We start from the raw sequence: 57671 nt of genomic DNA, 5'->3' as shown, positions 1-57671 counted from the left end.
GACGGGTTGGACACCACCGTCGAGGATGTGGCCGAGGCACTCGCGGTGAACTCCGACGAGTGGAAGGCCGAAATCCCGTTGATCCAGGAGTGGTTCGACTTCGTGGGCGAGAAGCTGCCCACCGGAATTCAGGACGAATTCGACGCCCTCAAGCAGCGCCTGGGCGCGTAGTATTCACAACACAGAACGGGGCTCACCGAGGGGTGGGCCCCGTTCTGGCTGTGTGGGTATGCCCCGGTCAGGCCGTGAGCGCAGCTGCCCCCGCCAGCGTTCCGAGTCCACCCAATGCCGCCGGAACCACCTGCAGGCCGTCGAGAAATTTCAGACGGGCATGTAGCGCGATCGACTCCTGAATCGGATTCCACAGCGGCGGGCCGGCCTGGGCGAAGCCACCACCGATCACCACCATGCGTACGTCCACCAGGGCTACGGCTGACGCGATCGCCTGACCCAGAGCCACTCCGGCGCGCTGCAACGAGGTGATGGCGACCGGCTCCCCGGCGGCCGCATCGGCGGCCAGTTCGGTCCCGGTGCTTCCGGTCCACCCCAGCTCGCGCGCCCACCGCACCGCCGATGGTCCACTCGACACGGTTTCCACGCATCCGATTCCGCCGCACGCGCAGGGCGTCGTAGAACCGGGAACGACGATGTGTCCGATGTGCCCGGCGTTGCCGCTGGCACCGGCGACGATCTGCCCGCCCAGCACCAACCCGCCGCCGATGCCGGTCGACACCACCAGACTCAGCACGTCCGGAACTCCTACGGCGGCACCGAAGCGGTGCTCACCGAGTGCCGCTGCGCTGCCGTCCATCGCGAGGCGGATGTCGGCTTCGGGGAAGAGTTCGGCGAGGTGATCGCGCAGACCGAAGCCGTTCTTCCATTCGTCGATGTTGATCGGTGCAACCGACCCGGTTTCGAGATCCACCGGACCGGAGCAGGCGACGCCGATCCGGGTGACAGCGGCGGGTTCGGCCGTGTTCCGAAGCAGCTCGGCACAGGCGTTCCAGACATCGGACTCGGGAGTCGGCACCGTGACCGGATTCTCCGGCCGCCCGTCGTCGCCGACGAGTGCCGCCGTCATCTTGGTGCCGCCGATGTCGAGTGCGAGTGCCGTCATCGTTCCAGGTTATGGGTTGGGTTTCAGAACGAGGACGAGGTTGCTGCCGAGGAATTCTCGTAGTACTGGAACGCGCATCATCCACCATGCCCAGCGGGGATGGTAGCGCGGGAATGCAGCCAGCAGCGTGGCGTTGGGAGTGCTTCGTGCCCAACGCAATCCGTCTGCGGCGCTGATGTCGAACAGTGATTCGCCGAATCGATTCTTCGGTTCGTGACCGGTGGTACGGGCGTAGCGGCGGGCCGCGTACTCGCCGCCGAGGTAATGCCAGGGCCGGGTTTCGTGGCCGCCGAAAGGACCGAACCAGATGGTGTACGAGAGGACCGTCAACCCGCCGGGCTTGGTGACCCGCAGCATCTCCTCGGCCATGGTCCACGGTTCGCGGACGTGCTCGGCGACGTTCGAGGAGAAACAGATGTCGACACTGTTGTCGCGGAACGGCAGTGCCATCCCGGAGCCGCGCACCGAACCGGGTATCTGCAGTCCCGCCGCATGCATCTCGGACGCGTCGGGCTCGACGGGCAGGTAGCGTGCGCAGCCGGCCCCGAAGACCTCGGCGAAGTATCCGGGTCCGCCGCCGACGTCCAACACGGTTGCCGCGGACATGTCGGTGCCGGTCAGGCCCCGGTACAGATCGCCGATCAGCTCCACGGAATCGCGGGCCAGTGCGCCGTAGAAGATGTCGGGAGCGCTCTGCTCATGTCCGAAGTCCTTCAGCAGACTCACCGAGCGACGCAGTGTCGCGCGAGAGGCGAACAAACGTGTCACGGCGGAAGTCACGAAGACGAACCCTAGCGGTTAGTGTGGCAACGGTAATCGACGGCGGTCGTGAAACGAACATGCGGAAATTGGGTGAAGCGGGCTGTGCGCGAGGTTCTGTTGCTGTGCTGGCGCGATACCGGGCACCCGCAGGGCGGCGGCAGCGAGCGATACCTCGAGCAGGTGGGCGCAGGTCTGGCTCGACGCGGCGTCCGCGTCACGCTGAGGACGGCGTCGTATCCCGGAGCACCCGCCGAGGAGATCGTCGACGGCATCCGCATCAGTCGCGGTGGTGGACGCCTGTCGGTGTATCCCCGCGCGCTGGCCGCCATCGCGGCCGGAAGGCTCGGTTTCGGCCCGCTCAAGGGCATCGCACCCGACGCGGTGATCGACACCCAGAACGGCATTCCCTTCTTCTCCCGTGCTGCTTTCGGCGTTCCGGTGACGTTGCTGGTGCACCACTGCCATCGGGAGCAGTGGCCGGTTGCGGGGCCGATGATGGCCAAGCTCGGCTGGTGGCTCGAATCGACGGTGTCTCCGCGAGTCCACCGCCGCAATCAGTACCTGACGGTGTCGTTGCCGTCCGCGGACGAGTTGGTCGCACTGGGCGTCGACCGCGAGCGCATCGCCGTGGTGCGCAACGGAGCCGACGAGATTCCCAGGTCTGTGCCCGAGGGTGACGAGAGCACCCGCACCGCGCACCCGTCGCTGACCGTGCTGTCCCGGTTGGTTCCGCACAAGCAGATCGAGGACGCGCTCGACGCCGTTGCTGCGCTGCGCGGACGGATCCCCGATATCCACCTCGACGTCATCGGCGGAGGCTGGTGGGAGCAGAACCTCCGCGATTACGTGAGCGAACTGGGCATCGAGCAGTACGTCACCTTCCACGGGCACGTGGACGAGGACCGCAAGCACGCGCTGCTCGGTCGCTCATGGGTGCACGTGATGCCTTCGCGTAAAGAAGGCTGGGGCCTCGCGGTCGTCGAGGCAGCGCAGCACGGCGTACCGACCGTCGGCTACCGAAGTTCCAAGGGCCTCACCGATTCCATCATCGACGGCGTCACCGGTGTGCTGGTGGGCGACTTTTCGGATGGTGAAGAGGACCGAGACGTCTCCGGTCTGACCGCTGCCGTCTCGGAGCTGCTGCAGGACGCCGAAGCCCGAACTCGCCTGGGCGAGAAGGCGCGAGTGCGCGCGGGGGAGTTCTCCTGGGAGCAGTGCGCCGACGGTGTGTACTCGGTGCTCGCCGCCACGACGCGTGGCACGTGGTCGTCAGGTCTGGTGGGTGCGCAGCACTCGGATTCGGCTCAGCAGTCCTATCGCTAGTCCGCCGAGAAGTAGCAGTGCCCATGCGAGGTGGGCAACGACGACGGCTGCCACTGGCCTGCTCTCGGTGAGCACGGGATCGGGCACTCGATAGAGCGTGAGCTGGTCGTCGGAGTACGCGATGTCCAGTGAATTCAGCGTTTGCGCGGATTCGCCGAGTTCGCCGGGGGTGGTGTTCTCCACCAGTACCCAGCCGACACCCAGCTCTGCGACGACGTCCACGGGTTCGCCTGCGAGCAGCGCATTCTGGACCTCCGTCGCGCGCACTCCCTCACCGCGTACCGTGCCGCCCGCGACGATGAGCTCGCCGGTCTGCAACACATCCAGTGGCAGCATGCGCGGCGCGGGATCGAGGACGGGAGCACTGCCGCTGTAGGGAAAGAGGCGAAACATCCCGGCCGGTAGCACCGCGACATCGCCGTCGCCGCTCTGCACTTCGGCTGCGACCGCCTGCCAGGACTCCGGGTACACCACGGGCCGCATCGAGTTCCCGACGCCCCAGCCCAGGTCGGGTAGTGCGATCAGCAGGGCCGCTATTGCCACGGCACTGCCGAATCGGGTGCGTTGGACCGCGCTCAGCGCGGCTGGCTGCACCCGATTCGGTCGACGACGGGGAGAAAACGCGGCCGCCGCCGCCAGCGCATAGATCGGCATCGCCAGCGCGACCCACTTCTGTGAGTCCCTGAGCAGACCGGCACCGGGCACCGTCTCGCCCAGCGCGCGGGCCATCGCCAACCCTGGTCCCGTCGCTGCCAGCGCAGGCGCTGCGATGGCAAGCAACGCGACGACAGCGAGTCCCAGGATCACCGGATTTCTTCGACGCCTGATCAGCGGGCGCACCCCGAACGCGACCACGGTCAGCAGCAGCGCCGTGCCCACGAACGCGAAAGCCCCTGTGCGAGAGGCGGGTACCGCATCGGAATTCCAGATTCCGCCCAGACCGGCGAGGCTGCCGAGGGTGCCCAAGCCCGGCTCGGCCCGCGCCGCGAACGCCGCCCAACCCGCCGGATCCGCCTGCTCGACGCCACTCCCTGACACCGCCGTCGCCACCAGCCACGGTGCCGACGCCACCGCCGCCAGTCCGAGGGCGCCGACCACGCGCAGGCCGCGTCGGGCACCCCCGGGGAGGGCGAGGACGACCAGCGCAATGGTCGCGGCGAGCAACGCGCCGGTGGGGGTGAGCCCGGCGGCGGCGAGACAGACCGCGAGTGCCCACCAGGAACGGCCCTCTCTGACCGCGAGTGCAGCGACCACCGTCCACGGCAGAGTGGCGTATCCGACGAGCAGACTCCAGTGTCCCTGCAGCAGTCGCTCGGCGACGTACGGGTTCCACACGGCCACCGTCGACGCCACGAGCAGCGCGGGCAGTGGGGCTGTCGGCAGTACCGTTCGTGCCATGACCGCCGCACCCCACCCGGTCAGCCACAGGGCGAGCAGCAGAATGGTCTTGACCACGAGTCCGCCGTCGAACACCGTCGACAGCGCGGCGATCGCGGCGTCCTGCGGGACGGCCCGCGCGGCCGCGTCGGCGATTCCCCAGGCGGAGTCGGTGAAGTAGGAACGGGGAGTGCTGACGGCGTCGCGCAGCAGGAGGTAGCCGGGGTCGAGCAGCGGGCCGACAATCACCACGGCGAGCAGCAGGCTGTAGAGCGGCGGTGTCCACCTCGACCTCGACCACGCCATGATCGGCACCCTATACCGTGGGCTCATGTCTTTCCGCGCCTCGTCCGAGGCAGACCACACGGCGGGTGCGTCGGTCGCCGGGATGGGGATGGTGACGGCCGGTTCGATGTTCGCGAACGTTGCGGCGTACCTGCTGCAGGTGCTCGCGAGCCGGATGCTCGGCGTCGAGGGCTACGGAGAATTCGCGAGTCTGCTTGCTGCGCAATTGGTTCTCGCGGTTCCGGCGTTGGCGTTGCAGTCCGTCGTTGCGCGTGAAGTGGTGCGCGGGCGCAGTTCTCGCGAATTGCGAACGGTGGGGTACCGGTGTGCGGCGGTGGTGGGGGTGCTTGCTCTGGCACTGGCACCCGCACTGTCCGCGGCCATGGACGTCTCGATGACGGCGACCGTGTCGGCGGTCATCGCTGCGCCGGTATTGGTGCTGCTGGCTGCCGAGCAGGGTTTGCTGCAGGGGCGTGGGCGATTCGGAGCCCTGAGTATCGTGCTGGCCGCAGCAGGATTCGGCAAGGTGGCACCGGCGGTGCTGGTGTTGGTGCTCGGCGGTGGTCCCGGTTCGGTTCTGCTGGCCACGGCCGCGGGTATCGGTGTGGTGGCACTCGGTGCGCGATGGACGGCCGGGGTACCGGTGAACTCGGTGTCGGAAACCAAGGTCACCGTTCTGGCCGTGCTGCAGGCGTCGCAGGTGCAGTTGGTGTTGATCGCGATGTCCGCGTTGGATCTGGTGCTGGCGCGCACGCTGCTCAGCTCCAACGAAGCCGGGCTGTACGCCGTCGGGGCCGTTGCGTCCAAGGCGGCGTTCTGGCTGCCGCAGGCTGTCGGCGTGGTGCTGTATCCGCGGATGGCGAACCCGCTGCATTCTGCGTCCGCGGTGCGATCGGCGTTGGCCGTCGTCGCGGGGCTCGGTACCGTTCTGGTGATCGGTGGTGCGCTGGCGTCTCCGCTGTTGCCGTTGGTGGTGGGCGATACGTATTCCGGTGTGCAGGAATATGTCTGGCTGTTCGTGCTGCAGGGCGCGTGCCTGGCCGTGCTGCAGAGCGCGTTGCTGTGGGCCATCGCGGGCGAGCACACCCACCTCGCTCTCGTCGCCTGGTTCGCCCTCGGTGTCGAGGTGTTGCTGTTGCTGTTCGTGGCGTCGACACTCGCGCAGTTCGTCGTCGTCGCGGCAGTGACTGCCGCGGTGACCATGGTGGTGGTCTGTGGTTTGGCGCTGTGGGGAAACCGCATGGATCGCCCGTCGACCTGAAAACCTGATCGCAGATCCTGCTTCAGCACCAAAGACATTCGGCCACAACGAGGTCAACCGCACACCACCGGACAACGGACCGTCGACTACGAGACCCGGCCAACACGACCGCACCGATTCGGGGAGCATCGCTGGTTTGGGTCCCGTCTCCAGATAGACCAGTGGCGTGGTTGCGTGCCCCCCCACAGGCACTCAACCACGCCACTGCTCATCTGCGTCGTTCCGCAGGCTCCACTCCTGCGCGTAGCGCACTTACTCCTTGTTGAGGTTCGTCCTCGGAATCTCTTCCGTGCGATCCGTCGTCCAGTCGCGGTTGCTCGCGGGTGCGGGTGCAGTTCCGCCGCCGGGGGTCGGTCGCGGAGTGTTGTCCGTTCGGGCCGGCTGACGATGTCCGCCGTTTCCGCCGCCGCGCAGGAGCAGGAACACTCCGGCGATCAGCGAGATGACACCGAGAATTCCGGCGATGATCGGGACGGTGCGGCCGAAGAGCGAGAGTTGATCCTGGCCGTCCTTGGCCTGCTGGATCTGGTATTCGACGGTGTTCTCGTCGAACGTGATCGGTGCGTTGAGGACGTCGACCTCGGCGTTGCCCGCTTCACGTCCGTAGTACTGGTGAATCTGCTCCTCGCCCTTGACGACGACGCCGGTCTCGGGCTCGACCCACAGGGTGCGGGTGTTCTCGTACCAGCGGGTCATCGTCACCGGCGCGGCTCCACCCTCGACACCCCAGGTGTCGGCGGGCAGGGTGACCTTGTTGGTCGGCAGGTTCACCACGGTCGACAGGTCGACCGGGCCGACGGTCTGCTGGTACTGGTACACCGGCGTGCCGTTGATCTCGGTTGCCTCGACGAAATCGATGTCCTTGGTCGCACGCGCGTTGACGTCGAAGTACGGGTAGCTCTTCTGCTCCGAGTTGAACGGGAACTTGTACTGCAGACCGGTGTGGGCCACCTCTTCGGCGGGCGCGTTGCCGGCCACCTGGATGGTGCCGATCGGGTTCTCGACGGGCATGGACGTCTTGCGGTCGATGGTGACGCGGTCGACGCTTGCGGTCAGCAGTCCGGTGTCGGCCTGCTTGTCGCTGCGACGCAGAGTCTGGCCCGCTTGCAGCGTCATGATGTCGGCGTCGGAGGGGTCCTCGACGGTGACGAATCGCTGCGAGACGAGGGGAACGTTCTGGTCGACGACTGCGCGGCCGGCGGCGAGGGAGGTCGCATCGAGCACGCTGCCCTCACCGGTGGAGACAGTGGTCACCTCGAGATCCAGCGGCGTCTTCTCGAGTGCCGAAATGGTGTATGTGGGAATGAGAATGGCGGCGACCACCAGAAACGCGCCCAAGCCGATGAGTACGAGGGCAAGTATCCGGCTCGGCCCTGAGCGCTCCGCCATGCTGAATCTCCTTAGTTGACCGCTTCATGGAAGACACCGCGAGCGGGAAACACGTTCACCCCGACCCGATGCCCGATTTATTACGACACGTCGCAGGTGACAGTAACAGTCGACAGTGGCACCGGTCTCGTCTGCGCCGGTTCGACACGGCACACTTGAGGCCACCATGAGCACACAGACCCGTTCGGCAAGCGTTGTCCCGCTTCGTGGGTTCGTACCGTCACTCGAGGGAATGCGTGCCGTCGCGTGTATCGGCATCGTTGTCACCCACGTGGCCTTTCAGACCGGTGGCGCGACCTCCCCGATCTTGGGTCATGTGTGGGGACGGTTCGACCTGACTGTGGCGATCTTCTTCTCGCTGTCGGGATTCCTGCTGTGGCGTCCGCACGCTGCGGCAGCTCGCGGTCATGGGACTGCCCAGCCGATCGGCCGCTATTTCCGTTCGCGGTTCGCGAGGATTCTGCCCGGTTACTGGGTCGGCGTGGTGCTGATCCTGCTGTTTCTTCCCGATGCCGGCGGTGACTACCGCGTGTGGCTGGCGAACCTGTCGTTCACTCAGGTGTTCGTGCCGCTGACCCTGACCCAGGGCTTGACGCAGATGTGGTCGCTGTCGGTCGAGATCGCTTTCTATCTTCTGCTGCCGGTGTTCGCCTGGTTGATGGTGCGTATGCGCGGTGCGGCCGCCGCCCGCCGTATCCCGGTCATTCTGGGCGCTGCGGTGCTGACACTGTCGTGGGCGTTCGTTCCGGTGTCGACCCCCGACGGCATTCACCATGACAACTGGCTCCCCGGCTATTTCCCGTGGTTCGCGGCGGGGATGCTGCTCGCCGAGATCTCGGTGGGGCCGACGACCTGGGTGCATCGGTTGGCTCGTCGCCGACGTGTCATGGCGTCCATCGCGGTTGCCGCGTTCGCCTTGTCGGCAACTCCTCTGGCGGGTCCGCAGGGTTTGGTGCGTCCGGCGGCCTGGCAGTTCGAGATCAAGATCCTGCTCGGCGCGATACTGGCCTTCGCGATGCTCGCCCCGCTGATTCTCGCCGAGGACGGGAGCCGGCATCGCTTCCTCGAGCATCCGGTGATGCTGACGCTGGGCCGCTGGTCGTACGGACTGTTCATCTGGCATCTGGCTGTGCTTGCCGTCGTGTTCCCGGTGTTCGGCATTGTCCCGTTCTCCGGTGGGATGTGGTTCGTGTTGCCGGTGACTCTCGCACTGTCGATTCCGGTGGCAGCGGCGAGCTACGCCCTGGTGGAAGATCCTGCTCGACGACGCTTCGGCCCCCGCAAGAAAGCGGTCAGGGCTTCCGTATCGCCGTGATCGCCAACGCGACGATTCCGATCAGGGACGCCAGCTGCACCCAGTAGGAACCGCCGACGTAGCCGTCGGGAGATCGCCATGGTCCGAGCGAGAGCAGCGCTGGTGCCAGCAGCGTGAGTCCGCCTGCAGTGCAGGCCAATACACGTGAGGACGCCGTGCGACCGTAACGGCGGTCCAGGAACACCGCGACGATGCCGATCACGGCCACGGTGACCACACCGGCGATTCCGGCCAACACGATCGTTGCTCCCAGCAGCGCCACGACTGCGACCGGAACGCTCTGCCACGGCCGCGGCGACGGACCGACATCACGCGCTCCTCGTGGCCGACGCAGCGCTGCGAACAGCAACGGGATCAGTAGGAGAAGCCCACCGAAGATGCCGAGTCGGTACCAGCGGTCGGTGGCGAAATCCAGCGAGACCGTGCCCGACGCCCCCGCCGGAACGATCCAGGCCTGCTGCCACCCGTCGACCACTACCGGGGACAGCTCGAGGCCACCGGGAGCTGTTGCGCGCCAACCACTGTTGTTGCTTTCCGGAATCACCAGCAAGCGATCCTCCGTCGCGGAGGTGAGCGTCACCTCGCGGTGATCGGCGCTCCAGGCGGTGGTCCGCGCGGCCTGCGGTGCCGAACTCGTCGGCCAATCGGCGGGAATGGGCATGGTGCGCAACCGAATACCGTCGACGAAGAACGATGCTCCCGGCTGCACCACCACGTCCTGGCGTCCTTCGGGCAGTGATACCGGGTTGACGAAGTTCTCGTTCAAAGGGGTGTCGGCGTCGCACACCGACGCCTTCAGCGGCTCGCCGGAGCGGAACTGGTCCGCGGTGGCCGTCACCGACGTGCGCACCGTTTGCCCGGCGATGGAGACGATGGGGCCGTCGAAGCAGTCGACGGTGATCCGGCGATCGCCGTCGTACGGTGCGCCGATCGGTTCACCACCGGACAGCGGTGTCACTTCGGCGAAGCCGGGAGGCTGAGACTGGATGAAGCCCAACGAGTTTCGGTCCAGGACGCCGTCCCAGTCGACGATCGACAGCACGATCCTGTCGGTCGCGAAGGGTGCCAGCTCGAGGGTCGTCGAGCCGTCGGTGTCGACGTCGCGCACCATCGGGCCGTTGCCGAGGTTGACCGCGACCCGGGTGGGGTGTGCCGGAAGTTCGCCGAGGCTGGGGGTGAGTTCGAGCCCGTCCACCAGTGTGGGAGCAGGCAATTGGATGGTCAGGGTGGGGTTGGTTCCGGCTCGATCGGTGATCGACTTCTCCGGCGCGGTCCAGGACGTGCGCGGATCACCGTCGGTGGCGGCGAACGCCGAACCGTGCAGATCGGCGACGTCCGACGCGCCGCTGGCCAACGGCCGCCCCGGCTGCGCCAGCAGCGCTTCGAGTTCGGGGGACTGACGCGTGCGCACCGTCAGGTCCGGAATGACGGCGGTGCCCATCGGCACGTCGATCGTGCGCGAGAAGCGGCCCAGTTCCTCGGGTGACTTGGACAGTCCACTGCTGCAACGGATTCGATCCTCGGTGTCGAGGCACCCGGAACGGCCGGGGAATTCCTGGCCCAGTTCCCAGGCGTCGACGCTCGCCCCGGCGGGAGTCGCGGGCAGTACCGCGCGGTGCACGATCGGTACCTGCGTCGGGTTGTCCCGGTCGGAGTAGTCGTCCACCGACACCTCGCTGATGCCGAACTGGCTGCCACGGGTTCCGTCGACCGTCGACTTCGCGGTGATGCGCAGCCACGGGGTCTCACCGCCAGGCAGTGACACCGTCATCGGCTCACCCGGCTCGTCGACGCGCGCCGCGGTCGAGCCGTTCGGGGTGGTGATCTCCACCCACTTCACCGGGTCGCCGATCGTCCCAGGGCTGGTACGCATGCGCAGCAGCCCGCCGCGCACCGGAGTATCGAAGTCCAGCTGAAGCCATTGCCCCACAGCACGTTCGATACCGTTGCTGATCCAGCTGGTGGCCAGATCGCCGTCCACCGCCGCTGCGACACCGCTGCCCGGGGCGCTGCCGCCGATCTGCGTTGCGTCCGACGCCGAGCTCGACGCCGTCAGGGTCGCGCCCTCCCACTCGGCGTCCACGGTCTCGGCCCCGTACACCGGGTAATCGGATACCTCGTTGAGCGAACGGCGCGGCTCGTCGGCGGCCCGTAGGGCAGAACTGTGATTGTCGACCTGACCGAAGTCCGTCTCGCGGTTCATCGGGGTGTCGGTCACCGTCACCGAGTTCACGGCGATGCCCGCCGCCGCTGCATCCGAGGCCAGCAGGGTGGGGCCCGACGGCACAGGATTGCGAATCCCGTTTTCCCGCAGTTCGTTCGAGCGCAGGATGGACTCCGGACCACCCTGGACCACCGGGACGCGATCGAGATCGACGGTGTAGGGACCGGACGCGGGAATGCCTGCCGAATCACCTACCGCGTAGATCTCCACAGCCGGATACGGCGGTCGAAGATCACCGTCGAGCACGACGCCGTCGACCTGACCCGGAGCCACGTCCTCACCGAACTCGGCCACCTTCTCGAGTCCCGGCGAACCGTCGAGCACCTGGTGCACCGATGCGGGACGGGTGGATCGGGAGTCCTCGGGATCGAGGTCGTTGCGCACGACGACGTAGCTGATGCCCTGTCCCAGAAGGGTATCGGCCAACCCGGCCGACGGCCGACCGTCGGCGAACAGTCGTTGCACGGAGTCCAGTGCGCGGATGGCACCGGGCGGGGTGAGCGGTACCGCGTCGCGGACGGCCCAGGGCGTGGTGGCCAACGCCTGCAGTGGTTCGTCTCGGGTCAATCCCCAGGTCTGCAGCGCGAACGGTGCGCCGGGCACTATCAAGGCCCGCTGCGCGTCGGAACCGTCCGGGCTGGATCCCGAGGCATTCTCGGTGAGCCAGTCCGCCGCGTCGTGCCAGTACTGCGGAACGGCCTCGTACGCTCCTCGGGGCGCGAGCTTGCCCGTCCATGCCAACGAGGTGGACAGCGTCAGGGCCACGAGGATCAACGCGGTCACTGCCATCATCGGATTTTTCTCGGGATGCGCGACGGCCGATCGCCACTGCGTCCGCGGCGCGGAACCCGGCAGCGGAACTCGGGCCAACAGGTGAGCCAGGCCCAGCACCAACGGAATTCGAATGACCGGCTCGAGCTTGTGGATGTTGCGCAGCGGTGCGCCCGCCGAATCGAGGAACACCCGGACGGCACCCGCGAACGGACCGTCCAGCTCGCCGACGAACCCGGCACCGAGGCCGACCAGACCGACGAACAACATGATCGTCAATCGGCCGCGGGCGGGCATCGAGCGCATCGCCAGGCCCGCGATTCCAGCAGCCGCGATCAGACCCGTCGCGATGACGGCCGCCGGCTGAGTCACCAGAACGGCACCGGCCACTCGCTCGGGAGAGACGAACGGCGTCCAACTGCCGGTGCCGCGCAGCACTTCCGTCAGTGACGTCCACTGTGTGGTGGTGCCGGAGGATTCGATGTAATCGAGAAACGGTGGAGAGACCTTGCCCAGCAACAGCAGTGGAACGATCCACCACAGCGTCGCGAGTACGAGAAAGCCCGACCACCACGCACCGAAGACGACCCAACGCTTGTTCGGCCGATGCGACAACATCCAGATCACGGCCACCAGAACGGCGGCGGCGGTGGCGACGGCATTGACTGCGCCCATCAACGCGACCGCGACCGCCGACTGCGCGGCCGCTCGTCTCACCGTGTGCTTCCCGGAGTCGGAGTCGAGATACCGCACCATCGGGATCAGCACCCACGGTGCCAGCATCATCGGCATCGTCTCCGAGGAGATCGACGCGAGGGTGGTGATCACTCGTGGAGAGAGAACGAAGGCAGTCGCCGCGATCAGACGGGAACTGCGGCTGCCGATACCGAGGGCTTCGGCGAGTCGGACGATTCCCCAGAAGCCGGCGATGAGCATCAGCGCCCACCAGATGCGCTGAGTGATCCACGGCGGGATCGACAGCAGGTCGCCGCCGGCGAAGAACGCACCGTGCGGAAAGAAGTAGCCGTAGGCCTGGTTCTGCACCTGGCCGAGCGGAGCTGCGCTGTTCCACTGATGGGAGGCGCGTTCGAGAAATCCGAGAGGGTTCTGAGCCAGGTCGAATTTGGTGTCGGCGACGGTGAAGCCGGGGACCTGAAGAAAAGTGAGGATGAACGCCAGAATCGAGACGCCGAAAAGCCATTTACGGCCGAGCGGCTCGGCCGAGATCATCGATTCACGAAAGCGACCAGCGTCAGCGGCTGCCGTACTCAACCTGGTTCAGCAAGGACGAGTCGGCGTTTCCGGAGCGATCGATATCCGGACGAGAGTTGTCGGCTGCAGCGGCAGTGACTCCGAAGACGACGCCCGCACCCAGTACGGCTCCGACGACGGCGGCAATGACACCCGGGACAGCAAACTTCATCTCGGTTCTCCAGTCAGTCGGCTCAGGAAGGAAGCGGGCGAGGTGGACCCTCGCGCGGGCATCACGGTATCACTCGTACCTGCAGGACAGGCCGGTGGACGCGTTACTTGCCGGGGGGAACGATAAGGACGGGTCGATGGCTGTGTCGCAGCACGTGCTCGGCCACCGAACTCTGGAGCAGCGCACGAAGACCAGTGGTGCCCCTCGTGCCGGTGACGATGATGTCGACGTTCATCTCGTCGGCCTTCTCCACGATCGCGCTCCAGATGGCGGTGGTGCATTCGGTGCACTGGCCCTCCACCTTCAGGCCCGCGGCCTCGGCCAGCGCGACGCCTTCGCTGTTGGTCACCTTCGCGTCGGTGAGCGCAACGTCCTCGGCCTCGTCGTCGGGCACCCATTCGGGCTGCATGACGCCGGAGAGGCCGGACATTCGCGCGGCCTGACGCACCATCGGCTCCCACGCGGTGACGACGATCGCGCGTGAGGTGGTGAGAAAGCGTCCGGCATAGTCGATGGCGCGTTTGGCATTGTCGGAGCCGTCGTAGGCAATGAGTATGAGGTCTGCGGTCATGGTTCGAGGTCCTCCTCATGTCGCGTTCGTCCAGATTACCCCCACCCCTCCCCGGATCAATGTGGGTTTCAGTCGGTCGGAGTGCAACAAAGCCACATTGATCCGGACCCGGGGCGCGCAAGGAACACCCCCCGTCTCGGCTACCGTCGTATTCCATGCGACTTCGGTTTTCGGTTCGGTCCGCTGCGGTGATGACGGTCGGTGTCGGCTTGTTGGTCTCGTGTTCGAGTGAGTCCACGCAGGTCGCGTCGACGCAGACGGCACCACCTGCCTCGACGACGACGGCAGCCGAGACGACGGTCCCGCAACCGCTGCCACCCGTCGACGAGTGCGTGACGTTCGTCGACGGCCTCACCGAGCGTCAGCGACTGGCGCAGTTGCTCACCGTCGGAGTCACCGGAACTGCCGATGCGGTGCAGATCATGTCCACCGAGCAGGTCGGTGGCCTGTTCGTCGGGAGTTGGACCGACGAGTCGATGCTCGGAAATCGGGAGGTACCGCAGGTGCTCGACGCCTCCGCGGTGGCTCCGATGATCACGATCGACGAGGAGGGTGGGCGGGTCTCGCGAGTGGCGGATCTGTTGGGAGAGGCGCCGTCGGCGCGAGTGTTGGCCCAGACGATGACGGTGGACGAGGCCTATCAGGCGGCGTTGACGCGCGGCCAGGGGTTGAAGGATCTCGGTGTCACCGTCGACTTCGCTCCGGTGGTCGACGTGAGCGCTCAGCCCGATGATTCCGTCATCGGCGATCGGTCGTTCTCCGACGATCCGCAGGTCGTCATCGAGTACGCGGGTGCGTACGCGCGAGGTCTGGAAGACGCGGGCGTCAAGCCCGTCATCAAGCATTTTCCCGGGCACGGTTCGGGATCGGGCGACTCGCACACCGGTGCGGTGACGACGCCGTCGCTCGACGAGTTGAAGGCCAAGGATCTGTTGCCGTTCGCGGCGTTGAACAACACCGGCGTCGGCGTCATGGTCGGGCATCTCGATGTGCCGGGACTGACCGAGCCGGGTGTGCCGGCGAGTATCAGCCCGGCGACGATGGAGTTGTTGCGCGACGGCGTCGGATACGGTGCCGCACCGTTCGACGGCCCGATCTTCACCGACGACCTCAGCGGCATGGCGGCGATCACGGCAAGGCTCGGGATCGTCGACGCGGTCGAGGCGGCGTTGGTTGCGGGAGCCGATGTGGCGCTGTGGCTCACCACCGATCAGGTGCCTGCGGTGTTGGACAATCTCGAAGACGCGGTGGCGACGGGCCGCCTCGACGCGGCTCAGTTGGACGAGGCTGCGGCGACGGTTGCTCGGTTCAAGGGGGCGTGCGGGGCCTGATTGTGCGGTACTGGACCTTACTGTGGAGTAACGTCTAGTACTTCGTACGTATTGGAGGGTCCATGGCTGGCGGCACCAAGAGATTGCCCCGCGCCGTCCGCGAGCAGCAGATGCTCGACGCGGCGGTGGATGTGTTCTCCGACAACGGCTTTCACGAGACGTCGATGGATTCGATCGCCAAGAAGGCGGCCATCTCCAAGCCGATGCTCTATCTGTACTACGGGTCGAAGGACGAGTTGTTCGCGGCGTGTATTCATCGCGAGGGCGTCAAATTCGTCGAGGCCCTGACTCCTGCTGCGGACCCGACGCTGACGCCGCGCGAGCAGTTGCGCAAAGCGCTGATCGGCTTCCTGGGATTCGTCGGCGAGAACCGGAAATCGTGGATGGTGCTCTACCGTCAGGCGATCGGCCAGCAGGCGTTCGCCTCGCAGGTGCAGAGCAGTCGGGATCGGCTGATCGAGCTGACGGCCGGCTTGCTCGCCATGAGCACGAGAGATCCGGAGCAGTCGCAGAATTTCGGGCTGATGGCCGTCGCCCTGGTCGGGGCAGGCGAGGCCGTGGCCGACCGAGTGGCGGGCGGCGAAATCGAGGTCGACGCCGCAGCGGACCTATTGGAGAACCTGGCCTGGCGCGGCCTGGCGGGAAAGAAAACCGCCGCAACCTAGACCTGCCCGGGTCGTTCCGCAGGCTCCACTCCTGCCCCCGCCGAACTCGAAGTTATGGACGAAAATCCGGGGAAATCCGTCCATAACTTCGAGTTCGAGCAGTCAGCGCAGGGTTCCCGTCAGATGCGGGTAGCCCTTCTTCGGGTTCTTCAGCGACAGGTCCCAACCGGTGCCGACGGCATCGGCGTAGGCGTTGATCGTCGCGGGCAGGACGATCGGCTTGCCGAAGCGGATGCTGTAGTTCACAGCTTCCGGGATTCGACCCTCGACCGTCTGCAGGACGGCTGCCGCGCTCCACATTCCGTGCGCGATGGTCTTCGGGAACCCGAATGCCTTTGCGCCGAGCGAGGATACGTGAATCGGGTTGCGGTCTCCGGAGATGGCCGCGTACCGGCTGATGATCCGCTGATCGACGCGCAGGGTGCGGGTCGGGGGCGGTGGAACCTCGTCGGCGGGCGGTGCCTCACGGGGTCCACCGGACAGCGACGTCTTCTGCAGGCTCAGGAAGCTCGAGGTCTGCTTCCAGACCAGTTCCCGTCCAACTTTGACCTCGCTGATCAGGTCCACCAACAGACCCTTGCGATGTTCGCGCAGATTCTCCGCGTGCACTCGGATGTCCAGCGGTTCCGATGCGGAGATGCCACGGAACTGCTCGATCACGTTCTCGGCGTGTACCGAACCGATCGCGGCGAAGGGAAAGCCCTTGGACACCATCAACTTCATCACCGTCGGGAAGACGAGGGTGAAGGGGTAGGTCACCGGGAGCTGATCGCCGAATCGCAGACCCGTCGCCCGGCAGTACCCGGCGAGGTTGTCGGGGTCCACCCGCAGGCCCTTGAGTTCGTACACTGTGTTCGGCACCGACGACGACCGGGATCCGAGGAACGGCAGCGCGCCGAGCGCAGCCGAAGTGTAGATGTCGGAGGTCTTCGGCTGCGCGGTGAGCGTGACGGTGCTCATGCGCCGAGCAGGCTCTGGCCGCACACGCGCACGACCTGGCCGGTGACGGCGTTCGATGCGGGAGACGCGAAGTAGGAGACCAACTCCGCGACGTCCACGGTCTCGCCGCCCTGCAGCAGCGAGCTCATGCGGCGTCCGGCCTCACGGGTGGCGAACGGGATTGCCGCGGTCATCGCGGTCTCGATGAAGCCGGGGGCGACGGCGTTGATGGTGATGTTCTTCTTCGCCAGCACCGGTGCGGATGCGTGCACCAGACCGATGACGCCTGCCTTGGAGGTGCCGTAGTTGGTCTGGCCGCGGTTGCCCGCGATGCCTGCGATGGAGGAGACGTCGACGACGCGGCCGCCCTCCTTGAGTGCGCCGGATGCGACCAGCTCGTCGGTGATGCGCTGCGGGGCAGCAAGGTTGACGCCGATGACCGAGTTCCAGCGGGCGTCGTCCATGTTGGCGAGGGTCTTGTCGCGAGTGATGCCTGCGTTGTGCACGATGATGTCGGCTCCGCCGTGGCGCTCGAGCAGGTGCTTCGAGAGGACCTCTCCGGCGTCGGGGGCGGTGACGTCGAGTGCAAGCGATGTGCCGCCGACCTTGTTGGCCGTCTGCGACAGTGCTTCTCCGGCAGCGGGAATGTCGGCTGCGATGACGGTGGCTCCGTCGCGGGCGAGGACCTCGGCGATGGTGGCACCGATGCCGCGGGCCGCTCCGGTGACGACGGCTACCTTGCCTGCGAGCGGCTTGTCCCACGAAGCCGGTGCCTGCGAGTCGGCGTCTCCGACGGTGATGACCTGGCCGTCGACGAAAGCGGACTTGGCCGAGAGCAGGAAGCGGAGGGTGGATTCGAGGCCGGACAGGCCGGTCGACGCCTTGGGGGAGATGTAGACGAGCTGCGCCGTGGCGCCGCGCTTGACCTCTTTGCCGACGCTGCGCGTGAAGCCTTCGAGGGCGCGCTGAGCGATGTGCTCGTCGACGCTCGAGGTCTCCTCCGGCGTCGTGCCGATGACGACGACGCGAGCGGACGGTGCCAGGTTGCGGATGACCGGCTGGAAGAACTTGAAGAGCTGCTCGAGCTCGGCGACATTGCCGATGCCGGTGGCGTCGAACACCAGTCCGCCGTGCTTGTCGTCGTGCGGCTGCGACTGCGGGTAGTCCGAGAGCAGCTCACGCAGCGGCTCGACGAGGCGGCCACTGCCACCGATCAGGACCGGTCCGGCCAGCGGCGGCTCGCCTGCCTTGTAGCGGCGCAGCTTCTCGGGCTGCGGCAGGCCTGCCTGCTTGGCGATGAAGGCTCCCGGCGCGGACGCGAGGAACGTTGAGTAGAGATCTGGGGCTCCCTTGGAGGCTGCCACTGTCGTACCTTTCATTCAGCGCTGCTCGCTCGAGGAGCGAGGCGCACGACCGGGTGTCGACAACCAACTTACTCGCCAGTAAGATGAAACTCCACCAGGGCCTTTTTCGACGATGTTTGGAGACGTCAGTGACAAGCAAGCAGCTACGACCGGTCGCAATCGTCGGTGGCAACCGCATTCCTTTCGCGCGCTCGGACAAGAAGTACGCGCTGGCGTCCAACCAGGACATGCTCACCGCGACCATCGACGGGCTGGTCTCGCGATTCGGTCTGCAGGGCGAGCGCCTCGGTCTCGTCGCCGCCGGTGCGGTTCTCAAGCATTCACGCGATTTCAACCTCACTCGCGAGGTCGTCCTCGGTAGCGCGCTGAGCCCGTACACCCCGGCCTTCGACATCCAGCAGGCCTGCGGCACCGGCCTTCAGTCGATCATCGCCGTCGGCGACGCCATCGCGTCGGGCCGCATCGATGCCGGTATCGGCGGCGGTGTCGACACCACCTCCGACGCTCCGATCGGCGTCAACGACGAACTGCGCGAGTTCCTGCTCTCCCTGAACCGGGCCAAGAGCACCACCGACCGCATCAAGCTTCTCGGCAACGTCCGTCCCGGCATGCTCGGCATCGAGATCCCGCGCAACGGCGAGCCACGTACCGGCCTGTCGATGGGTGACCACGCCGCCATCACCGCCAAGGAATTCGGCGTCCGCCGCGAGGACCAGGACGAACTGGCCGCAGCGAGCCACAAGAACATGGCGGCCGCCTACGACCGCGGCTTCTTCGACGATCTGGTGACGCCGTTCCTCGGCCTGACCCGAGACGACAACCTGCGTCCGGGATCGACCGTGGAGAAGCTCGCGACGCTCAAGCCGGTCTTCGGAACCAAGCTGGGCGACGCCACCATGACGGCCGGAAACTCCACGCCGTTGACCGACGGTGCGTCGGCTGCTCTGCTGTCGAGTGATGAGTGGGCCGCCGAGCGCAACCTGCCGGTGCTCGCGCATCTGGTCGATTCCGAAACCGCTGCAGTCGATTACGTCCACGGCAACGGATCGTTCAAGGACGGCCTGCTGATGGCTCCGACCTACGCGATTCCGCGCTTGCTCGCGCGCAACGGCCTGACGCTGCAGGATTTCGACTACTACGAGATCCACGAGGCGTTCGCTTCGGTGGTGCTCGCAACACTGCAGGCATTCGAGAGCGACGAGTACTGCAAGGAGCGGCTCGGTCTCGACAGTGCGCTCGGTTCCATCGATCGCAGCAAGCTCAACGTGAACGGCTCTTCGCTCGCCGCGGGTCACCCGTTCGCCGCGACCGGCGGACGCATCGTGGCCTCGCTGGCGAAGATGTTGGCCGAGAAGGGCTCGGGCCGTGGCCTGATCTCGATCTGCGCGGCCGGTGGCCAGGGCGTCACGGCGATCATCGAGCGCTGATCACTGCAGCTTCGGCTGCTCACGAATCGGGGGACACAGGGTCGGCGGATCCGGTAATCGAGGGGTTTTCGGATCTGCCGACCACGACATGAAAAAGGGGCACGCATACGCGTGCCCCTTTCTCGTGTGATCAGCCGGGTATGCCGCTTTCCGGCGGGGTCGATTCTTCGCCGGTGTATTCCTCCACAGCCGAATCGCCGATGTCCGTCTGCAGTACCGGAGTCAGGTACTCGGGCACTCCGCCGCGGATCTGGAAGACACTGGCACCGGAGATACCGAGGTGACTGTCTTCCGAGTACCGGAACGGAGCCAGCTGCGGTCCCTCGAAGTCCATTCCGCCGTCCTGGATGGCTGCGACGATGCCCTCGCGGGTGGGATTCTCGCCTGCCGCCTCGAGCGCCTGCACGAAGGCATAGGCCTGGCTCAGACCATAGATGCGGTAGTTGGTCAGCGGGTCGCCGGTCCCGTTCTCCGCCCACACCTTCTGCCACAGTTGGGTCCACGGATTCTCCGGAGAGTCGACGCCCGGGATGTACTCCAGCGAGATCATCCCTTCGAGCGACTGAGCGCCGTCGGTGACCGCACCCTGCGAGAAGCGGCCGAGCAGTGAGCCGACGAGGTCGACGTCGGAACCGATCGAGCTGTAGAACCACTCGGGGTCGTAGTTGAGCCGCATGGCGGTCAGCTGGCTCAGCGCGGTGTACGAGGGCACGTTGAAGCCGAGGATCAGATCGGCTCCGGCACCTTGCAGGGCCGCGATCTGAGGTGCGACATCGGTGTTGCCCGAGGTGTAGCGCACCACCTCGACGATCTGGTCGTCGAGATACTGGCGTACCGCTTCCTCACTGTCGCGGCCGAGGTCGTCGTCCTGGAGGAACAGTCCGACCTTGGCGTCGGGCCGGTTCTTGGTCACCCAGTCGCCGATGATCTTGCCCTCGACCTGGTAGTCGGGCTGCCAGCCGAAGGTGTTGGGGTACTTCTCTGGATCGTTGCCCCACATGATCGCGCCGGAGGAGACGAACAGGTCCGGCACACCCTCCTCGTTGAGGAAGTCGATGACAGCGCTGTGGGTCGCGGTGCCGAGTCCGCCGACGACGGCGAACACCTCGTCCTGCAGTACGAGTTCGTTGACGACCTGGGTGGTGGTGGTCGGATCGTACGAGTCGTCTCGAACCACGTACTCGATCTGCCTGCCGTTGATGCCGCCCGCGGCATTGACGTAATCGAAGTAGGCCTGTGCGCCCGTGGGGATTTCGCTGTAGCCGGGTGCCGCGACCCCGGTCAACGGAAAGTGGGCGCCGATCTTCACCGACGTGTCGGTGATGCCGACCGTCGACCCTTCCGAGGACTCCGTCGCCTCGTCTCGGCCACCTGCACCGCACGCCGCGGCCAACGAGACGACGGCGACGAACGCGGTCGTTCTGAACGCCACCGATCCGAACTTTTTCATTTCATTCCTTTTCTGGTTGTCCGTAACTTGCGATACGTGCCCACCAAACCCAGTGGGGCGCACAGGATGACGAGGACGGTGAAGATTCCGGTCACCAGTGGTGCGAGTTCGGCCGATTGCAGACTGCTCAGACCCAGATCGAGTCCGAGGTTGGTCACCACCGGCGGGATGTAGGTCAGCAGAACGGCCCCGATCAACGCGCCGGACAGTGTTCCCAGCCCACCGATGACGACGGCGGAGAGCAGGGTCAGCGAGAGGGTGAGGGTGAAGCCGCTCGGTGCCGCGATTCGTGCCGACATGGCCAGCACTGCACCGCCCGCGCCGGCACAGGCCGCACTGACCACGAATGCGAGGATGCGTGCGCGGCCCAGGTCGATACCGGACAACTCGGCGGCGACCTCGTCGTCTCGGACGGCCCGCCAGCGACGACCGATTCGGCTCGACGAGATGTTGGCCAAGAGGAAGAACACCAGCACGAGCAGTATCCAGCTGACGTACGCGACGAATTTCGTGCCGCTGAGCTCGTTTCCGGTGACGAAGAACATCATGTCGTCGATCAGCTCCGGCACTTTCGGTGCCGGGACGACGAGCCCTTGTTCGCCGCCGAGGTAGTCCGAGAAGTACAGGGCCAGGCCCGGGACGGCGACGGCGAGCGCCAGCGTCGCACCGGCCAGATACGGCCCATGCAGTCGGGCGGCGGCCACTCCGACCACGATGCCCACCACTGCCGAGATCACGGTGGCGGCAAGCAGGACGAGGGGTACCGACCATCCCGAATCGTTGGCACGCAGCATCAATGCCGCGGTGTACGCACCGACCGCCATGAACGCGCCGTGCCCCAGGGACAGCTGGCCGCTCAACCCGGTCAGCACCGTCAGTCCGCCTGCGGCGATCGCCAGGTAGGCGACGGAGGTGAGTTGGCTCTGACGGAAGGTGCTCAGAGATTCGAGGGCGAGCACGATGACGACGAGTCCGATGACAGCGCCCAGGAAGTGGCGTCGAACCGGTGTTGCGGTGAGGCGAGTGAGAGTTGCGTTCATGTCATACCCTCCTGGCCGCGGAGCCGGCGAAGAGCCCGCTCGGTCGCAGCAGAAGCACGACGATCAGGATCACCAATGCCGCGCTGGAGACCAGATCCTGACCGAGATAGCCGCTGACGAAACTGAGCCCGATGCCCATCAACAGTCCGCCGACCACTGCGCCTGCCGGGCTGTCCAGTCCGCCGAGAACTGCTGCGACGAAACCGAATACGACGATCGAGTCCATGTAGCCCGGATGCACCAGGGAGCCACCTGCGATGAGCAGACCCGCCAGCGAACCGACCACTGCGGCCAGAGCCCAACCGAGAGTGAGCATTCGGCTCACGCGGACTCCGAGGAGTTTCGCGACCTCCTGCTCGAAGGCGCTCGCGCGCATCTTCAGTCCCAGATCGGTGAACCGGAACAGCAAGATCAGCAGTCCCAGGACCACGAGAACGGCGATGATCTTGAAGATGTCGTAGCCGGTCAGCGCCACGTTCATGTCGCCGATCCGCTGCCCGGTGAGGCCGAACGGTGCGGGGAAGGAACGGAATTGGTTGCCGAAGATGATGGCGGCCACGGCGTGGATGATGATGAACAACCCGAGCGTGAGAATGACCGGGTTGATGTGCGACGAGCTGTCGACGAATCGGATGACGAGCCGCTCCGTCAAGGCTCCCAGCAGCAGGCCGCACAGCAGCGCGACTGCGAATCCGATCCAGTACGAGTAGCCGGCGTCGATGACGACCAGTGCGACGTAGGTGGTGATCATGGCCATCGGGGCCTGGGCGAAGTTGACGATGCGGGTCGATCGCCAGATGAGGACGAGGGCGAGCGCGAACGCGGCGTAGATCATGCCTGTCGTCACGCCGTTGATGAGGATGGTGAGCAGTTGTTGCACTGTGGCAGGCGTCCTTTCGGCTCTAGAACCCGAGGTAGGCGTGTCGGAGGGCGTCGTCCCCGGCCAAGGTGTCGGCGGGACCTTCCACCGCGACCTTGCCCAGATCCAGGACGACGGCGTGTTCGGCGATCGACAGCGCGCTGCGAGCGTTCTGTTCGACGAGAACGACGGTCATCGACTCGGAGTCGACGAGCCCGCGCAACGTCTCGAATATCTGTGCGGCGACTTTCGGTGCGAGTCCGAGAGAGGGCTCGTCGAGCAGAAGCACCGACGGTGTCGCCATCAGTGCTCGGCCGATCACCAGCATCTGCCGCTCTCCACCGGACAGGGTGTGTGCGGAGGACGTTCGACGACCGGTCAAGGGCGGAAACATGTCGTAGATGCGGTCGAGGGTGACGGCGTCGTGATTTCGGTTGCGTCCCATCGCGCCGAGTCGAAGATTCTCGTCGACGGTCAGCTCGGCTATCACGCCACGTCCCTCGGGAACGTGCGCAAGACCTTTGCGGGACATGCGATCCGGTGCCACGCCGACGATGTCGGCCCCGGCGAGTTCGATCCTCCCCGATACCGGTTTCAGCAATCCCGAGATGGTTCGCAGCAGAGTCGTCTTCCCTGCTCCGTTCGCGCCGAGTACGGCGGTGACAGCTCCGGCTGCGACGGTCATCGACACCGAGTCGAGGGCGGTGACCGGGCCGTAGCGAACGGTCAGATCCGTGATTTTCAGGTGTGCCGCGTCAGTCTTCATGTGCCACTTCGTTTCCGAGATATGCCGCCAGTACGGCAGGGTCCTCGCGGATCTGATCGGGCGTTCCCTGTGCGATGACCTTGCCGAAATCCAGCACGTAGATTCGGTCGCACACACTCATCACGAGATCCATGTGGTGTTCGACGAGCATCACCGATGTCGCGGGTCTTTCCGGTTCGGAATCGGTCGGTGCTGTGGCGAGCGATCGGATCTCGTCGCCCAGCTCGCTCATTTCGTCACTGGACAGACCCGAGGCGGGTTCGTCCAGCAGGAGCAATGTCGGTGCGCTCACCAGTGCGCGTGCGAGCGCAACGCGTTTGCGCACCGCGTACGGCAGGCTCGGTGGCAATCGGTGCGCATAGCCGTCGATGCGCAGGCGTTCGAGAGTGGCCATCGCGGTGGAACGGACCGCGGCGTCGTCGGAAGCACTCGACGGTAGGCCGAGGAGGCCGGCGAGGATCCCGGTGTGCGCTGTCCGGTCGGCACCGACCATGACGTTGTCCAGCACGGTCATCCGATCGAACAGTCCCAGTCCCTGGAGAGTTCGGCTCATGCCGAGCCGGGGAAGGTCATGCGGTCGTAGCCGGGTCAACGGTTCGCCGAGTCGTCCGAGTGTTCCCGATCGGGGACGAACGAGTCCGCACGCGACGTTGAACAGAGTCGTCTTGCCCGCACCGTTGGGCCCGATGACGCCGAGAACTTCGCCGGGTCGCACCTCGAGACTGACTCCGGACAGCGCGACGATGCCGCCGAAGGACACCTCGATGTCCGCCATGGTGAGGACCGGGTCCTTCGTTTGGAGAGAGTTCAAGTGATCCACCTCACAATCTGTTGCGTTCACTATGGTGCGTTTCGCACAACGGGCGATATGGGCGCTGCGCACAGAATGTTTGGGTCCCTGGGCACCAGTAACGGTCAAATCGACCTGTCATGTGGGCTCAGTGCGCAAAACTGTCCAGGTGGGTGCTCCCGATGGTCGACGCGCATCGGCGCGTTCGGCTGCCCGCGGAGCGGTGACGGACTCCGACCAGGAGAAAATTCGGAGTGCGTGGGCCGCGTTGACTCCCCGGGCCGACGCGATCGCAGACTCCATCACGCTGGCGCTGATCGAGCAGGAACCCGCCTACCTCGCCAGTTCCACTCCGGACATCGCCGGCGAGATCAGGCGCAGTACCCGCGAGCACATCAATCAGGGCCTCCGCACGTTGTCGGGGCTACGTACCGCGAACGACAACACCCGTGAGGTGTGGCGTCGTACCGGCAGGGAGCGTGCACGCCAGGGCATTCCGATGGAGTTGGTACTCAAGGCGTACACGCTCGGGAGTCGGACGCTGTGGGAGGAGTTGATGCTCGAGCGCGAGCAGCGTCGAACCAGAATCGACGAGCATCTGCTTCTGGTGGCCGGTCAACAGTTGTGGCGTGCGCTGGACAGTCAGTACGAGACTCTCGTCGAGGCATACCGCCAGGAAAGCGCTCGAATGCAGCAGCGGGACATCGCCAACGTTCTGGTGATACTCGACGGCCTTCGATCGGGGCGAGGTGGTGATCCGGCATTCGTCATGGAAGCTCGTGCCACTCTTGGCCTTTCGACATCGCAACAGATCGCGTGTGTGGTCGGACCACTGGACGATCAAGGGTCGCCGCCGCTCCCGGCGCCCGAGGACGCGTTGGATCAGATCGGTGCGGTCTCGCATTGGAACACCAGGGACGGCCACCAGTTCGCGCTCGTCGCACTCGGAACCGGATCGTGGAACTCCGTCGTCGACGCCCTCGCTGCCCGGGCCGTCGGGCCGGTGGGGGTCGCGCATTCTCCGGAGGGACTGTCGTCGTTCGCGGCGGCGTATCGCCTCGCGGCATTGACGGCCGAGACCATCACCGAAGACAGCGGCGTTGCCTTGGCTACGGACCGACTGCCCCGCGTGATCATGGCGGCCGACGACCAGTCGTCGGAGTTGCTGGTTCGCCACGCTCTCGGGAAGTTGTGGACGCACCCGGAGCCGCATCGAGGAACGCTGCTGGACACCCTGGCGCACATGCTCGCCTCGGACGGCTCGCCCACCAACGCCGCCAAGGCGCTCTACTGCCACCGAAACACCGTGATCTACCGGGTCCACCGGATCGAGGAGTTGACCGGGCACGATCTGACCGATCCGCGAGATCGGCTCTTGCTCACCCTCGCGCTGGTCAGGACGGGACATTGGGCCCGAGCCGTCGGGCAGGGGGACAGTTCGACGACCCGTGGATCATTCAACCGAATGAATTGACGAGACAATTTCGCAGTCGTTGTAACGAGGTGGCACAGCCTGCTGCATATATTCCAGTTGGCTCCGTGCTGCTGCCTGACCCCCGACCCGGCAGCAGCGCGGAGCCTTTGTCGTTCCTGCGCCGATGGTCTCCGAGTGAGCGTCACCGTTCGGTTTGCGTAAGCTCGTGCCGGGGGTACGCCGTGCAGAAGGGCGGAACAAACAACCAACGGTGGTCCTGGAAGGGTCGAACGTGAGCGAGGGCAACAGTAGGTCGGGTGACGCGCCCAACGGTGCCGAACCGAAACCCGACGTACCGCCGTACGACGCTCCCACCGAGGTCTTCGGTGCGATCGGCGACGAGGCGGCCGGTACCGAACATGCATCCGACGCCGAGCAGATCCCGGAAGCGGAGCCCGAGCAGGCATCCGAGGTGGAAGCCGACACCGCTGAGCCCGAGTCCGACGACGCGGAATCCGCTGTCGCAGACCAGGCCCTCGACGATGTCGAGACCACCGAAACCGCCGCCGCTGCTGAGGCTGGGGACGCGAGGCCCGAGGCGGTCCCGGCCCCTCCACAGCCGCCCGCAGCCGACGAATCGCCGACGATCGCGCAACCCGTTGTTCCCGCAGAGGCCGATGTTCCCGCAGAGGCCGATGTTCCTGCTGAGACCGTTGTTCCTGCGCAGACCGTTGTGTCTCCCCAGGCCGAGTCTCCGGTCCAACCACCGGTGATTCCGCCGGAGGACGGAGAGCCGCAGGCCGCCGACGGGTCCGGGTTCGTGCCGCCGTGGCGGAAGATCGCGATCGGGACCGGCGCGGTGGTCGCGGTTCTCACGCTGCTGTACGCGGCGGATTGGATCACCTCCAGCGACCGAGTACCTCGCGGTGTGACCGTCGCCGGGATCGAGGTCGGTGGCAAGAGCCACTCCGACGCTGAAGAACTCCTGCGCTCGGAGCTCGGTGCGCGCGCCGAGCAGCCCGTGTCGGTCGACGTCGGCGACCGACAGGTCGAGGTACTGCCTGCCGCTGCCGGTCTCGGTGTGGACTGGAACGCAACGCTCGACCGCGCCGGATCGCAACCGATCAACCCGATTACTCGACTGACATCGTTCTTCGGCAGCCGCGAGATCGGCGTCGTGTCGACCACGGACGAGCAAGCGCTCACTGCTGCCGTCGATGGCCTGCGGGTCGAAACCGATCGCGACCCCGTCGAAGGCGACGTCGTGTTCGACGGCAGCACACCGATTGCCGTCGCGCCGCTGGCCGGTCGGATACTCGACGCCGACGGGACGCGTCGCAACCTGCAGACCGAATGGGCCTCGGGCGCAACGGAAGCGGTGTACGAGTCCACTCCCGTCACGGTGACCCAGGAAGCCGTCGACCAGGCGCTGGAGAACATCGCCGCACCTGCGGTGGAGGCACCGGTGATTGTCGCCGGTCGCGAGAACGTCGACGCGACGCTGCCGACGGATCGGGTGGGCGAGGTTCTCCGCTTCGATCCCGACGGCCAGGGCGGACTCACCCCGATCTACGACACCGACGTCGCCACAGGCATTCTCGCGCCGCAACTCGTGCGCACCGAGGTACCGCCGAGGGACGCGTCGTTCACCTTCTCCGGCGGTGCGCCGACCGTCGTCCCCGGAGAGATGGGCGAGCTGGTCGAGTGGCGCAAAACCCTCGAGCAGTTGCCTGCCCTGTTGTCCGCTGACGGACCCCGCACCACCGAGGCGATCTACGAGCCCGCCCCGCCCGCCCTCACCACCGAAGCCGCGCAGAATCTCGGTGTGCGAGAAGTGATTGCCGAGTACACCACCGGCGGGTTCGAGTACGCGTCGGGCGTCAACATCGGGCTGACGGCGCAGATCGTGAACGGTGCACTCGTGAAGCCGAAAGAAACGTTCTCTCTCAACGAGTACACCGGTCCGCGAGGCACCGCGCAGGGCTTCGTGGAGTCGGGGATCATCGACAACGGTCGACCCGATCGCGCCGTCGGCGGCGGCATCAGCCAATTCGCGACGACGCTCTACAACGCGTCCTACTTCGCCGGTATGGAAGACACCGACCACACCGAGCACAGCTACTACATCAGCCGATACCCCGAGGCGCGCGAAGCGACGGTCTTCGAGGGTGCCATCGACCTGCAGTTCACCAACCCGAACGTCACCGGTGTGGTCATCCAATCGTTCGCCGATTCGTCCAGCGTCACCGTCCGACTGTGGGGAACCAAGACGGTCGACGTCGAATCGATCACCGGTTCGCGAACCAACTTCACCTCACCCGACACGGTGACACTGCCCGCAGGCGCAGGCTGCGTCGCGTCCGGCGGAGGCCAAGGATTCACCGCCAGCGACACCAGGGTGATCAGTGATGCCGCGTCGGGCAGGGAAATTTCGCGGAACACCAGAACGGTGAAATACGACCCGATCCCCATCGTTCGATGCGTTCAGCCCGATCGCCCGGCACCCGCGGCGGACCCGGCTCCGGAACCGGACGAAGACGAGTGATGCTGCAACCGCGAGAGGGCCGTTCGAATCACGTCGATTCGGACTGTGGCGTCGCCGCCCGATCGGGTGTTTGCTTGCAGTAGGTGTTCGCTAGACAGAACGGGCCCACGCGGGGTTGCATCACAAGATCGAAAGGGAGCTTCGTCCATGACGCTCACACGTACCGTCCTCGATCAGCAGACGCTTCGTGAGGCGTACGCGCAGTTCCCGAGCGGAGTCGTTGCGATCGCCGCGAAGATCGACGGCGTCCTGGTGGGCTTGGCGGCCAGCAGCTTCGTCTCGGTGTCCATCGACCCGCCCCTCGTCGCGGTGTGCATCCAGAACACGTCGACGACATGGCCGAAACTCGAATTGGCACCCAACATCGGCGTCAGCGTTCTCGGGGAGGCACACAACGACGCCGTCCGTACCCTCGCAGCCAAGACCGGTGACCGATTCGCCGGCCTCGACCTCACCGTCACCGACGGGGGAGCAGCCTTCATCGTGGGGGCCACCGCGTGGCTCGACACCACCATCGAGCAGCAAATCCCCGCGGGCGACCACGCAATAGTGTTGCTGCGCATACATTCCCTGGACGTCCAGAGTGAAGTGAACCCAATCGTGTTCCACGGCAGCAAATTCCGCAAACTGCAGCAGTAGCGACTCGACTCCCCAGGTCCCCAGTTCTCCCCAGGTCCTTCGGCTCCCTAGGTCGGCCGCCTCCCCAGTCTTCGTCGGTTCCCTAGGTCCCCCGCCTCCCCAGTCTTCGTCGGTTCCCTAGGTCCCCCGCCTCCCCAGTCTTCGCAAAAGCGCGCGCGTTTGCTGAATGCGCGCGAATTGGTGCCCTGATCATGGGCAATTCTGCGCGCACCTGACGAGTGCGCACGCATTTGTGAGGTCCGGCGTTGGTTTCGGCCTTCGACGCTTCGTCGGGTCGGCCCGCGTGACGATGCGCCGTCGGCCTGTTCCCTGTTTCCCGTGTTCCTGTGTTCCCTGTTCCCGTTCGCCTGCTTCGGTTCCCCAGTCTTCGCAAAAGCGCGCGCGTTTGCTGAATGCGCGCGAATTGGTGGCCTGATCGGGGGCAATTCTGCGCGCACCTGACGAACGCGCGCGCCTTTGCGGCTCGATGGCACAGCGAACTGGTACCCCCGTACTTGTATTCATCCACAGGTCCGAAGTTGTACACAGGCAGCTACTTTCGTCCTCGAATCACTGTGCGCATGGTCGAGACTCGGAGGATGAGGGATGACCGAATGGTGCGACGCTCGGAGGCTCTTGCCGATGGCAATGCCGATCACGAGTTGCGAGCAATGTATGAACGCGGGGGCTGGGAGCGTTTGGTGAATGGCGTCTACGTTCCGACGTCGCGGCTGGCCGGCCTTTCGGAGCAGGAGCGGCATCGGCTGTTGATCGACGCCGTATTTCCGATGATTGCGGACGGCAGCACAGTGAGTCACCGTTCGGCGGCCCTACTCCACGAATTACCCTTGCCCACAGGCAGATTTGACAAAGTTCACGTCACCCGACACCGCCGCGGCGGAGGTCGAACGAATGCAGCAGTGACCGTGCACTGTGCGCCGTGGGTACCCAGCACTACCGTCGACGGAATTCCCGTGACCTCGTTGGCGCGGACGGTTGTCGACCTTGCCCGTACCGAGCCGCTTCTGTCGGCGGTGATCGCAGGTGACTCAGCTCTGAAGCGCTGCGATCCGCAGGAGCTCGACGCGGAGTTGCAGCGTGCTCGGGGATGGAAAGGTGTGGCGCAGGCGCGACGAGCCGTTTCCCTCATGGACGGGCGGAGCGAAAACCCCGGCGAGTCTCAGAGTCGAGTCATTCTGCGTCAGAACGGATTCGACGTGGAATCGCAGGTGGAGATCATGGATCCGGACGGGCAGACGGTGGCGCGGATCGATTGGCTGGTCAATGGCGTCGTGGTGTGCGAGTTCGATGGTAAAGCCAAGTACACCAAGTACCTACGGCAGGATGAGCACCCCGGCGACGTGGTGTTCAGGGAGAAGGTGAGGGAGGACGCGGTGCGCGATCTCGGCTATCCCGTCGTGCGCTGGACGTGGGCAGATTTGGCGAATCCGGCGGAGCTGGTGGCGCGCGTGGCCCGAGCGGTGGAGCGGGCTGCTGCCCTGCCTCCACCACGAGGGACGGTGCGGAGTACCTCGTGCGGCGCGCAAATGCGCGCGCATTCGCCGAATGCACGCGAAATTGCCTGAGTATTCGGCAGAATTCGCGCGCATCTGACAAACGCGCGCGCTTTTGCGGCGGCTGGGGTCTCGCAACCCCGCTCATCTGACAAACGCGCGCGCTTTTGCGACGGCCCGGGGGCTCGCAACCCCGCCTCCCAATCAAATGCGCGCGCTTTTGCGCCAAACCCGGGACCCGCCGCGACACCACCGCCCCGGCGTACACATGACAACGGCCGCACTCGAGAACGAGTGCGGCCGCCGAAGAGTTCAGGGAATCAGAATGCTGCTTCGTCCAGTTCCATGATGTCGTTGTCGATGTTGGTGAGGATTGCGCGGGTCGCCGTGAGCTGCGGCAGGATGTTCTTGGCGAAGAACGAGGCCACTGCGATCTTGCCCTCGTAGAACGCCTTGTCCTTGCCCTCTGCGCCGTTGTCGAGTGCGGCGATGGCGATTTCGGACTGACGCAGCAGCAGCCAGCCGATGAGCAGGTCGCCGAAGCCCATGAGGAAGCGCACCGATGCCAGGCCGACCTTGTACAGCTCGGTGGGCTGGTCCTGTGCGCCCATGAGGTGCTGGGTCATCGAGGTGACGATGGCCTGCACGTCTTCGAGTGCGGTGGCGAGCAGTGCGCGCTCGGCCTTGAGTCGGCCGTTTCCTGCTTCGCTGTCGATGAACGACTTGATCTGTCCGGCAACGTGAGCCAGTGCTACGCCGCGGTCGCGGGCGATCTTGCGGAAGAAGAAGTCCTGCGCCTGGATGGCGGTGGTTCCTTCGTACAGCGAGTCGATCTTGGCGTCGCGGATGTACTGCTCGAGGGGGTAGTCCTGCAGGAATCCGGAGCCGCCGAGGGTCTGCAGGGATTCTGCGAGCACCTGGTAGGCGATTTCGGAGCCGACGCCCTTGACGATGGGCAGCAGGAGGTCGTTGACGCGGTATGCGATATCTGCGTCTGCGTCCGAGACCTGCTTGGCGGTGACCGGATCCTGGTGTGCGGCGGTGTAGAGGTACACCGCACGCAGGCCTTCCGAGTACGCCTTCTGCATCATGAGGCTGCGACGCACGTCGGGGTGGTGGGTGATGGTGACGCGGGGAGCGGTCTTGTCGGTCATCTGCGTCAGGTCTGCGCCCTGGACGCGCTCCTTGGCGTACTCGAGTGCGTTGAGGTAGCCGGTGGAGAGGGTGCCGATTGCCTTGGTGCCGACCATCATTCGAGCGTGCTCGATGACGTCGAACATCTGCGCGATGCCCTTGTGGACCTCGCCGACGAGCCAGCCCTTGGCGGGAATGCCGTTGCCACCGAAGGTGAGTTCACAGGTGGCGGAGGCCTTGAGGCCCATCTTGTGCTCGACGCCGGTGACGAAGGCTCCGTTGCGCTCGCCCAGTTCGCCCTTCTCGAAGTCGAAGAGGATGGACGGCACGAAGAACAGGCTCAGGCCCTTGGTTCCGGGTCCGGCACCTTCGGGGCGGGCGAGTACGAGGTGGAAGATGTTCTCGAAGAGGTCGTCGGACACAGCCGAGGTGATGAAGCGCTTGACGCCTTCGATGTGCCACGAGCCGTCGTCCTGCTTGATCGCCTTGGTGCGACCCGCGCCGACGTCGGATCCGGCATCGGGCTCGGTCAGGACCATCGTGGCACCCCAGCCGCGCTCGACGGCTACCTTGGCCCATTCCTTCTGCTCGTCGGTTCCGTTGTGGTACAAGATGTTTGCGAATCCGGGGCCTGCGGAGTACATGAATGCGGCCGGCTGCGATCCGAGGAGCATCTCGTTGATGCCCCAGAGCAGGTTGCGGGGTGCTGCCATGCCACCGACTTCTTCGTCGAGGCCGACGCGCCACCATTCGCCGTCGTAGAGCGCCTTGAACGACTTCTTGAAGGAGTCGGGCAGCTTCAGGCTGTGGGTTTCGGGATCGAAGACGGGCGGGTTGCGGTCGGCGTCCGCGAAGGACTCGGCCAGCGGTCCCTCGGCGAGGCGTACGACCTCACGCAGCATGTCGCGGGCTACTTCACCGTCCATGTCGCCGAAGTTGTCGCCTTCGAGTGTCTCGTCGAGTCCGAAAAGCTCGAAGAGGTTGAACTCGAGATCCCGGAGGTTGCTCTTGTAATGGCCCATTGCTCGTTCGCTCTCCAGTCGGTGGTGCGGTCTCGTGAGTACCGCCCAAGTTAGCTACTCGTCGGTAACTTAACGGATATTACCCCCGATCCGGTTCGCTGCCAAGGGGAGGCCTACTCGCCAGTAGCAATGCGTCGATCGCTGTGCCGCCGGTCACGTCGCGATAGCGGTTCTCGGCGGTGAGGATGGTCAGCCGAGTACCGATGTCCGACGCCAAATCCTCTGGCGTGTAGAGGATCTCGGCTTCCTGTGGACCACCGACGCCGGAGTCGATGTTCGCGGAGTGGTGTCCGAGAATCATGAGGATTCCATCAGGTTTCAGCGCGGAAACGGCGACCGAAACGGCCTTCTGCCGTTCGTTCGGGGGCAAGTGGAGATAGAACATGAGAACCAGGTCATAGTTCGGTTCTGTTGACAACTGCGTCACATCGGCGTGGACCCAGGTCAGTCGCTCGTGCACCGACCTGGGTGCCGAAGACGCCACGTCGTTCGCCCTCGTCAGCGCCACCGAGGAGAAATCGACGGCGTCGACGGTCCAGCCGCGGGTTGCCAACCAGATCGCGTTGCGACCCTGGCCGGACGCGAGATCCAGTGCGCGACCTCGCTCGAGCGCCGTCGCGACTTCGACGAGCGTCGCGTTCGGTGCCTCGCCGTAGACGAGTTCTCGGCCTTCGTACTTGCGATCCCACTCTGCGGCGTCCACCTTCGGAAGCCTAGTGGCGGTTCCTACAGCGTCGCGCGCAGCAGCAGCACGTTGTAGTTCTGGTAGACCGTCGCCAGGAAATACAGGTCGCGGCCGGTCGAGTAGGGATGGATGTACGGCGCGTAGATGGAGCTGACTTCGCGGGTGTCGACCAGAACTTCTGGTGGGCTCCACGGCCCGACTGGCGACGGCGAGCGTCGCAGGACGATCGAGTTGGCGTTGTCGGTCGTCATCATCAGGTACTGACCGAGGGTTGCGTTGTATGCGACGGACAGTTCGCCGACGCCGCCGACGATGGGTGCGGCCGCGGCCGGGTCGCCCTTCTTCCAGTCCTGGCCGGTCCAGTACTCGTATTCGCCGAGCCTGGCGATGTCCTGTTCCTTGACGCGAGCGACGTGGCCGAGGTTGAAGCGGCCGGGCGGGGTGCCGTACTGGTAAACGTAGCCGCCGTCCTTCAGGTAGGCGCTCTGCTGGAAGTTGCGGTCGCCGCCGACGCTGGGCCGCTGGGTGTCCGGTAGTGCTGCCCAGTTCTCTCCGTTGTCGTTGGACACGGCCAGGCCGGAGAAGTTGGTCTCCCAGGTTCCCGGCGGTCCCCAGTTCTTCACGGACATCAGGTTGAGGTACTGACTGTCGCCGACGGCCACGCCTGCCGTCGGGATTCGGCTGATCTCGACGAACGGGATCTTGGGGCTGGGGACGACCTCTTTGGTCTGGCCGATCGGGTCGAGTACGACGCTGTCGAAGTTCATGCCGTCGGCGAGGTTCCGGTCGTTGCTTCGCACGATGGCGTTGCTGCGCCACGACCACAGGCTGCCCTGCAGCAGGTTGGGTACGCCGAGGCCGGCGGTATCGCCGAATGCCGTCAGCACCTCGCCGCGGCCGTTGTCCCACATGATGCCGAGATCGGTGCCGATCATGTTGACGTTCTGTGTGTTGTTGGGACTCGAGATACCGGTCACCTGAGCGACGGCTTGTGCGCGACCCTGAAGCTGAGGCAGCCCGAACGTGCCGTTGAGTCCGGCAATGGGATTGACCGCATTGGGATTGGCGAGGGCGTTGGGCCCGGTGACCAGCAGCGACGTGGCTACGGCCATGGTGGCAACGGTTAAGACTCTGGAACCAACGCGACGCACGACGATCTCCCCCAATTCGATTTCACTCCCCGGCAACCGACGAGAACCATATCAGCGGTTTGTTCCAGGCGGAATAAATCGAGTGAGCCGCTGTTTCCGGAAATCGGGCGAATGCACCTCGGTGTCGTAATCTGGACAGCGTGAGTGATCTGCCCGATTCCCGGCTGGCGAGGGATTTGTCCGTCAGTGCAATGCGATTGAATCGGAGACTCCGACTGCGCCATTCCAGCGACAGATTGCCCGTCGCTCAGCTGTCGATTCTGACGACGTTGCTTCGTGAGGGGCCGATGACGACGGGGGAGTTGGCGGCGCGCGAGCGGATCAAGCCGCCGTCGGTGTCCAGGTCTTCGCACGCCTTGGTCGAGTTGGGGTTGATGAGCCGGGAGCCGCATCCGACGGACGGCAGACAGGTGGTTCTTCTGCTGACCGATGCGGGCACGGCGACTGCGCGGCAGGAGGTTGCCGCTCGGGAAATCGCGCTGGCGGAACAATTGGACGAATTGACGCCACAGCAGCGGGAGACTCTGGCCGCAGCGGCTCGTATTCTGACCGAGATCGTCGAGCGGGTCGACTGAACGCAGTCAGTTCTCGTGGTGAAGTTCGTGCTCGAGAGCCTCGACGTCCCACTCGATCGTCGACCCCAATTCCTCGGAGTCACCCCGGTGCGCGACGCGGCCGAGGACGGTGGCGACGACTGTCGCGAACACCATCCAGACGGCTACGCCTATCAACAACCCGGTCATGTCACACTTTCTAGCACCTGTGTCTGTGAAATAGCCGTGAAACGGTGGTTCGGCTTTGTTGCGATTCGATATTGGTCGCGTGCGGTCCGGCAATTCGGGCAGATCGAAGGTGCTGTTCCACAACGGATGTGGAGGTTGCGGCCTCGATGCGGCATTTCGGTCGAAACAGACCTGTCGGAACGGACCGAGGCCCCTTTCAATTACCGACTTTTCCGACGGCAATATGGAACCGACTGTTCGGTGCGCACAATTGCGCCACTGCTTCGAGATCGGACTCGAAATCGACATCGCGCAATTCCGGGAGCATCGTGATCGACGCCCCGGCCGCGGTCAAGGCATCGAGTGTGTCGGAGCCCGTCGACGGGGCGGACATGGGCACGTCGAGCAAGAATCGAGCGAGTTCGGGGTTGCGCAGGCCGAGCGCCCACCAGCCGCCGTCCTCGGCGAATCCGAGTACGTCGCTGCTGCCGAGTTGCGCGGCCGCGTCGGACAGCAATTGCGCCGTGACCTGAGGGGTGTCCATGCCGATCTGCAGTACGGAACCGGCGGTGGCCGCGTCGGCGTGGGCATTGGCCAGTCGTTCGCCCAGCCCGTCGCCGCGCTGAGCTATGACCGTGAACGACGCCAGCGCGCGGGTCAGTTCGTCGGAGCGGGCCGCGTCGGCGAGATTGCCGGTGAGGGCCACGACACGGCGGTCGACGTCGGCCGCCGAGACGGCGTCGAGGGTGTCGAGCAGCGAGGCCGCCGCCAGTTCGGCTGCGGCGGAGTCGCCGATCGTGGCGGCGAGTCGTGTCTTGGCCAGCCCGGGTACGGGGGCTTTGGCGACGACGAGAGCGGTGACGGTCACGAGAGCACCTTCCAGAAATCCCGCACGGCGACGATGGTTCCCTTCACCGATCCCGAGACCTTCGACGTTCCGGCGGTCCGTGGTCGGTAGACCACGTCGTGTTCGACGACGGTCCAGCCGGCTTCGGCCGCCAGTACGAGCAGCTGCAGTGGATAGCCCGAGCGGCGGTCGGTGACGCCGAGGTCGAGCAGAGCCTGACGGCGTACCGCGCGGATGGCTCCCAGGTCGTGCACGGGCAGCTTGTACTTGGTGCGAAGTCGAAGTGAGAGAACGGCATTGCCGATCCTGGCGTGCAGGGGTGAGCTTCCCTTCGCCGGTCGACGGCGACCGACGGCGAGGTCCGCGTGATCGAGGGCCGTCACGAGGGTCGGCAGGTCACGCGGATCCATCGAGCCGTCTCCGTCGAGGACACAGACGATCTCGGTGTCGGCTGCCACGACGCCCGCGTGCACTGCTGCGCCGTAGCCGGGCACGGTTTCGGAGATCACCGTCGCTCCGTGGGCTGCGGCGACGGCGGCGGTCGCGTCGGTGGAGTTGTTGTCCACCACGATCGTGGAGTAGCCCGCCGGTACCGAATCGAGAACTGCCGGAAGCGATTCGGCCTCGTTCATGCAGGGGATGACGACGGTCACCGATTTCATTTCAGACACGGGGTGGTCCCGTGCCCTCGGCGTCGCGCAACGGTGCGTCGGCGAATGCGGTGAGACCGTCCCTCGGCATGATCTTCGCGCGGAATCCCAGGGTCTGTTCGGCCAGTCGGGAACTGGCGACGATGTGCCGTACATCGCCGGCTCGGTAGCGTCCGGTGATCTCGGGTGTAGGCCCGCCGCGTGCTTCGGCGAGGATCGTGGCGACCTCACCGATGGTGATCGGTTGTCCCGAGCAGACGTTGAGGGCGGTGAAACCCTCGGTCTCTGCGTCGATCGCCGCGATGTTGGCCGCTGCGACGTCGTGAACGTGCACGAAATCGCGGGCCTGCTTGCCGTCCTCGTACACGGTCGGGGCCCGGCCGAGTTCCAGCGACGATCGGAACATCGCTGCCACACCGGAATACGGGGTGTTGCGCGGCATGTTCGGTCCGTAGACGTTGTGGTATCGCAGTGCGATCACCGAGCCGCCCGTCGATACCGCCCACGCGGAGGCGTAGTTCTCCTGGGCCAGTTTGCTCGCCGCATAGATGCTCCTGGGTTCGAGTATCGAATCTTCCTCCACCAGAAGCCAATCGAGGGGCTCACCGGACCTCGGATCGCGATTGTCGAACAAGCCGGCATCGAGATCGGCGCGGGTGCGGGGCGGCGGAACTACGGTCTCGCCCGATGAATTGAGATACCGTCCTTCGCCGTAGACGACCATCGACGAGGCGAGAACCAGGCGCGAACAGCCGGCCTCGTACATCGCGGCGAGCAGAACTGCCGTCCCGTAATCGTTGTGGCTGGCGTAGGCGGGGGCATCCGCGGCATCGACGCCGGCTCCGACGACGGCGGCCTGGTGACACACGACATCCACCCCGCGCAATGCGTCGACGAGCGAGTCCTTGTCGCGCACATCGAGATCGATGATTCCGTCGGCTCGCGCTCCTGGGCCGTGAGCCGATTCCAGCATGGCGTCGACGGCAACGATCTCGTGGCCGGAGGCGGCTGCCGCATCGCGAATGTGACCGCCGATGAATCCGGCTGCGCCGGTGAGCAGTACTCGGGTCATGGCAGCTCGATCGGCAGAGTGAGGCCGGTGTGCACCCGACACGTGGGGCAGTCGCCGGTGGGAGCGTCGGAGATGGCCGATCGCACCAGTGCCTTGAGTGGCTCGATGTTCTTCTGGAACTCGGCGAACACGTCCACCGCCTTGACGCCCTGGCCGGACTCGATGCCGGCGTCGAGGTCGGTCACCAATGCGATCGGTGCGTAGCAGAGTTCGAGTTCGCGAGCCAGAACTGCCTCGGGGTGGCCGGTCATATTCACCAGCGTCCAACCCTGGCGGGCGAACCACTGGCTCTCGGCACGAGTGGAGAACCGAGGGCCTTCGACGACGACCATGACGCCGCCGTCGATCGCCGAGTCCTGGACCGCGGACTTGCGCAGCGTCGGGCAGTACGGGTCTGCGAATTCGACGTGAATACCGCCCTCGTCGAAGTAGGTCTGTGCTCTCCCGGACGTTCGGTCGACCAGTTGATCGGGAATCACGACGGTGCCCGGGCCGTACTCGGACACCAGGGATCCGACCGCGCACGGGGCGAACACTCGGCTCACCCCGAGCATCCGCAGCGCCCACATGTTGGCGCGATACGGCAACGTGTGCGGTGAGTACTCGTGATTGCGGCCGTGTCGGGGCAGAAACGCCACTCGGCGACCTTCCACCTCGCCCAACGTGATCGGGGCGCTCGGAGCGCCGTAGGGGGTTTCGAGCACTACCTCCTGGGCGTCGGCTCCGAAGAACGAATAGAAGCCGCTGCCGCCGATGACGGCTATCTCGGCCCGCCCCGTCGCGTCGTTGTCCATCTGCTCATCCTCCATCACCGTCGGTCGATATGCTGGTCCGAAGTCGTGTTCGCCTTCAAGTCCGCAGGGAGAAAAGACTATCCGTTACTGGAGAGAAGCCGTCGCAGGCACGTTGGCCGTCGTGCTCGTCGTGGTCGCATTCGTCGTTCCGTACCTGGGAAACGAACTCGTCACCCCGATCATCAACAGAACTCCGCAGCAGGTACGTGACTTCGCCGATGCGGCACCGCTGTTCGGCTTCCGCGAGATTCACGTGGGATGGGGAACTCCTGTCGCCGTTCTGATCGCCGTCGCCACCGTGCTGTGGGGGCCGACGGTCGCACGCCGACTGTCGTGGACGCGACTGTTGTTCGTGGTGTGGGGCGCGTCGGCGGCCTGGACGATGTCGCTTGCGATGGTGGACGGTTGGAAGCGCGGCTTCGTGAACCGGCTGGCATCGACGGACGAGTACTTGCACGAAGTGCCCGGCATCACCGACATTCCGGCCACGCTCCGCGGATTCTCCGAACGCATCCTGGACTACCAGGCCGATTCGTGGACGACGCATGTGTCGGGTCATCCCCCCGGCGCACTGCTCACCTTCGTGTGGCTCGACCGTCTCGGCCTCGGCGGTGGAGCCTGGGCGGCGACACTCTGTGTGCTGGTCGGCACGAGTGCCGCTGTGGCGCTGGTACTCACGCTCCGGGTCCTCGGCGACGAGAACATCGCACGGCGTGCAGCTCCGTTCGTGGCCATCGCCCCGGTCGCGATCTGGATAGCCGTCTCCGCCGATGCGTTCTACGCCGGTGTCGCCGCGTGGGGAATTGCGCTGCTGGCGATCTCGACGAAGCGCTACCTGTGGCCCGCGTCGATCGGTGCGGGAGTGTTGCTCGGTTTCGGCGTCTACCTCAACTACGGGTTGGTGTTGATGGGCCTGCCTGCGGTCGCGGTGCTGATCGCCGGGCGAAGGATTCTGCCGTTCCTCGGCGCGCTGATCGGTGCGCTGATCGTTGCCGGGATCTTCACCGCGTACGGATTCTGGTGGTACGACGGCTACTTGCTGGTGCAGGAGCGCTACTACCAGGGCATCGCGAAGGACCGGCCGTTCGAGTACTGGGGCTGGGCGAACTTCGCGGCGCTGTTCTGTGCGTTGGGTGTGGCTGTGCCCGCGGCGTTCCCACGGATACTCACCCGGCTGGAGCCGATCAACCTGTTGGTGATCTCGGCGATAGCGGCAGTGGTCATGGCGGATCTGAGTCAGTTGAGCAAAGCCGAGACCGAGAGGATCTGGTTGCCCTTCGCGATGTGGATGCTGATCGCGCCTGCTGTGTTGCCGATCCGGACGCATCGTTTCTGGTTGGCGCTGCAGGTGATCGGCGCGTTGGCGATCAATCATCTACTGTTCACGAATTGGTGAGTGGGGCCAGCGTCATCTGAGCGAACCAGCGTCCGTGGATCGGTGCCACGTCCACCACTCGCAGGCCTGCGGCACCGGCGAGATCTGCGGTGGCGTCGGCGCTGACGCTGGACCAGGCGAACCAGTCGCCGACCATGGTGTCGGTTTCCCATCGAACGGTGCGGTGGCGAATTCCCGTGTCGCTGGGCGCATCCACTTCGGCGATGACGGCCCCGTGGGGGGCGAGCAGGTCGGCGGCCCGGCGAAGCAGACGCACCGGGTCTCCGCCGATACCGATGTTTCCGTCCGCGAGGAGGACACACGACCAGTTGCCGGTGTCGGGCAGTGGCTCGAAGAGGTCGCGGAGAACGGCGTTGCCGCCGCGTCCGATGGTCAGATCGACCGCGGCTCGGGAGGTGTCGACACCGAGTGCCGAAACGCCGCGTCGAGCAAGCGCTTCGGTGAGTCGACCCGGACCGCAGCCGAGATCGATCGTGGGGCCGGTACAGCGGCTGAGCATGGCGTGATCCGCGCGGCGATCCTCGGCCGACGAGGCGCTGCCACCCATCCAACGCGCGGTGGGAAGCTGCTGCCTGCTGCCGTCGGAATCGCCTATCCAGCAGGGTAGTCCGGCTGCTGCGCGGTTGAAGAGTGTATCGGCGGTGACGCTCATGCTCGGCTCCGTACGAGGGTCCATCGGGTGAAGTAGGCGGCGGCGCTCACGGTGAACAACACGGCGGTCAGTGCGAGCCAACGTCCGAGAAAGGGTTCTTGGGTCAAACCGGTTGCGGCTCGGTACGATTGCGCGCCCTGAGAGAGAATGCCGGGAAAGAACATCAGGAAGGTCAGGGCGGCTCCGAGTGCGGGAACTCGAACGAAGTTCACCGGCGACACGGCCAGGCGGTGACGCGGAATGCCGGTGAGCAGCCGATCGGCCAATGAGTAGAGCGGGAACAGTACGGCGTCGTGCAGCAGTACCGATCCGAAGAACCACACGAGAACAGATTTCCACCACACGTCGCTGTTCCACAGAGCCTCCGGCCCCATGAGTGCCACGACGTACCCGACCAGTGCGAACGAGAGCAGCAGACCGACCGCGTGTAGCGGGTGTCCACCGTAGATCTTCGTGAAGGCTCTCATTCGTGATTCCTGACCGTGCGATGCAAACACCCGTGCGCGAGCGCCGCCGTTTTCACGGCGACAACTCGCGCACGGGCGTTCAGGAGATGATTAGGCAGTGCTGACCGTGATGGTCGCAACGCCCACGAGCAGTCCCGGGGTCACAGCATCGGTGTTGAAGGTGCTGTTGAGCAGTCCGGCAGCGGTCTCCGAGATCTTCACCTGGGTGCCCTGCAGGATTGCGGTGTTGTCCGGTCCGGTAGCGAGCGGCTGCAGGGTGCGGCCGTCGAGATCGAACAGAACTGCGTCTGCGGCAGCTTCCTCGCCGTTGACCATGACGTCACCGGTGAGAAGCGAAGTGCCGGGATCGATGTCGAAGTTGATGAGCTCGACGACGGTCTCGCCGGCGGTCAGCGACAGGCCGCTGCCGTCGTGCATGATCTCGCCCTGGACGTAGGGGTCGACGGTGCCGGGCTCCCAGTACTTGACGTCTCCGCCGGTGATCGGGAATCGGATGGATCCGTCTGCGAGAGTGGCGGTTCCGACGACACCGGGCGTGAGGCCCAGGGTGGTCAGCGCACCGGTGAAGCCGGGATCGAGTGCAACTGCGGTGTCGACACCGTTGCTGAGGTCGGGGACCTCGGCTGCGGGCTCGGGCTCGCTCTCGGTGGTTTCCATTGCCGACGCTGCCGAGGAGGTGGCGTTGTCGACGGTGTCGGACGCCTCGTCGCTGGAGCATGCGGCAAGCGGGACGATGGTGAGTGCACCGATTGCGGTGGCGGCCAAAGCTTTACGAACAGTGAACATGTCGGTCAACCTTCCGTGCTCGTCTCTCGAGCGTTGTGGGTCATTCGGCGCTGCTTGCCGAGCGGATGGGTTCCATCTCGATCCCTTGCAAGGGAGCGTGTCCACCTGTTACCCGACAAACCGGACTCCCAAACCGGAATTTTTCCGAAGGTTCACTCGGGATCAACGAAGGATCAGGTCCGCAGCTCGTTCGCCGATCACCACCGACGGCGCGTGAGTGTGTCCGCGGATGATGCTGGGCATGATCGACGCGTCGGCGACGCGAAGGCGGTCGACGCCCCGAACTCTCAGCTCGGGATCGACGACACTGGCGGGGTCGTTGCCCATGCGGGCAGTGCCCACGGGGTGGTACAGCGTGTGCGCATTCTGTTCGAGGGCCTCGGTGAGCAGGTCCGCCGGGGAGATGTTCGACGCCACCCTGGGGCGTACGACGTCGCCGAGCAGTCCCTTCAACGACGGGGTTTCGGAGATGGCGACGCAGGCGCGCAGGCCTTCGATCATCGCCTTGCGGTCCAGTCCGCCGGGGTCGCTGAGGTAGCGGGGTTCGACGATGGGCTTGGCCGACGGGTCGGCCGATCGGAGGGTGATCTCGCCGCGGCTCTCGGGTTTGACGAGTACCGCGCCGATGACGGCGGCGTGCGAGTCCTGGCCGACGAGGCCCTCGTCGAAGAACGGTGCCGGTCCGAAGATGAGTTCGAGGTCGGGCAGGGCCAGCTCCTCGCGGCTCTTGATGAATCCGTACGCCTCGGCGACGTTCGAGGTGAGCATGCCGCGTCGGCGCGCGAGGTAGTTGACCAACTCGGGGATCTTCTCGGCGTGGAAGAGGGAGTCTCTTTCGGTTTTCCAGCCGATGAGGGCGGCCAGGTGGTCGAGGAGGTTCTGCCCGACGCCGGGTGCGTGGTGTTGGACGGCGATGCCGTGCGACTTCAGCTGTTCCTGGTCGCCGATGCCCGAGAGCATCAGCAGTTGCGGGGTGTTGATGGCTCCGCCGGAGAGGATCACCTCTTTACGTGCGCGCACGGTGTGTGTCTGCCCGCCGGAGGCGTATTCGACTCCCACCGCGGCGCTGCCCTCGAAGAGCACACGGGTGGCGTGTGCCTCGGTGAGGATGGTCAGGTTCTTGCGCTTCTTCGCCGGTCGCAGGTAGGCATCGGCGGTGCTCCACCGTGCTCCGCGCTTCTGGTTGACCATCGTGCGGGTGAAGCCCTTGGGCTCGGGCAGGTTCGCGGTTTCCAGCGGATAGCCTGCTTCTTCGACGCCGTCGAGGAACGACGACGTCAGATCGCGGGGGCTGCGCTGGTGGGAGACGATGAGGGGGCCGTCGGTGCCGGCGTCGACTGCCGTTGTGCCCTCGATGTTCTCGATCCTTCGAAAGTATCCGACCAGGTTTCGGAAAGACCACGAGTCGTCGGACACCGCTGCCCACTCGTCGTAGTCGGCGGCGAACCCGCGCACCCACATCATCGCGTTCATCGACGACGAGCCGCCGAGCATCTTGCCGCGCGGCCAGTAGATACTGCGATCACGCAGTTCCGGTTGCGGTTCGGTCAGGTAGTCCCAATCGACCTCGCTGCGAAAGAGTTTGGAGAACGCAGCAGGGATGTGAGCGAACTTGTTCTTGTCCTCGGGGCCGGCCTCGAGGAGGATCACCTCGTTGCGTGGGTCTGCGCTGAGGCGATTGGCCACCACCGCGCCTGCCGAACCTGCGCCCACCACGATGTAGTCGGCCGTCGTGCGCTGAGAGCTCATGATTGTCCTTCGGTCGTCGACGGTGGGTTCTACCCGCGCAGGGCGGAGGCGAAGATTGCCGGCAGCTTGGACCAGGACGGTGCTCCCGCGAATGCGGTGAGCAGCTTGCCCGTCGATGCTGCGGTCTTGTTGGTGACGAACCACGGTGGCTTCGGGGAGATGGAGAGTTCGCCGTTGATCAGCGAGCGCGGCATCGGTCGGAAGGGCCCGCGCACCACGGTTCGCTCGGCTCCGTCGATCAGTAAGGCGTTGTGCACGATGCCGATTCCGCTCTGGACGTCGTCGACGGTGTGGCCGGGGAATGCGCCCCAGGTGGCTGCTGCGGTGAGGAATCCGATGGCCGTCCAGGCGTTGACGGCGATGGTGCCGTAGCGCAGGTCGGCGAGCATGGTGTCGAACTTCTCCCCGAGTCCCTTGATGGTGCCGGGGGTGCCGATGATGTTGATGCCGAGGGTGCCGGTGAATTCCTCGTTCGCGGCCTGAACCGCCTTGGCTGCGAATGCTGCTCCGCTGTAGGGCAATTCGATGATGCCCATGACCGGTGCGAAGTACTCGGTCTGCAGCAGCGGTGCGTATTCACCGGGGTTCAGGTCGGTGATCAGTACGCGGCCACCGCGCTCGCCGAGGCGCTCGGCGGACGGGTAGGTTGCGGTGGCGTCGGACACTCGCTTGTCGCTGCCGGGGTAGTACGGCGCTCGGGCAGGCGCACGGTCCAGGGCGGCGCGCAGGGCGGCGACGAACTCGTCGCGCTGCTTCCATTCCGAGGACAGCACGACGACCTGCGAAGCGACACAGTTGTATCCGCTGTTGTGCAGGCGTTGGGTGGCGATGTGTTCGGCCTGGAACTCGATGTCGGCGCGGCTCCACTCACCGGGCAGAACGATGGTGGGCGAGACGCCACCGAGTTCGCTGGAGATCTCCTTGGTGAGGATCGGGTCGTTGGCCGCCTTGCGGGCAGCTCCGTCCGGGCCCGGACCGAAGACGATCGCGTCGTGCGTGATGGCGCTGCCGGTCATGTGAACGTGGTCGACACGATCGTGCTGGACCAGGTAGGTGCCCACGTCGGCTCCGCCGGTGAGCAGGCGCAGTGCACCGATGTCGACGAGCGGCGCGAGAACTTTCTCGAACACCGGCAGCAGCGGATCCATGATGGGGTTGAGCTTGAGTGCGACGACGCGGTTGAACGCGATCAGTTCGTACAGCGCGTCCAGCGGCGCGATCGAGGTGATGTTGCCTGCGCCGAGTACCACTCCGATGCCCGCGGTGCGGGTGGGATCGAGCTGGGCCAGGCCTGCGGTCCGCTGTGCGGTCGCACGGTCGATTCCGGGCTTCAGCCATACCTCGGCGGTGAACCCGTTGAGCAGGAGTCGCTCGAAGATGTTGAGAGGCAGCACCGAGACCGTCGTGCGCCCACCGGGTGCCGTTCCGAACGTGGCAGCGGCCAGCGGGCTGCTACCGGCTTCGAGCGCCGCCAGTGTGTGCGCCACGGTGCCGAGTCCGTTCAGGAACGAGTACGGACCCGACAACCATTCCTCTCCGACGAGGGTGGACGAGGCGTCGAGTCCCTTGATCGACGCTGCCGCCGTCACCCACTCCTGCGCGTGAGCTGTGGTCAGCGCGTGCACGCGTTCGAGCAGGGCACGCCGCTCGGCCAGGGTGAGGCGTCCCCAGTTCTTCTCTCCCTCGGACAGATCGGCGAGTGCGGAGTCGACTGCCTCGGTGGGTCCCGGCGTCGGTACGGGCTGCAGGTGTGGGGTGACGTCGCTGGTCAACTTCTCGGCTCCACTCGTCGTTCGGGTACACGCTTCCACTGTGATTGTGGTCGCACTCGGACGTGGGACGCTATGGGCCACGGCTCTCAATCGGATGCGGCGGTTTGTGCAGCCGCACAATCCGGCTGTGGCGTGGCTTACATGGGCGAGGTTAGAGTTCTCTCATGACCGCCACCGAGTTCGACGTGCATCCGTCACCGACCGATCTGGCCGCGACGATGCTCGACGGCGTCGACGATCTGGCTACGGAACTCGTGCGACGGATCCTGGGGGCCGAGCACGCCTACCTCGAATCGACGCTGCTCACCACCGAGCAGCTCTACGAGGCGTCGCGGAGCAATCTGGCGTCGATGCTGGGCAAGCTGTCCGGTCGTGCTCCCATGCGACTCGAGTCGGCTCGGGACGCGGGCCGACTCAAGGCGGAGCAGGGGGTACCGCTGGCTGCCCTGCTTCACGCTTTTCGGTTGGGCGGCAGGCTGGTCTGGGACGAGTTGATGGAACGTTCGGACGGCCGGGCGAGTCATGCGCTGCTGGACATGGCCGCCCAGGTCTGGGCTCTGGTCGACGTGTACTCCGACGAGGCAGCGGAGGCCTATCGAGAGAGCGCCGACATGCGTGCGCGGGAGAGCGCCGAAGCCCGTGGACGCCTCATCCGTGTGCTCTTCGCCGATCACGGCGCGAATCCGACTGCGGCAGCGGACGCGTTGCGCACGTTTCGCATTCCCGACCACGGCTACTTCGCGGTGGTCTCGCAGGAGCCGTTGACCGCAGCGATGGGAATCGACGGGTTGATCTCCCGCCTCCGTACCGCGGGTGCCGAATCGGTGTGGGACGCCGAGGTGGACGGGAGCGTCGGGCTGATTTGTGCCGCAACGGAATCGGAGATCGATTGCGCGTTGATCACGCTGAGCGAGCTGTGTCCGGGACGGGTGGGGGTGAGTTCGGTCTTCCGGTCCCCGTCGGGTATCGGTGATGCCGTCGGTCAGGCCCGGTTGGCGAGGTCGTGCACCCCGAACGCGGCCTCACCGTCCGCGCCGGTGCGCTACGACTCCGTGCCGGTACCGCTGCTGCTGGTTCGCGATCCCTCGTCGGGCCGCATCGCCTCGCGTCAGATACTCGGTGATCTGCTGGCGCTGCCGCGAGCCGAACGGCAGAGCCTGCTGGACACTCTCGACGCCTGGTTCTCGTGCGGCGGTTCCACCCGCGACGCCGCCGAATCGCTGCACTACCACCGCAATACGGTGTTGTATCGGCTGCGTCGCATCGCCGAGCTCACCGGGCGCGACTTCCGTGATCCGATTCAAGCCGCGGAACTCTACGTCGGGCTCAGGGCGTATCAGCTGCTGACGTGAGGGTCAGTGGCTGGCGAGGACGACGTCGAGAATTCCGGCTCCCAGCGGCACCGGTACGCAGGTCGGGGGACGCGCGTTCGCCGGATCGAGTGCGTTGAGCGCCAGTCGCAGCGCGGTGGGGTCGTAGGTGAACGTGAAGTGCGCTACCTCGGTGTCGGGGCACACGTCCTGCACCACGATGTTGTGCGCTCCCGGATCCCGCAGCAGCGCATTGGTGTACGGCTGGATCACCTCGTCCACCCTCGTTGCGATGGAGGTGTACTCCACTCCGGGCACGGTGTCGCCGCCTGCATTGAGGCGTTCGAGAAAATCGGATCCGGCCATCAGTTGGGCGAGCCCTGGACCGAATTCGCCTGCTACGACCCCGGTTGCACCTGGCACTGCCTGTACGACGGGCGCAACTCCGTACATGGTGCCGCCGTAGGTCGGTGATGCGATCCCCACCCATCTGTCGACCACATAGGAACCGCCGAGCCTGTTGACGAAGTATCGAGCGACCGCGGCGCCCTGCGAGTAGCCGACCACGTCGACGGCTTCGGCGCCGGTTGCCTGGAGTATCGACAGTGTCATCGACTTCAGTTGCGCTGCACTGTCTTCGATGACGCCGTACCCGTTGGACTTGCCGTCCGGCGAGGTGCCGTAGTTGATGGCGAAGACGCAGAATCCGGCTGCTTTCAGGATGGGTGCGAAGCCGGCCCAGTCGGAGTACGCAGTGGCGTCGGTGCCGTGTACCAGGACGACGGGATTCGGGTGCGCCGCAGTGGGCTTGCAGCCCATGTCGTTGGCTCCGGGAGGTGCGGCGTCGCGATTGGATGCGGCGTAGCGAATGGCATCGGCGTGATCGGGTTGCTCGGGGGCAGCGGCGATGGGCATCAGTGGCCCCGCGTGCGCGGAGGGTGTCAGCAGCGCAGCGGCAGCGACGATTACGAGGGTGATCAGACTTCGCCGTGGCCCGCGCATGAATAGACCGTATTCCTGTAACTGTGGAATGTCCCTATGAGTGGGGGTTCGGACTGAGAAAAGTCACAAGAATTGTTCTTCGATCGAAACCGTGCCCAGCGCGTACGCCGCACGGGACCCAGCCGTGGTGGACGGGCCCCGTGCGAAGAGAAGGATTGCTCTGCAGGTCAGAGGCGACTCACACGCAGCCAGTCGACGCTCATCGTCTGCGGGTACGGCGTGCTGTTCAGCGTCTTGCCGGTCCAGTTGTTGCCCACGGCGACGTTGAACAGGATGTAGTGCGGCCACGCGCCCGAGAACGCCTTCCAGTTGCCGCCCTTCGCCTCGTACTGGGCCTGAGTGAAGGAATATCGAGCGACACCGTCGACGAACCAGGTGATGCTGTTCGGTAGCCAGTCGATGCGGTACGTGTGGAATCCGTTGCCGACCGGATTCATACTGCCGCCGGTCTTCACATCTTGATTGGAGTTCCACTTCGAGGGACCGTGCAAATTGAATGACGGTCCGTACAGTCCGGGAATTTCGACGATGTCCACTTCCCCTTGGCTTGGCCATGAATATTCGCCACCGGGTTGTAGACCGAGGGTCCAGAATGCGGGCAGCAGGCCCTGGGCGCTCGGCATCTTGATCGATGCTTCGATGCGCACCGGCGGCGTCACCGATTGCTTGCCCATGCTGACCACGCGGGCGCTGGTGAAGTTGTACGGTGCCCGCTTGCGGTCCGGTGGTGTCTCTCGACGCGCCGTGATGTTCAGTGAGCCGTTGAACTGGTTGGCGTTGTTCCAGGAGTCCGTATAGTACTGCTGCTCACCGGAACTCGCGCCCCAGCGGCCGGTCTGAAACCCCCATTTGGAGGGGTCGGGTCCGCCGTACCCGTTGAATTGGTCTTCCCACAGCACGGTTCCTGCTCCGCCCTGGGTTCTCGGGGGCGCGGCCAGTGACGGGGCTGCGGTCGCCGACGAGACGGCCACGGCCATCGTCGTCAGGGCGACCGAGACAATTGTGAATAGTGATCGCATGAGGGGGATTCCTGTCAGGGTCATATGTCGGTGAACAAATGTCGACATTTGATTTCTAGCACGGCAAACTAGGCGGCAGAAGTTTCTTTTGAAATGCAGGAATTCTTGCGAATACAATGAATGAATTCACCTATGTTACTGGTCGGTAGCAAGGGTATCGACCAATGGTCTGCGGTGGTCGGTTTGTTTCAGGAGTGACCGCAGTGACTCGGGAGGGTTAGCGAAATCAGCGGTGTGGGCGAGGCGGAAGCGACTCGGAGGGGGCAGGAGTGGAGCCTGCAGGAATGACTCGAGTGGGAGCCAGCGTGGAGCCGGTGACGGGAATCGAACCCGCCTCTCAACCTTGGGAAGGTCGCGTTCTACCAATGAACTACACCGGCGTGTGGTGCGGTTCGAAGGTTACCAGGGCGTTCAGATGTCGATTCGCACGCCGTGCAGCAGGGTGAGGGCGTCGTGTGCTGGTACCGGCTTGGAGAACAGGTATCCCTGTGCGCGGGTGCAGCCCAGTTCGATCAGGGTGTTTCTGGCGGTCTGTGTTTCGACGCCTTCGGCGATGATATTGAGTCCGAACGCGTCGGCGAGTCCGATGATGGATTGGACGATGGCCAGGTCGCCGGTGTTCGTGGCTCCGAGGTCGGTGACGAAGGCGCGGTCGATCTTGAGTGTGTCGACGGGGAGTTCCTTGAGGTGCGACAGCGAGCTGTATCCGGTGCCGAAGTCGTCTATGGCCACTTGCACGCCGAGTTCGCGGAGCTCGCGCAGTGTCACGCGGGTGCGGGAAAGGTCCTGTACCACAGCCACTTCGGTGATCTCGAGGCAGAGGTCGGGCCCGGCTATCGAGAACTCCGTGAGTGCTCTGGCGACGGCGCCGACGAATCCGTTGGTGACCAGTTGGACGGGAGATATGTTGACGCGCATCGCGATGTCGAGGTGGGGGATCTCGCGTTGCCAGTCGGCGAGGGTGCGGCAGGCGTGGTCGAGTACCCAGCGGCCGAGTTCTCCGGCGAGGTTCGTCTCCTCGGCCACCGGGATGAAGGCGGACGGGGGGAGCAGACCTCGGGTGGGGTGTTGCCATCGGACCAGTGCTTCGACTGCGGTGATGCGTCCGGTGACGAGGTCCACCTCGGGCTGGAAGTGCAGGGTGAGGGAGTCGCCTGCGATGGCGTCGCGCAGATGGATCTCGACGTCGTTGCGGAGTTCGGCTTCGGCGTGCATCTCTTCGGTGAACAGGGCGATGTCGTGGCCGCCTGCGCGTTTGGCTACCAGGGCGGCTTGATCTGCCTGCCGCAGAAGCGACTCCGCCGTGTGCTTGCCCGGCTGGCCGAAGGCGATTCCGATGCTCGCACTTCTGCTGATGCGTTCGACTCCGAGGGTGACGGGGGCGTACATGGCGTCGGCGATCATCTCGGCGTGGTGTGCTGCGACGCGGGCCGAGCATGGCCCGGCCAGCACCACCAGGAATTCGTCGCCGCCCAGGCGTGCCACGAGACCGGCCGACTTGCCGACGAAGCTCTGCAGTCGGTCGGCGATGGTCTGGAGGTAGTGGTCTCCGGCGAGGTGTCCCAGGAAGTCGTTCAGTGCTTTGAGTCGATCGAGGTCGATGTGCATCACGGCGACGGGACCGGGCATGGCCGGGTCGAGTCGTTCGCGGAGGTGTTGTGTGAGCGCAGCGCGGTTCGGCAGTTTGGTCAGGTGGTCGTGCAGCGCCGAGAACCGGAGCTGCTCCTCGGCGCTCACTCGCGCCTGCAGTTGAGAGAGCAGTGCTGCAATCGCTTTGAGCGCGTTGAGTTCTGCCTCGGACCACGTTCGGTCGCCGATCTTGATGAAGCCGAGGATGCCGGTGGTGCGTTCCGAGTGCAGCAGCGGCACGACGGCCATCGAGGTCGCGGAGAATCCCGACGCGTCCTCGACGCGGCGGCGGTAGTCCTCCTGCTCCGGGTCCGGCCGGAACACTGCCGGTTCGGTCAGTGTTTCGGCCAGGCGGAACACCGAGTCTGCTTCGTCGAAGTAGACCACTGCCAGTGGGTCGGGATCGGGCACGCTCAGTCGCGGTGGCCATTCTGCGCTGAGTCTGGTGGCCCTGGCCTCGAAATCGTTGTGCCGGAGAAAGCTGAAGTCGATGCCCAGGTAGTCCACGAGTTGCCGCAGCACGGAGTCGTAGGCCTCGCGCACCGTCGCCGCATCGACTCCCATGAGTTCGGTTGCGACGCCGGTGACGAGGACCTCGAGCGTCTGGTTGTGCTCCAGGGCCCCACTCCCGCCTCTCGTAGACGCAGTGCAGGACTGTTCCCCCTGGTCTTCGCCGGAACTCTACCCCGATACAGACGCTGAAACAGGAAGTCTGCGACTATGTATCGGGGTTTTCGGGGCGCTACCGAGCCGCAACACCAGCGCGACGGACTCTGTGTTTTCGATTTCAAGCAGTGCGCGGAACTCGAAACTCAACTGCTGCAGCGTTTCTGCGTGGTGTGGTGCCAGTTGTCGATATTCCTCCGCGGTGCGCGCGTAGAGGAACGCGGGGGAAACCGGCTGCACTGCCAATCCGCGCAAATGCGCAGTAACCCAAACGTTCTCCGTTGCAGATCCCCCGATGATGTAATCTGCTGCGGTCGATCCGGGTACGACGACCACTGCGAGTGCCGAACTCGACAGCACACGGTCGCGCATGTCGGTCCCCAGCGCTGCACCGGCGTCCCACGCCTGCACGAGCTCCATGACGTCCGGCCGTTTGACGATCTCGAGCTTGGACAGATCCGCGTCGTCGATCCCCAGAGTCGACACCTCGATTCCCCGGTCGGGATCGAGATCCCCCGGCCAGCGCAACTCGGAGAACATGTCTCGATGCAGGTGCGGTGTGAGATACCGGATTCGATCGGCGGCGGCGAGGATATCCGCGGCCGCCGCGATGGACTCGCGTGCCGTCAGCAGCACTGCCCGGCCACCCTCTGCTTCTGCCGCCGCGACGATGTCGGCGACGATGCCGGCGTCCAGGGGTGCGCCGGTGCCCATTTCCCGATTGGTGCACCGCTCGAGAACGCCGTCGAGCAGGCGTCGATCGGTGACGGGTTGTGGGTCGCCCGCACTCAGGGTGATCTCGACTCCGTGGTCGGTGACCTCGCTGCGGTCGAGCCTGCCCTGCGCGGTGGCCACCACGCGCGCGTTGAAAGCGGCCGCACCCACTGCCACGCAGCTGCCCCGGAAGGCGACGTCGAGGGTCGACGTTCGGGAACGATCCACCCCGATCCGCACGGTGCGTCCTTCTCGGGTGAACGTCCACGGCTGACTGTTTCCACCGGACGGTGCTCGGCGCGCAGCGTCGAGAACGAGCGCGTCGGGATCGACGGATGCGTGGTGAGCGTCGACGGCGGTGTCGACCGAAGACTGCTGCGCCCTCGGGGCCGGGGCCGCGAGCGCGTCGAGATGGGTCTCGAGATCGACGCGGATTCGTCCGGAGGGCAGGTGCGCTCCGGTGCCGAAGCGTCGAACGGCTGCTGCGATGGTCGCGCCGCCGAGTTGAACGTCGCCACCCAATTGTGGCCAGGTCTCGATCGTTTCGCTCACTTCCACCATCGAAGCGGCCATCCGGGCCGAGAGCAGTGAGGCGTCGAGCTGATCGAGGACGATGGGGATCTTGTCGCGCGTGCCCAGCCCCCGCAGGCTCGTCGAGTCGATCTCGCCGAGGACGCCGTGGAACACCGGACGGTCGGGTTCGAGGTCGAAGCGCTCGACGTCGAGCAGTCCTCGGTCGGAGGTCTCCATCAGTACCGGGATCCCTCGCGAGCGGGCTGCCTCGCGGGCGCGGACCTTGACATCGAGGGAGTCGCATTCCTCGACGAGCAGATCGAGTCCGTCGAAGAACTCGTCGATGGTGTTCTCGGTGATTCCGTCCTCGGCGATCTCGACGCGCAGATACGGGTCGATCTCGGCAATGCGTCGGGCTGCGACGACCGCTTTGTTGACCCCGAGATCGAGGATCGACGCGGGAATTCTATTGAGGTTGGACAGTTCGATCTCGTCGAAATCGGCGAGTCGAAGCGTCCCGCAGATTCCTTCGAGTGCGAGAGTGTGGGCAATGGCGTGCCCGACGCTGAGGCCGATGATTCCGATCGTGAGATCTCCCAAGGAATTCTGTTCCTCGAGGGTTATCTTGTTTCTGTTCCTGTCGAGCCTCAGGTGTCGAAACGAGCGGGGTCCGAGTACGGCGACGACCGTCTTTCGCCACGGAAAGAAAACCCACCTGTCGTTTTCGTCGAGAAGGCTCTGCTCAGGGCCGGGAAGCAGTGAGCGCAGGCCTTTTCGCTGCGTCTTTCGCTCGTCCAGGAAAGTGAGGGTTCGGTCGCGTCGGAGTTCGTCGAGTGCGTCGCGCTGTGTGGCGTCCGTCTCGTCGAATATCACAGGCTTCCAGTGGTGGCCGGGTGTGGTTCGATCGTTCATGATGCGACTGCTTCCGGGAGTTCGACGGCTGCGCGGCGGTGTGCCAGCAGGGTGACCGTGTTGTGCCGCATCCGGCGCCAGGTGGCCAGGTCGGCGTTGAATGCGAGTGTTGTTCTGTCCCACCAGAACACCTCGGTTCGATAGCGATCGTCAGGGTAGGGGATCGGCTCGATCTGGGTGGCGATGACGGCACCGGTGTCGAGCCATGCGGTGCGGACGTGGGAGGCCGCGGTGGCAAGGGCGTAGCGCGCGCCGAGAAGTGCCGTGCTGTAGGCGGGTGATTCTGCGATCATCGCGGTGACGGCTCGGCCGTGGGGTGCGTGCTGAGCGACCCACGCGGACTTGAGTTCGACGACTCCGTGGTCGATGCGTTCGTCGAGCATGGTGTGCACGTGCCGTAGGCCTTCCGGATGGTCGGCGAATTCGATCAGTGCGTGCGATTGATCGACCGAGGAATACGGTCCTTGCACCCGTACTCCGCCGACTATTTGTCCGGTTCGGTCGATTGCGGCGAAGAACAGCGCCGTGGTGCTGCCGTCACGAATGGCCGATATTTCGAGAGCGGTGGTGACACCGTGTCTCATATAGCTTTCCTCTGCGCCGTCGAGGAATTGTTTCCACAACCCCGGGTTTTCTGTGGGAGTGGTGGCCAGAACGAGGCATTGGGATCGCTGATCCCAGTACGAGGGGACGTCGAACGGAATTGTCATTTCAGTCTTCCTGACAGGAGTTTGCCGAATGTGAATGGTCGTGCCGCTCGATTGTCCGGCTTTTCCTTTGCAGAGCTATGCGCCGCGATCGGGACTCGGGTGTGTCGCGGGGGACCGCCCAGGACCAGTAGCCTGCAGAGGTGCTGCTCTCCGACCGTGACATCCGTGCCGAAGTGACCCTGGGAAACCTGGCGATCGAACCGTTCGACCCGTCGATGGTTCAGCCGTCGAGTGTCGATGTGCGGCTCGACAAGCTCTTCCGGGTGTTCAACAACACCCGCTACACCCACATCGATCCGTCGCTGCAGCAGGACGAGTTGACGACGCTGGTCGAACCTGCGGCCGGTGAGCCGTTCGTCCTCCATCCCGGTGAGTTCGTTCTCGGCTCCACGCTTGAATTGACGACGCTGCCGGATTACCTGGCCGGTCGGCTCGAGGGGAAGAGCTCGCTCGGGCGGCTGGGTCTTCTCACGCACTCGACCGCAGGCTTCATCGATCCGGGCTTCAGTGGCCACATCACGCTCGAGTTGTCCAACGTCGCCAACCTCCCGATCACCTTGTGGCCGGGCATGAAGATCGGGCAGCTGTGTCTCTTCCGGCTGTCGTCGCCGTCCGAGAATCCGTACGGCAGTGCCGCGGTGGGGTCGAAGTATCAGGGCCAGCGCGGGCCGACGCCGTCGAAGGCCTACCTGAACTTCGTTCGGTCGAGCGTGGACTAAACGATCTCGCAGTTTGTTTCATCGCCGCAAAACGTGGTGAATGTCCGGTTGTAGCGGTACTCTGGTGACCTGACGTGGGTTGGGGCCTACCAGAGCGAGGTTTCTAGTGTCCGCGGTTCCCGATGTGTCCGTACTCGGCGCTTTCATTGGGGTCGAGTGGTCTGCGCAGCGTGATCAGTGACAACGCTCGCCCCGGTGCTGTCCTGGAAGTGCACGAGCCCGTCGCATCCCGGCCCGCACCCAACGGCCTCGCTCCCGATCCGTGGGATGCCGTCATCACCTCGGTACACAATCTGGCGACCGAATATGCGTCCGCGGACTTCTATCCGGTGCTCGCACTGCGCGAAAGCGACCCCAGGACGGCCTACGACCAGGACTTCTCCGACGGCGTTGTGCTCGTGTCCGAGCTCGGTGCGCAGTTGGGTGCACTGCGTGAGACGCGTGTGCTGGCCGGCGAGCGCTGCGTCGCTCTGTTCGACGTCGGCGCATCCGGTACGTCGATCTCCGTGGTGGACATCGACAGCGGTGATGTCCTCGCGTCGCGTCGAACGGATGCCCTCAGTGGTGACGACTGCGATCGGGTGCTGTGCGATCACCTGATCGCGACGTTCGGTGCGGCCGAGGCGCTGACGGTCGAGGCTCGCAGGCGGCTCGTCCACGACGTCCGCGACGGGAAACACGAACTGGCTCTGCTTCGCAGTGTGTCGATCATCGGACCGTTCGTCGGCGGCCGTGCATCGCTGTGGCGCGGCAATCTCGACGAGCTCATCGGCGATTCCGTGCACCGAGCCGTCTCGATGGCCGTCGACGTGCTCGACGCGGTCGGCGCGCAGGGCGTTCACGTCGACGCCATCGTCGCCGTCGGCGGTGGTGCCAACATGCAGATAATTCGGCAGGTCCTGTTCGACGCGGTGTCGATGCCGGTCTACGTGCCCGAGAAGCCGGAACTGCTGGCTGCGCACGGCGCTGCTGGGATCGCTCGGACGGTGGGTCTGCGGCCCGCACCGGCACCGCCCGAGGTGCTCACCGATCGGTTCACTGCTGCGGATCGGGATTCCGCAGACCTCGAGGTGGCCGCGGTTGCCCCGGTGGTCTCCAAGCGGCCGCGGCACAGCGACACCTCCTCCAAGCGGATGACCAGGGCCAACAAGTCTCGCCACCTCGGCGGCGCGCTCGCGGCACTCGTCGCGGTGTGTGCAGCCGGCACCGTGGTCACTGCGGCGGCACGGACGAGCGGCGACGATCCGGCACCGTCGGTGAACACTTCGCAGGACTCCTCGCAGACCGCTCGGTCGCAGTCCGTGGTGCCTGCCGCAGACGGGTCACCCGCCGACCCCACCGAGTCGTCGTTGCCGCTCGAGACCACGACGACGCAGACCTCGTCTCCGGTCGACGCGCCGGCAACGTCGTCCTCGTCCGAAGCGCCGACCACGACGGACGCGGAGAGCACCACCGCCGCTCGGCGCACCGTGGCCACCACCAGTGCACCGTCGGACACAGAGGAGACGACGGCACCCGACAGGCCCACCCGCGATCGGTCGACCGCGGTGCCGACGACGGTCCCACCTGCAACCACGACTCGTCCGACCACAACGCGCCCCGCCACGACGACCCGGGCCACGACGACGCCGCGTCCGACCACCACCACGCGGTCGACTCGGACGTTCGATTTTCCGTTCCCGGACTTCGACTTTCCGCGTCGCTGACCGGTCTGCGCTTTCCGACGCCGCCGGCCCCGGTACTCGAGGCAGGATGAGCAGTATGGAGTCGATTCAGACCGAGCGCGAAGACAAGTTCGACGTCGACGCAGATTTTCAGTTGCCCACTCTCGCTTCACTGGTGCCGACCGGCGGCGCACTGGTGTCGAGCGAGACCGACCTGAGCAGTGAGTACTTCGACACTGCCGGCCACGACCTGTTGCGACGCGGAATCACGCTGCGGCGTCGTACCGGTGATTCCGACAACGGCTGGCATGCGAAGGTCCCGGCGGAGAAGGCGCGGACCGAGATTCGGCTCCCCCTCGGCAACGGTGCGCACAATGCGGTGCCGGACGAGCTGAACGACGTGCTGCGCGGTGCGGTGATGGGCGCGGAGTTGTCCGCGGTCGCGACTCTGACGACGCGTCGAACCATTCACACCGTGTCCGACGCCGATGGGGCCGTGGTCGCGGAAGTTGCCGACGACGAGGTCTCTGTCGTTCTGATCGGCGGGGCGACCGGTCCGCAGTGGCGAGAGGTCGAGGTGGAACTCGGACCCGCAGGGTCGGAGTCGTTTCTGAAGAAGGCGGGCAAGGTACTGCGCGCTGCCGGAGCTCGGCCGTCGGCGCATCCGTCGAAGTTGGATCGGGCACTGTCGGTGGTGCGCCAGGTGCCCGCCGAACCCGGGGCTGCGCTGCTGGCGGACTACCTCGACGATCAGGCACAGGCGATCGTCGCCGGCGATGTCTACCTGCGTCGAGGGCTGGATCCGATCCATTCCACGCGGGTGGCGATTCGGCGATACCGCAGTACCCTCCGTGTGTTCGGGAGTCTGTTCGAGGACGAGCCCGCCGCACAGCTCGAGGCCGAACTGTCTTGGTATGCAAGCATTCTCGGCGAGGTCCGCGATCGTCAGGTGCAGCGTGCTCGGTTCGCTGCAGCGTTGCGTGAACTGCCGCCCGAGCTGGTGCTCGGGCCGGTGGCGTCGCGCATCGAGAACGATCTGCTGGCCGAGCAGATTCGGTACCGCGAGGCTGCGATGACCGAACTCGACGGAGAGCGATACCGCGCGCTGCTCACGACGCTGTCGGAGTGGTCGCGCGGGCTCCCGATCGACGGCGAGGTCACCGACCGAGTGTTGGTCAAGCTTGCGCGCAAGGCCGGCAAGAAGGCGATCGATCGCACCAAGAGTGCCGTGCGCGGCACCGACGACGAGGCATTGCATCGCGCACGGAAGGCGTCGAAGCGCGCGCGGTACGCGGCCGAGTTGGTCGCGCCGGTGGTGGACAAGAAGGCGTCGAAAGCGAACATCAAACACTTCAAGACGATTCAAGAGGTGCT

At 65.4% G+C, this 57671-nt stretch carries 49 protein-coding genes and 1 tRNA gene (2 of these 50 cut by a window edge); 17 read left to right on the top strand and 33 right to left on the bottom strand.

What is annotated here, in order from left to right; translation table 11 throughout:
- Window positions 1–171: the end of a phosphoenolpyruvate carboxykinase (GTP) gene (locus R3P95_RS22280; protein WP_269594485.1), read on the top strand. Its footprint begins 1659 nt before the window's first position; 171 of the gene's 1830 nt are visible here — the last part of the coding sequence; its start codon lies off the left edge, out of view; the stop codon is at window positions 169–171.
- A gap of 67 nt (window positions 172–238) precedes the next feature.
- Here R3P95_RS22280 and R3P95_RS22275 read toward each other — a convergent pair whose 3' ends face one another.
- Complete coding sequence (locus R3P95_RS22275) at window positions 239–1117, bottom strand: ROK family protein (RefSeq protein WP_283347242.1); 879 nt, start codon at window positions 1115–1117, stop codon at window positions 239–241.
- Between the two features lie 9 nt (window positions 1118–1126).
- The gene (locus R3P95_RS22270; protein ID WP_283347243.1) at window positions 1127–1897 is read right to left on the bottom strand and encodes a class I SAM-dependent methyltransferase; all 771 of its coding nucleotides are present in this window, start codon (window positions 1895–1897) and stop codon (window positions 1127–1129) included.
- 84 nt (window positions 1898–1981) lie between these two features.
- Between R3P95_RS22270 and R3P95_RS22265 the strand changes: the two genes are divergently transcribed.
- Window positions 1982–3202 carry a glycosyltransferase family 4 protein gene (locus R3P95_RS22265; RefSeq protein ID WP_283347284.1) on the top strand — a complete coding sequence of 407 codons (1221 nt, stop codon included), beginning with the start codon at window positions 1982–1984 and terminating at the stop codon, window positions 3200–3202.
- Here R3P95_RS22265 and R3P95_RS22260 read toward each other — a convergent pair.
- Window positions 3149–4885, bottom strand: a complete 1737-nt coding sequence (locus R3P95_RS22260) for a hypothetical protein (RefSeq protein ID WP_394855456.1) — start codon at window positions 4883–4885, stop codon at window positions 3149–3151. The two genes, R3P95_RS22265 and R3P95_RS22260, sit on opposite strands and share 54 nt — an antisense overlap.
- A gap of 25 nt (window positions 4886–4910) precedes the next feature.
- On the opposite strand from R3P95_RS22260, the gene R3P95_RS22255 reads away from it, so the two are divergent.
- Window positions 4911–6125 carry an MATE family efflux transporter gene (locus R3P95_RS22255; RefSeq protein ID WP_283347245.1) on the top strand — a complete coding sequence of 405 codons (1215 nt, stop codon included), beginning with the start codon at window positions 4911–4913 and terminating at the stop codon, window positions 6123–6125.
- 252 nt (window positions 6126–6377) lie between these two features.
- Here R3P95_RS22255 and R3P95_RS22250 read toward each other — a convergent pair whose 3' ends face one another.
- Complete coding sequence (locus tag R3P95_RS22250) at window positions 6378–7514, bottom strand: DUF3068 domain-containing protein (RefSeq protein ID WP_149406979.1); 1137 nt, start codon at window positions 7512–7514, stop codon at window positions 6378–6380.
- Between the two features lie 166 nt (window positions 7515–7680).
- Here R3P95_RS22250 and R3P95_RS22245 point away from each other — a divergent pair, with 166 nt between their 5' ends.
- Entirely contained in the window at window positions 7681–8829 is a 1149-nt protein-coding gene (locus R3P95_RS22245; RefSeq protein WP_283347246.1) for an acyltransferase family protein, read from the top strand.
- On the opposite strand, the gene R3P95_RS22240 is transcribed toward R3P95_RS22245, so the two are convergent.
- From R3P95_RS22240 to R3P95_RS22230, 3 genes are all read right to left on the bottom strand, one after another.
- Window positions 8807–13054 carry an alpha-(1->3)-arabinofuranosyltransferase domain-containing protein gene (locus R3P95_RS22240; RefSeq protein WP_394855455.1) on the bottom strand — a complete coding sequence of 1416 codons (4248 nt, stop codon included), beginning with the start codon at window positions 13052–13054 and terminating at the stop codon, window positions 8807–8809. The genes R3P95_RS22245 and R3P95_RS22240 overlap by 23 nt on opposite strands.
- A gap of 22 nt (window positions 13055–13076) precedes the next feature.
- Complete coding sequence (locus R3P95_RS22235; protein WP_082073827.1) at window positions 13077–13247, bottom strand: DUF2613 domain-containing protein; 171 nt, start codon at window positions 13245–13247, stop codon at window positions 13077–13079.
- A gap of 103 nt (window positions 13248–13350) precedes the next feature.
- The gene (locus R3P95_RS22230) at window positions 13351–13818 is read right to left on the bottom strand and encodes a universal stress protein (RefSeq protein WP_027495380.1); all 468 of its coding nucleotides are present in this window, start codon (window positions 13816–13818) and stop codon (window positions 13351–13353) included.
- Window positions 13819–13973: 155 nt separating this feature from the next.
- Between R3P95_RS22230 and R3P95_RS22225 the strand changes: the two genes are divergently transcribed.
- Window positions 13974–15149 (top strand): glycoside hydrolase family 3 N-terminal domain-containing protein, encoded by a 1176-nt coding sequence (locus tag R3P95_RS22225; protein WP_283347247.1) that lies wholly within the window; start codon window positions 13974–13976, stop codon window positions 15147–15149.
- A gap of 62 nt (window positions 15150–15211) precedes the next feature.
- Window positions 15212–15814: a TetR/AcrR family transcriptional regulator gene (locus R3P95_RS22220; RefSeq protein WP_032377568.1), complete on the top strand. Its 603-nt coding sequence runs from the start codon at window positions 15212–15214 to the stop codon at window positions 15812–15814.
- Between the two features lie 102 nt (window positions 15815–15916).
- Here the strand turns inward: R3P95_RS22220 and R3P95_RS22215 are convergent, their stop codons facing one another.
- On the bottom strand, window positions 15917–16774 hold the full coding sequence (locus R3P95_RS22215; protein ID WP_094639226.1) for a MaoC/PaaZ C-terminal domain-containing protein: 858 nt from the start codon (window positions 16772–16774) through the stop codon (window positions 15917–15919).
- A complete protein-coding gene (locus tag R3P95_RS22210; RefSeq protein WP_283347248.1) occupies window positions 16771–18117 on the bottom strand; it encodes a 3-oxoacyl-ACP reductase in 1347 nt (448 codons plus the stop codon). The genes R3P95_RS22215 and R3P95_RS22210 overlap by 4 nt, the downstream gene beginning before the upstream one ends.
- 83 nt (window positions 18118–18200) lie before the next feature.
- Here R3P95_RS22210 and R3P95_RS22205 point away from each other — a divergent pair, with 83 nt between their 5' ends.
- The gene (locus R3P95_RS22205; RefSeq protein ID WP_094612988.1) at window positions 18201–19544 is read left to right on the top strand and encodes an acetyl-CoA C-acetyltransferase; all 1344 of its coding nucleotides are present in this window, start codon (window positions 18201–18203) and stop codon (window positions 19542–19544) included.
- A gap of 130 nt (window positions 19545–19674) precedes the next feature.
- Here R3P95_RS22205 and R3P95_RS22200 read toward each other — a convergent pair whose 3' ends face one another.
- The 5 genes from R3P95_RS22200 to R3P95_RS22180 are packed head-to-tail and all read right to left on the bottom strand — an operon-like array spanning window position 19675 to window position 24470.
- Entirely contained in the window at window positions 19675–20994 is a 1320-nt protein-coding gene (locus tag R3P95_RS22200) for an ABC transporter substrate-binding protein (protein WP_283347249.1), read from the bottom strand.
- Window positions 20991–22034 (bottom strand): branched-chain amino acid ABC transporter permease, encoded by a 1044-nt coding sequence (locus R3P95_RS22195; RefSeq protein ID WP_283347250.1) that lies wholly within the window; start codon window positions 22032–22034, stop codon window positions 20991–20993. The genes R3P95_RS22200 and R3P95_RS22195 overlap by 4 nt, the downstream gene beginning before the upstream one ends.
- A 1-nt stretch (window position 22035) precedes the next feature.
- Window positions 22036–22914, bottom strand: coding sequence for a branched-chain amino acid ABC transporter permease (locus tag R3P95_RS22190; protein WP_094639203.1), 879 nt, complete (start codon window positions 22912–22914; stop codon window positions 22036–22038).
- Window positions 22915–22936: 22 nt separating this feature from the next.
- Window positions 22937–23659: an ABC transporter ATP-binding protein gene (locus R3P95_RS22185; RefSeq protein WP_283347251.1), complete on the bottom strand. Its 723-nt coding sequence runs from the start codon at window positions 23657–23659 to the stop codon at window positions 22937–22939.
- Entirely contained in the window at window positions 23649–24470 is an 822-nt protein-coding gene (locus R3P95_RS22180) for an ABC transporter ATP-binding protein (protein ID WP_262498496.1), read from the bottom strand. The genes R3P95_RS22185 and R3P95_RS22180 overlap by 11 nt, the downstream gene beginning before the upstream one ends.
- A gap of 148 nt (window positions 24471–24618) precedes the next feature.
- Between R3P95_RS22180 and R3P95_RS22175 the strand changes: the two genes are divergently transcribed.
- From R3P95_RS22175 to R3P95_RS22160, 4 genes are all read left to right on the top strand, one after another.
- A complete protein-coding gene (locus R3P95_RS22175; RefSeq protein WP_283347252.1) occupies window positions 24619–25923 on the top strand; it encodes a PucR family transcriptional regulator in 1305 nt (434 codons plus the stop codon).
- A gap of 232 nt (window positions 25924–26155) precedes the next feature.
- Complete coding sequence (locus R3P95_RS22170; protein WP_317549545.1) at window positions 26156–28408, top strand: VanW family protein; 2253 nt, start codon at window positions 26156–26158, stop codon at window positions 28406–28408.
- A gap of 147 nt (window positions 28409–28555) precedes the next feature.
- Complete coding sequence (locus tag R3P95_RS22165) at window positions 28556–29047, top strand: flavin reductase family protein (protein ID WP_068049175.1); 492 nt, start codon at window positions 28556–28558, stop codon at window positions 29045–29047.
- Between the two features lie 953 nt (window positions 29048–30000).
- The gene (locus tag R3P95_RS22160; RefSeq protein WP_317549544.1) at window positions 30001–30612 is read left to right on the top strand and encodes a hypothetical protein; all 612 of its coding nucleotides are present in this window, start codon (window positions 30001–30003) and stop codon (window positions 30610–30612) included.
- Between the two features lie 248 nt (window positions 30613–30860).
- On the opposite strand, the gene R3P95_RS22155 is transcribed toward R3P95_RS22160, so the two are convergent.
- From R3P95_RS22155 to R3P95_RS22145, 3 genes are all read right to left on the bottom strand, one after another.
- The gene (locus R3P95_RS22155) at window positions 30861–32696 is read right to left on the bottom strand and encodes an acyl-CoA dehydrogenase (RefSeq protein ID WP_149406986.1); all 1836 of its coding nucleotides are present in this window, start codon (window positions 32694–32696) and stop codon (window positions 30861–30863) included.
- A 79-nt stretch (window positions 32697–32775) separates the two neighbouring features.
- Window positions 32776–33399 (bottom strand): class I SAM-dependent methyltransferase, encoded by a 624-nt coding sequence (locus tag R3P95_RS22150; RefSeq protein ID WP_149406987.1) that lies wholly within the window; start codon window positions 33397–33399, stop codon window positions 32776–32778.
- Window positions 33400–33422: 23 nt separating this feature from the next.
- A complete protein-coding gene (locus R3P95_RS22145; RefSeq protein ID WP_149406988.1) occupies window positions 33423–34493 on the bottom strand; it encodes a DUF4185 domain-containing protein in 1071 nt (356 codons plus the stop codon).
- A 179-nt stretch (window positions 34494–34672) separates the two neighbouring features.
- Between R3P95_RS22145 and R3P95_RS22140 the strand changes: the two genes are divergently transcribed.
- Entirely contained in the window at window positions 34673–35107 is a 435-nt protein-coding gene (locus R3P95_RS22140; protein ID WP_269594504.1) for a MarR family winged helix-turn-helix transcriptional regulator, read from the top strand.
- Between the two features lie 6 nt (window positions 35108–35113).
- On the opposite strand, the gene R3P95_RS22135 is transcribed toward R3P95_RS22140, so the two are convergent.
- The 5 genes from R3P95_RS22135 to R3P95_RS22115 all read right to left on the bottom strand — a co-directional run bounded on the left by R3P95_RS22135 (window position 35114) and on the right by R3P95_RS22115 (window position 38617).
- Window positions 35114–35275, bottom strand: coding sequence for a hypothetical protein (locus R3P95_RS22135; RefSeq protein ID WP_317549543.1), 162 nt, complete (start codon window positions 35273–35275; stop codon window positions 35114–35116).
- A 196-nt stretch (window positions 35276–35471) separates the two neighbouring features.
- Window positions 35472–36122 carry a TIGR04282 family arsenosugar biosynthesis glycosyltransferase gene (locus R3P95_RS22130; protein WP_317549542.1) on the bottom strand — a complete coding sequence of 217 codons (651 nt, stop codon included), beginning with the start codon at window positions 36120–36122 and terminating at the stop codon, window positions 35472–35474.
- The gene (locus R3P95_RS22125) at window positions 36119–36763 is read right to left on the bottom strand and encodes a glycosyltransferase (RefSeq protein WP_317549564.1); all 645 of its coding nucleotides are present in this window, start codon (window positions 36761–36763) and stop codon (window positions 36119–36121) included. The genes R3P95_RS22130 and R3P95_RS22125 overlap by 4 nt, the downstream gene beginning before the upstream one ends.
- Window position 36764: 1 nt before the next feature.
- Window positions 36765–37823 (bottom strand): NAD-dependent epimerase/dehydratase family protein, encoded by a 1059-nt coding sequence (locus tag R3P95_RS22120; RefSeq protein WP_317549541.1) that lies wholly within the window; start codon window positions 37821–37823, stop codon window positions 36765–36767.
- Complete coding sequence (locus tag R3P95_RS22115; RefSeq protein ID WP_317549540.1) at window positions 37820–38617, bottom strand: S-methyl-5'-thioadenosine phosphorylase; 798 nt, start codon at window positions 38615–38617, stop codon at window positions 37820–37822. Before R3P95_RS22115 ends, R3P95_RS22120 begins: the two co-directional genes overlap by 4 nt.
- 112 nt (window positions 38618–38729) lie before the next feature.
- Between R3P95_RS22115 and R3P95_RS22110 the strand changes: the two genes are divergently transcribed.
- Window positions 38730–40013, top strand: coding sequence for a glycosyltransferase family protein (locus R3P95_RS22110; protein ID WP_394855454.1), 1284 nt, complete (start codon window positions 38730–38732; stop codon window positions 40011–40013).
- On the opposite strand, the gene R3P95_RS22105 is transcribed toward R3P95_RS22110, so the two are convergent.
- The 5 genes from R3P95_RS22105 to R3P95_RS22085 all read right to left on the bottom strand — a co-directional run bounded on the left by R3P95_RS22105 (window position 40000) and on the right by R3P95_RS22085 (window position 45415).
- Window positions 40000–40665 (bottom strand): methyltransferase domain-containing protein, encoded by a 666-nt coding sequence (locus R3P95_RS22105; RefSeq protein WP_317549539.1) that lies wholly within the window; start codon window positions 40663–40665, stop codon window positions 40000–40002. The genes R3P95_RS22110 and R3P95_RS22105 overlap by 14 nt on opposite strands.
- Window positions 40662–41132, bottom strand: coding sequence for a hypothetical protein (locus R3P95_RS22100; protein ID WP_149406993.1), 471 nt, complete (start codon window positions 41130–41132; stop codon window positions 40662–40664). Before R3P95_RS22100 ends, R3P95_RS22105 begins: the two co-directional genes overlap by 4 nt.
- Window positions 41133–41222: 90 nt before the next feature.
- Window positions 41223–41918, bottom strand: coding sequence for a hypothetical protein (locus tag R3P95_RS22095; RefSeq protein WP_149406994.1), 696 nt, complete (start codon window positions 41916–41918; stop codon window positions 41223–41225).
- A 162-nt stretch (window positions 41919–42080) separates the two neighbouring features.
- The gene (locus tag R3P95_RS22090) at window positions 42081–43667 is read right to left on the bottom strand and encodes a GMC family oxidoreductase (protein WP_317549538.1); all 1587 of its coding nucleotides are present in this window, start codon (window positions 43665–43667) and stop codon (window positions 42081–42083) included.
- Window positions 43668–43696: 29 nt separating this feature from the next.
- Window positions 43697–45415, bottom strand: a complete 1719-nt coding sequence (locus R3P95_RS22085) for an aldehyde dehydrogenase family protein (protein WP_149407103.1) — start codon at window positions 45413–45415, stop codon at window positions 43697–43699.
- A 188-nt stretch (window positions 45416–45603) separates the two neighbouring features.
- On the opposite strand from R3P95_RS22085, the gene R3P95_RS22080 reads away from it, so the two are divergent.
- Window positions 45604–46791 carry a PucR family transcriptional regulator gene (locus R3P95_RS22080; RefSeq protein WP_094640608.1) on the top strand — a complete coding sequence of 396 codons (1188 nt, stop codon included), beginning with the start codon at window positions 45604–45606 and terminating at the stop codon, window positions 46789–46791.
- A 3-nt stretch (window positions 46792–46794) separates the two neighbouring features.
- On the opposite strand, the gene R3P95_RS22075 is transcribed toward R3P95_RS22080, so the two are convergent.
- The 6 genes from R3P95_RS22075 to R3P95_RS22050 form a co-directional block, all read right to left on the bottom strand.
- Window positions 46795–47751, bottom strand: a complete 957-nt coding sequence (locus tag R3P95_RS22075; RefSeq protein ID WP_121871240.1) for an esterase/lipase family protein — start codon at window positions 47749–47751, stop codon at window positions 46795–46797.
- Between the two features lie 167 nt (window positions 47752–47918).
- Window positions 47919–48770: a glycoside hydrolase family 16 protein gene (locus R3P95_RS22070; protein WP_121872746.1), complete on the bottom strand. Its 852-nt coding sequence runs from the start codon at window positions 48768–48770 to the stop codon at window positions 47919–47921.
- Between the two features lie 306 nt (window positions 48771–49076).
- Window positions 49077–49150 (bottom strand) — tRNA-Gly (locus R3P95_RS22065).
- 31 nt (window positions 49151–49181) lie between these two features.
- The gene (locus tag R3P95_RS22060) at window positions 49182–50963 is read right to left on the bottom strand and encodes a putative bifunctional diguanylate cyclase/phosphodiesterase (protein ID WP_317549537.1); all 1782 of its coding nucleotides are present in this window, start codon (window positions 50961–50963) and stop codon (window positions 49182–49184) included.
- A 117-nt stretch (window positions 50964–51080) separates the two neighbouring features.
- Entirely contained in the window at window positions 51081–53204 is a 2124-nt protein-coding gene (locus R3P95_RS22055; RefSeq protein ID WP_317549536.1) for an Rv1355c family protein, read from the bottom strand.
- Complete coding sequence (locus tag R3P95_RS22050; RefSeq protein WP_317549535.1) at window positions 53201–53914, bottom strand: hypothetical protein; 714 nt, start codon at window positions 53912–53914, stop codon at window positions 53201–53203. Before R3P95_RS22050 ends, R3P95_RS22055 begins: the two co-directional genes overlap by 4 nt.
- Window positions 53915–54054: 140 nt before the next feature.
- On the opposite strand from R3P95_RS22050, the gene dcd reads away from it, so the two are divergent.
- From dcd to R3P95_RS22035, 3 genes are all read left to right on the top strand, one after another.
- A complete protein-coding gene (gene dcd / locus R3P95_RS22045) occupies window positions 54055–54633 on the top strand; it encodes a dCTP deaminase (RefSeq protein WP_243595178.1) in 579 nt (192 codons plus the stop codon).
- Window positions 54634–54803: 170 nt separating this feature from the next.
- Window positions 54804–56339, top strand: a complete 1536-nt coding sequence (locus R3P95_RS22040) for an Hsp70 family protein (RefSeq protein WP_317549534.1) — start codon at window positions 54804–54806, stop codon at window positions 56337–56339.
- Between the two features lie 55 nt (window positions 56340–56394).
- A protein-coding gene (locus R3P95_RS22035; protein WP_317549533.1) for a CYTH and CHAD domain-containing protein crosses the window boundary here: on the top strand, window positions 56395–57671 show its 5' portion. 166 nt of this gene lie beyond the right edge of the window; only the first 1277 of its 1443 coding nucleotides appear in the window; its start codon is at window positions 56395–56397; its stop codon lies off the right edge, out of view.

It is taken from the genome of Rhodococcus cercidiphylli (assembly GCF_033042225.1).
Lineage (GTDB): Bacteria > Actinomycetota > Actinomycetes > Mycobacteriales > Mycobacteriaceae > Rhodococcoides.
Note: the sequence above shows the minus strand (reverse complement) of the source record. Positions and strands in the feature narration are given on the sequence as shown.

What these genes read in the sequence shown, in the direction of transcription:
- R3P95_RS22250 (WP_149406979.1), bottom strand. Translation starts at nt 7,514, where the DNA reads ATGGCGGAGCGCTCAGGGCCGAGCCGGATACTTGCCCTCGTACTCATC.
- R3P95_RS22165 (WP_068049175.1), top strand. Translation starts at nt 28,556, where the DNA reads ATGACGCTCACACGTACCGTCCTCGATCAGCAGACGCTTCGTGAGGCG.
- R3P95_RS22145 (WP_149406988.1), bottom strand. Translation starts at nt 34,493, where the DNA reads ATGGCCGTAGCCACGTCGCTGCTGGTCACCGGGCCCAACGCCCTCGCC.
- R3P95_RS22100 (WP_149406993.1), bottom strand. Translation starts at nt 41,132, where the DNA reads ATGAGAGCCTTCACGAAGATCTACGGTGGACACCCGCTACACGCGGTC.
- R3P95_RS22080 (WP_094640608.1), top strand. Translation starts at nt 45,604, where the DNA reads ATGACCGCCACCGAGTTCGACGTGCATCCGTCACCGACCGATCTGGCC.
- R3P95_RS22275 (WP_283347242.1), bottom strand. Translation starts at nt 1,117, where the DNA reads ATGACGGCACTCGCACTCGACATCGGCGGCACCAAGATGACGGCGGCA.
- R3P95_RS22200 (WP_283347249.1), bottom strand. Translation starts at nt 20,994, where the DNA reads ATGAAAAAGTTCGGATCGGTGGCGTTCAGAACGACCGCGTTCGTCGCC.
- R3P95_RS22055 (WP_317549536.1), bottom strand. Translation starts at nt 53,204, where the DNA reads ATGAACGATCGAACCACACCCGGCCACCACTGGAAGCCTGTGATATTC.
- R3P95_RS22240 (WP_394855455.1), bottom strand. Translation starts at nt 13,054, where the DNA reads ATGATCTCGGCCGAGCCGCTCGGCCGTAAATGGCTTTTCGGCGTCTCG.
- R3P95_RS22050 (WP_317549535.1), bottom strand. Translation starts at nt 53,914, where the DNA reads ATGACAATTCCGTTCGACGTCCCCTCGTACTGGGATCAGCGATCCCAA.
- R3P95_RS22225 (WP_283347247.1), top strand. Translation starts at nt 13,974, where the DNA reads ATGCGACTTCGGTTTTCGGTTCGGTCCGCTGCGGTGATGACGGTCGGT.
- R3P95_RS22155 (WP_149406986.1), bottom strand. Translation starts at nt 32,696, where the DNA reads ATGGGCCATTACAAGAGCAACCTCCGGGATCTCGAGTTCAACCTCTTC.
- R3P95_RS22115 (WP_317549540.1), bottom strand. Translation starts at nt 38,617, where the DNA reads ATGGACAACGACGCGACGGGGCGGGCCGAGATAGCCGTCATCGGCGGC.
- R3P95_RS22195 (WP_283347250.1), bottom strand. Translation starts at nt 22,034, where the DNA reads ATGAACGCAACTCTCACTCGCCTCACCGCAACACCGGTTCGACGCCAC.
- R3P95_RS22220 (WP_032377568.1), top strand. Translation starts at nt 15,212, where the DNA reads ATGGCTGGCGGCACCAAGAGATTGCCCCGCGCCGTCCGCGAGCAGCAG.
- R3P95_RS22070 (WP_121872746.1), bottom strand. Translation starts at nt 48,770, where the DNA reads ATGCGATCACTATTCACAATTGTCTCGGTCGCCCTGACGACGATGGCC.
- R3P95_RS22185 (WP_283347251.1), bottom strand. Translation starts at nt 23,659, where the DNA reads ATGAAGACTGACGCGGCACACCTGAAAATCACGGATCTGACCGTTCGC.
- R3P95_RS22120 (WP_317549541.1), bottom strand. Translation starts at nt 37,823, where the DNA reads ATGACCCGAGTACTGCTCACCGGCGCAGCCGGATTCATCGGCGGTCAC.
- R3P95_RS22260 (WP_394855456.1), bottom strand. Translation starts at nt 4,885, where the DNA reads ATGGCGTGGTCGAGGTCGAGGTGGACACCGCCGCTCTACAGCCTGCTG.
- R3P95_RS22095 (WP_149406994.1), bottom strand. Translation starts at nt 41,918, where the DNA reads ATGTTCACTGTTCGTAAAGCTTTGGCCGCCACCGCAATCGGTGCACTC.
- R3P95_RS22235 (WP_082073827.1), bottom strand. Translation starts at nt 13,247, where the DNA reads ATGAAGTTTGCTGTCCCGGGTGTCATTGCCGCCGTCGTCGGAGCCGTA.
- R3P95_RS22060 (WP_317549537.1), bottom strand. Translation starts at nt 50,963, where the DNA reads ATGGGAGTCGATGCGGCGACGGTGCGCGAGGCCTACGACTCCGTGCTG.
- R3P95_RS22255 (WP_283347245.1), top strand. Translation starts at nt 4,911, where the DNA reads ATGTCTTTCCGCGCCTCGTCCGAGGCAGACCACACGGCGGGTGCGTCG.
- R3P95_RS22230 (WP_027495380.1), bottom strand. Translation starts at nt 13,818, where the DNA reads ATGACCGCAGACCTCATACTCATTGCCTACGACGGCTCCGACAATGCC.
- R3P95_RS22135 (WP_317549543.1), bottom strand. Translation starts at nt 35,275, where the DNA reads ATGACCGGGTTGTTGATAGGCGTAGCCGTCTGGATGGTGTTCGCGACA.
- R3P95_RS22125 (WP_317549564.1), bottom strand. Translation starts at nt 36,763, where the DNA reads ATGAAATCGGTGACCGTCGTCATCCCCTGCATGAACGAGGCCGAATCG.
- R3P95_RS22075 (WP_121871240.1), bottom strand. Translation starts at nt 47,751, where the DNA reads ATGCGCGGGCCACGGCGAAGTCTGATCACCCTCGTAATCGTCGCTGCC.
- R3P95_RS22245 (WP_283347246.1), top strand. Translation starts at nt 7,681, where the DNA reads ATGAGCACACAGACCCGTTCGGCAAGCGTTGTCCCGCTTCGTGGGTTC.
- R3P95_RS22090 (WP_317549538.1), bottom strand. Translation starts at nt 43,667, where the DNA reads ATGAGCTCTCAGCGCACGACGGCCGACTACATCGTGGTGGGCGCAGGT.
- R3P95_RS22215 (WP_094639226.1), bottom strand. Translation starts at nt 16,774, where the DNA reads ATGAGCACCGTCACGCTCACCGCGCAGCCGAAGACCTCCGACATCTAC.
- R3P95_RS22205 (WP_094612988.1), top strand. Translation starts at nt 18,201, where the DNA reads ATGAAACTCCACCAGGGCCTTTTTCGACGATGTTTGGAGACGTCAGTG.
- R3P95_RS22105 (WP_317549539.1), bottom strand. Translation starts at nt 40,665, where the DNA reads ATGAGCGTCACCGCCGATACACTCTTCAACCGCGCAGCAGCCGGACTA.